49 protein-coding genes, 1 tRNA gene and 1 pseudogene (1 of these 51 running past the window's edge) are annotated in these 57,671 nt (G+C 52.4%); 31 read left to right on the plus strand and 20 right to left on the minus strand.

From position 1 onward, the window contains the following. Nucleotides 1-91 precede the first annotated feature (91 nt). From HMPREF1141_RS06325 to HMPREF1141_RS06360, 8 genes are all read right to left on the minus strand, one after another. Nucleotides 92-919, minus strand: coding sequence for a sugar phosphate isomerase/epimerase family protein (locus HMPREF1141_RS06325; protein ID WP_009062220.1), 828 nt, complete (start codon nucleotides 917-919; stop codon nucleotides 92-94). Further along, nucleotides 916-2,079, minus strand: coding sequence for a glycoside hydrolase family 88 protein (locus HMPREF1141_RS06330; protein WP_009062347.1), 1,164 nt, complete (start codon nucleotides 2,077-2,079; stop codon nucleotides 916-918). Before HMPREF1141_RS06330 ends, HMPREF1141_RS06325 begins: the two co-directional genes overlap by 4 nt. Further along, nucleotides 2,076-3,611, minus strand: coding sequence for a glycoside hydrolase family 28 protein (locus HMPREF1141_RS06335; protein ID WP_009062369.1), 1,536 nt, complete (start codon nucleotides 3,609-3,611; stop codon nucleotides 2,076-2,078). Before HMPREF1141_RS06335 ends, HMPREF1141_RS06330 begins: the two co-directional genes overlap by 4 nt. An 11-nt stretch (nucleotides 3,612-3,622) precedes the next feature. Then, nucleotides 3,623-4,036: an RDD family protein gene (locus HMPREF1141_RS06340; RefSeq protein WP_009062367.1), complete on the minus strand. Its 414-nt coding sequence runs from the start codon at nucleotides 4,034-4,036 to the stop codon at nucleotides 3,623-3,625. 159 nt (nucleotides 4,037-4,195) lie between these two features. Then, complete coding sequence (locus HMPREF1141_RS06345) at nucleotides 4,196-5,056, minus strand: carbohydrate ABC transporter permease (RefSeq protein ID WP_009062239.1); 861 nt, start codon at nucleotides 5,054-5,056, stop codon at nucleotides 4,196-4,198. 12 nt (nucleotides 5,057-5,068) lie between these two features. After that, entirely contained in the window at nucleotides 5,069-5,947 is an 879-nt protein-coding gene (locus tag HMPREF1141_RS06350) for a sugar ABC transporter permease (RefSeq protein ID WP_009062236.1), read from the minus strand. Further along, a complete protein-coding gene (locus HMPREF1141_RS06355; protein ID WP_009062225.1) occupies nucleotides 5,944-7,308 on the minus strand; it encodes an extracellular solute-binding protein in 1,365 nt (454 codons plus the stop codon). Before HMPREF1141_RS06355 ends, HMPREF1141_RS06350 begins: the two co-directional genes overlap by 4 nt. 89 nt (nucleotides 7,309-7,397) lie before the next feature. After that, on the minus strand, nucleotides 7,398-8,099 hold the full coding sequence (locus tag HMPREF1141_RS06360; RefSeq protein ID WP_009062268.1) for a GntR family transcriptional regulator: 702 nt from the start codon (nucleotides 8,097-8,099) through the stop codon (nucleotides 7,398-7,400). A gap of 618 nt (nucleotides 8,100-8,717) precedes the next feature. Here HMPREF1141_RS06360 and kduI point away from each other — a divergent pair. Further along, nucleotides 8,718-9,560 (plus strand): 5-dehydro-4-deoxy-D-glucuronate isomerase, encoded by an 843-nt coding sequence (gene kduI / locus HMPREF1141_RS06365; RefSeq protein WP_035316674.1) that lies wholly within the window; start codon nucleotides 8,718-8,720, stop codon nucleotides 9,558-9,560. Between the two features lie 15 nt (nucleotides 9,561-9,575). Then, nucleotides 9,576-10,364, plus strand: coding sequence for a gluconate 5-dehydrogenase (locus HMPREF1141_RS06370; protein WP_009062328.1), 789 nt, complete (start codon nucleotides 9,576-9,578; stop codon nucleotides 10,362-10,364). Nucleotides 10,365-10,564: 200 nt separating this feature from the next. Here HMPREF1141_RS06370 and HMPREF1141_RS16860 read toward each other — a convergent pair whose 3' ends face one another. After that, on the minus strand, nucleotides 10,565-11,020 hold the full coding sequence (locus tag HMPREF1141_RS16860; protein ID WP_051044282.1) for a hypothetical protein: 456 nt from the start codon (nucleotides 11,018-11,020) through the stop codon (nucleotides 10,565-10,567). Between the two features lie 144 nt (nucleotides 11,021-11,164). Continuing rightward, nucleotides 11,165-11,250 (minus strand) — tRNA-Ser (locus HMPREF1141_RS06380). 430 nt (nucleotides 11,251-11,680) lie between these two features. Between HMPREF1141_RS06380 and asnS the strand changes: the two genes are divergently transcribed. Further along, on the plus strand, nucleotides 11,681-13,075 hold the full coding sequence (gene asnS, locus HMPREF1141_RS06385; RefSeq protein ID WP_009062330.1) for an asparagine--tRNA ligase: 1,395 nt from the start codon (nucleotides 11,681-11,683) through the stop codon (nucleotides 13,073-13,075). Between the two features lie 267 nt (nucleotides 13,076-13,342). Continuing rightward, on the plus strand, nucleotides 13,343-14,617 hold the full coding sequence (locus HMPREF1141_RS06390) for an aminotransferase class I/II-fold pyridoxal phosphate-dependent enzyme (RefSeq protein WP_009062376.1): 1,275 nt from the start codon (nucleotides 13,343-13,345) through the stop codon (nucleotides 14,615-14,617). A 329-nt stretch (nucleotides 14,618-14,946) separates the two neighbouring features. Here the strand turns inward: HMPREF1141_RS06390 and HMPREF1141_RS17320 are convergent, their stop codons facing one another. Then, entirely contained in the window at nucleotides 14,947-15,117 is a 171-nt protein-coding gene (locus tag HMPREF1141_RS17320; protein ID WP_009062304.1) for a hypothetical protein, read from the minus strand. Nucleotides 15,118-15,374: 257 nt separating this feature from the next. Between HMPREF1141_RS17320 and secD the strand changes: the two genes are divergently transcribed. The 4 genes from secD to HMPREF1141_RS06405 all read left to right on the plus strand — a co-directional run bounded on the left by secD (nucleotide 15,375) and on the right by HMPREF1141_RS06405 (nucleotide 19,556). Next, nucleotides 15,375-16,784 carry a protein translocase subunit SecD gene (gene secD, locus HMPREF1141_RS06395; protein ID WP_009062282.1) on the plus strand — a complete coding sequence of 470 codons (1,410 nt, stop codon included), beginning with the start codon at nucleotides 15,375-15,377 and terminating at the stop codon, nucleotides 16,782-16,784. Further along, the gene (gene secF / locus HMPREF1141_RS06400) at nucleotides 16,781-17,746 is read left to right on the plus strand and encodes a protein translocase subunit SecF (protein ID WP_009062257.1); all 966 of its coding nucleotides are present in this window, start codon (nucleotides 16,781-16,783) and stop codon (nucleotides 17,744-17,746) included. Before secD ends, secF begins: the two co-directional genes overlap by 4 nt. A 295-nt stretch (nucleotides 17,747-18,041) precedes the next feature. Continuing rightward, entirely contained in the window at nucleotides 18,042-18,557 is a 516-nt protein-coding gene (locus HMPREF1141_RS17325) for a hypothetical protein (protein WP_009062276.1), read from the plus strand. Between the two features lie 78 nt (nucleotides 18,558-18,635). Continuing rightward, on the plus strand, nucleotides 18,636-19,556 hold the full coding sequence (locus tag HMPREF1141_RS06405) for a TraX family protein (protein WP_009062280.1): 921 nt from the start codon (nucleotides 18,636-18,638) through the stop codon (nucleotides 19,554-19,556). A gap of 67 nt (nucleotides 19,557-19,623) precedes the next feature. On the opposite strand, the gene HMPREF1141_RS06410 is transcribed toward HMPREF1141_RS06405, so the two are convergent. Next, a complete protein-coding gene (locus HMPREF1141_RS06410; protein WP_009062218.1) occupies nucleotides 19,624-20,811 on the minus strand; it encodes a glycosyltransferase in 1,188 nt (395 codons plus the stop codon). 1,033 nt (nucleotides 20,812-21,844) lie between these two features. On the opposite strand from HMPREF1141_RS06410, the gene hprK reads away from it, so the two are divergent. The 6 genes from hprK (at nucleotide 21,845) to pfkA (ending at nucleotide 30,505) form a co-directional block, all read left to right on the plus strand. Continuing rightward, a complete protein-coding gene (hprK, locus tag HMPREF1141_RS06415; protein WP_042433227.1) occupies nucleotides 21,845-22,834 on the plus strand; it encodes an HPr(Ser) kinase/phosphatase in 990 nt (329 codons plus the stop codon). Between the two features lie 56 nt (nucleotides 22,835-22,890). Then, complete coding sequence (gene murB, locus HMPREF1141_RS06420; protein WP_009062262.1) at nucleotides 22,891-23,802, plus strand: UDP-N-acetylmuramate dehydrogenase; 912 nt, start codon at nucleotides 22,891-22,893, stop codon at nucleotides 23,800-23,802. A 29-nt stretch (nucleotides 23,803-23,831) separates the two neighbouring features. Then, nucleotides 23,832-24,689, plus strand: a complete 858-nt coding sequence (rapZ, locus tag HMPREF1141_RS06425) for an RNase adapter RapZ (RefSeq protein WP_009062264.1) — start codon at nucleotides 23,832-23,834, stop codon at nucleotides 24,687-24,689. 10 nt (nucleotides 24,690-24,699) lie between these two features. Next, nucleotides 24,700-25,605 (plus strand): DNA-binding protein WhiA, encoded by a 906-nt coding sequence (gene whiA, locus HMPREF1141_RS06430; protein WP_009062311.1) that lies wholly within the window; start codon nucleotides 24,700-24,702, stop codon nucleotides 25,603-25,605. 300 nt (nucleotides 25,606-25,905) lie between these two features. After that, a complete protein-coding gene (locus tag HMPREF1141_RS06435) occupies nucleotides 25,906-29,412 on the plus strand; it encodes a DNA polymerase III subunit alpha (protein WP_009062378.1) in 3,507 nt (1,168 codons plus the stop codon). Between the two features lie 121 nt (nucleotides 29,413-29,533). Next, nucleotides 29,534-30,505, plus strand: a complete 972-nt coding sequence (gene pfkA / locus HMPREF1141_RS06440; protein WP_009062245.1) for a 6-phosphofructokinase — start codon at nucleotides 29,534-29,536, stop codon at nucleotides 30,503-30,505. A gap of 137 nt (nucleotides 30,506-30,642) precedes the next feature. On the opposite strand, the gene HMPREF1141_RS06445 is transcribed toward pfkA, so the two are convergent. From HMPREF1141_RS06445 to HMPREF1141_RS06460, 3 genes are all read right to left on the minus strand, one after another. Next, nucleotides 30,643-31,872, minus strand: coding sequence for an NRAMP family divalent metal transporter (locus HMPREF1141_RS06445; protein ID WP_009062259.1), 1,230 nt, complete (start codon nucleotides 31,870-31,872; stop codon nucleotides 30,643-30,645). A gap of 728 nt (nucleotides 31,873-32,600) precedes the next feature. After that, the gene (locus HMPREF1141_RS06455; protein WP_009062307.1) at nucleotides 32,601-33,461 is read right to left on the minus strand and encodes a TIGR03915 family putative DNA repair protein; all 861 of its coding nucleotides are present in this window, start codon (nucleotides 33,459-33,461) and stop codon (nucleotides 32,601-32,603) included. Then, nucleotides 33,440-34,753: a putative DNA modification/repair radical SAM protein gene (locus HMPREF1141_RS06460; RefSeq protein WP_009062278.1), complete on the minus strand. Its 1,314-nt coding sequence runs from the start codon at nucleotides 34,751-34,753 to the stop codon at nucleotides 33,440-33,442. Before HMPREF1141_RS06460 ends, HMPREF1141_RS06455 begins: the two co-directional genes overlap by 22 nt. Nucleotides 34,754-35,080: 327 nt before the next feature. On the opposite strand from HMPREF1141_RS06460, the gene HMPREF1141_RS06470 reads away from it, so the two are divergent. Beyond that, on the plus strand, nucleotides 35,081-36,037 hold the full coding sequence (locus tag HMPREF1141_RS06470) for an L-lactate dehydrogenase (RefSeq protein WP_009062334.1): 957 nt from the start codon (nucleotides 35,081-35,083) through the stop codon (nucleotides 36,035-36,037). A gap of 3 nt (nucleotides 36,038-36,040) precedes the next feature. On the opposite strand, the gene HMPREF1141_RS06475 is transcribed toward HMPREF1141_RS06470, so the two are convergent. Further along, nucleotides 36,041-36,421 carry a RidA family protein gene (locus tag HMPREF1141_RS06475; protein WP_009062352.1) on the minus strand — a complete coding sequence of 127 codons (381 nt, stop codon included), beginning with the start codon at nucleotides 36,419-36,421 and terminating at the stop codon, nucleotides 36,041-36,043. A gap of 83 nt (nucleotides 36,422-36,504) precedes the next feature. Continuing rightward, entirely contained in the window at nucleotides 36,505-37,377 is an 873-nt protein-coding gene (locus tag HMPREF1141_RS06480; RefSeq protein WP_009062238.1) for a DegV family protein, read from the minus strand. An 832-nt stretch (nucleotides 37,378-38,209) separates the two neighbouring features. Between HMPREF1141_RS06480 and cls the strand changes: the two genes are divergently transcribed. From cls to HMPREF1141_RS06500, 3 genes are all read left to right on the plus strand, one after another. Then, entirely contained in the window at nucleotides 38,210-39,745 is a 1,536-nt protein-coding gene (gene cls / locus HMPREF1141_RS06490; RefSeq protein ID WP_009062354.1) for a cardiolipin synthase, read from the plus strand. A gap of 777 nt (nucleotides 39,746-40,522) precedes the next feature. After that, nucleotides 40,523-41,818 carry a Na+/H+ antiporter NhaC family protein gene (locus tag HMPREF1141_RS06495; RefSeq protein ID WP_035316686.1) on the plus strand — a complete coding sequence of 432 codons (1,296 nt, stop codon included), beginning with the start codon at nucleotides 40,523-40,525 and terminating at the stop codon, nucleotides 41,816-41,818. Between the two features lie 31 nt (nucleotides 41,819-41,849). Continuing rightward, complete coding sequence (locus tag HMPREF1141_RS06500; protein ID WP_009062324.1) at nucleotides 41,850-42,626, plus strand: serine hydrolase; 777 nt, start codon at nucleotides 41,850-41,852, stop codon at nucleotides 42,624-42,626. Nucleotides 42,627-42,788: 162 nt separating this feature from the next. Here HMPREF1141_RS06500 and HMPREF1141_RS06505 read toward each other — a convergent pair whose 3' ends face one another. Next, nucleotides 42,789-44,018: an MFS transporter gene (locus tag HMPREF1141_RS06505; RefSeq protein ID WP_009062341.1), complete on the minus strand. Its 1,230-nt coding sequence runs from the start codon at nucleotides 44,016-44,018 to the stop codon at nucleotides 42,789-42,791. A 459-nt stretch (nucleotides 44,019-44,477) separates the two neighbouring features. On the opposite strand from HMPREF1141_RS06505, the gene HMPREF1141_RS17675 reads away from it, so the two are divergent. The 4 genes and pseudogenes from HMPREF1141_RS17675 (at nucleotide 44,478) to HMPREF1141_RS06530 (ending at nucleotide 46,522) form a co-directional block, all read left to right on the plus strand. Further along, nucleotides 44,478-45,083 carry a spore coat associated protein CotJA gene (locus tag HMPREF1141_RS17675; RefSeq protein WP_009062361.1) on the plus strand — a complete coding sequence of 202 codons (606 nt, stop codon included), beginning with the start codon at nucleotides 44,478-44,480 and terminating at the stop codon, nucleotides 45,081-45,083. Next, nucleotides 45,080-45,340: a spore coat protein CotJB gene (locus HMPREF1141_RS06520; protein WP_009062227.1), complete on the plus strand. Its 261-nt coding sequence runs from the start codon at nucleotides 45,080-45,082 to the stop codon at nucleotides 45,338-45,340. The genes HMPREF1141_RS17675 and HMPREF1141_RS06520 overlap by 4 nt, the downstream gene beginning before the upstream one ends. After that, nucleotides 45,340-45,456: pseudogene (locus HMPREF1141_RS06525) on the plus strand (manganese catalase family protein); the annotation flags it as partial. The gene HMPREF1141_RS06520 and the pseudogene HMPREF1141_RS06525, both read left to right, overlap by 1 nt. A 154-nt stretch (nucleotides 45,457-45,610) precedes the next feature. Then, nucleotides 45,611-46,522, plus strand: a complete 912-nt coding sequence (locus tag HMPREF1141_RS06530; protein WP_081487987.1) for an alpha/beta hydrolase — start codon at nucleotides 45,611-45,613, stop codon at nucleotides 46,520-46,522. 85 nt (nucleotides 46,523-46,607) lie between these two features. On the opposite strand, the gene HMPREF1141_RS06535 is transcribed toward HMPREF1141_RS06530, so the two are convergent. After that, on the minus strand, nucleotides 46,608-47,285 hold the full coding sequence (locus HMPREF1141_RS06535) for a peroxiredoxin (RefSeq protein WP_009062322.1): 678 nt from the start codon (nucleotides 47,283-47,285) through the stop codon (nucleotides 46,608-46,610). A 252-nt stretch (nucleotides 47,286-47,537) separates the two neighbouring features. Here HMPREF1141_RS06535 and HMPREF1141_RS06540 point away from each other — a divergent pair, with 252 nt between their 5' ends. Beyond that, a complete protein-coding gene (locus HMPREF1141_RS06540) occupies nucleotides 47,538-48,011 on the plus strand; it encodes a TspO/MBR family protein (protein WP_009062372.1) in 474 nt (157 codons plus the stop codon). A gap of 76 nt (nucleotides 48,012-48,087) precedes the next feature. On the opposite strand, the gene HMPREF1141_RS06545 is transcribed toward HMPREF1141_RS06540, so the two are convergent. After that, nucleotides 48,088-48,330, minus strand: a complete 243-nt coding sequence (locus HMPREF1141_RS06545; protein ID WP_009062294.1) for a hypothetical protein — start codon at nucleotides 48,328-48,330, stop codon at nucleotides 48,088-48,090. Nucleotides 48,331-48,524: 194 nt separating this feature from the next. Here HMPREF1141_RS06545 and HMPREF1141_RS06550 point away from each other — a divergent pair, with 194 nt between their 5' ends. From HMPREF1141_RS06550 to cas1c, 8 genes are all read left to right on the plus strand, one after another. Next, on the plus strand, nucleotides 48,525-49,946 hold the full coding sequence (locus HMPREF1141_RS06550; RefSeq protein ID WP_009062343.1) for a recombinase family protein: 1,422 nt from the start codon (nucleotides 48,525-48,527) through the stop codon (nucleotides 49,944-49,946). Continuing rightward, complete coding sequence (locus HMPREF1141_RS06555) at nucleotides 49,930-50,481, plus strand: manganese catalase family protein (protein WP_009062228.1); 552 nt, start codon at nucleotides 49,930-49,932, stop codon at nucleotides 50,479-50,481. The genes HMPREF1141_RS06550 and HMPREF1141_RS06555 overlap by 17 nt, the downstream gene beginning before the upstream one ends. A gap of 361 nt (nucleotides 50,482-50,842) precedes the next feature. Then, the gene (gene cas3, locus HMPREF1141_RS06560; protein ID WP_155863537.1) at nucleotides 50,843-53,254 is read left to right on the plus strand and encodes a CRISPR-associated helicase Cas3'; all 2,412 of its coding nucleotides are present in this window, start codon (nucleotides 50,843-50,845) and stop codon (nucleotides 53,252-53,254) included. A gap of 13 nt (nucleotides 53,255-53,267) precedes the next feature. Continuing rightward, a complete protein-coding gene (cas5c, locus tag HMPREF1141_RS06565) occupies nucleotides 53,268-53,999 on the plus strand; it encodes a type I-C CRISPR-associated protein Cas5c (protein WP_009062243.1) in 732 nt (243 codons plus the stop codon). Continuing rightward, the gene (gene cas8c / locus HMPREF1141_RS06570; protein WP_009062363.1) at nucleotides 54,000-55,868 is read left to right on the plus strand and encodes a type I-C CRISPR-associated protein Cas8c/Csd1; all 1,869 of its coding nucleotides are present in this window, start codon (nucleotides 54,000-54,002) and stop codon (nucleotides 55,866-55,868) included. It abuts the gene before it with no gap. Then, on the plus strand, nucleotides 55,868-56,728 hold the full coding sequence (cas7c, locus tag HMPREF1141_RS06575) for a type I-C CRISPR-associated protein Cas7/Csd2 (protein WP_035316679.1): 861 nt from the start codon (nucleotides 55,868-55,870) through the stop codon (nucleotides 56,726-56,728). The genes cas8c and cas7c overlap by 1 nt, the downstream gene beginning before the upstream one ends. Continuing rightward, a complete protein-coding gene (cas4, locus tag HMPREF1141_RS06580) occupies nucleotides 56,725-57,399 on the plus strand; it encodes a CRISPR-associated protein Cas4 (protein ID WP_009062313.1) in 675 nt (224 codons plus the stop codon). The genes cas7c and cas4 overlap by 4 nt, the downstream gene beginning before the upstream one ends. Next, nucleotides 57,396-57,671, plus strand: partial view of a type I-C CRISPR-associated endonuclease Cas1c gene (gene cas1c, locus HMPREF1141_RS06585; RefSeq protein WP_009062338.1) — the 5' end (the start) only. The gene runs 756 nt beyond the window's last position; 276 of the gene's 1,032 nt are visible here — the first part of the coding sequence; it begins with the start codon at nucleotides 57,396-57,398; the stop codon falls past the right edge of the window. Before cas4 ends, cas1c begins: the two co-directional genes overlap by 4 nt.

The following is a 57,671-nucleotide window of genomic DNA, read 5'->3' on the forward strand; positions in this document are numbered from 1 at the left end:
TGTTTTCAAATGACATTTTGAACGGCGGTAGATCATAAAGAGCATCGGCCACAGCGAAGGCTGTGGCCGATGCTCTTTATGATTGGAGGAATCAAAGAGAAATCCCTGCAAGCTGTTTCATGGCAGCAAGGTCAATTTCGCCGCTTTCGGGGTGAATGTGTTCCCGCAGCACGGCGATCTGCGGCTTATTGCGCCGCAGCCATCGGAATACGCACTCCAGGTCAATGCTGCCCTGGCCGATATTGCGCCAGACCTTTTCGCCGTGTTCAAATACAATGTCCTTGATGTGGGCAACCGCGATTTCCTCGCCCAAAAGCCGGAAAAAGTCGTCATAGACTTCTGTTTGCCGTTCTGCAGTGTGCTCCAGAATCAAATTGACGGGGTCAAGAATCACTTTCAGGTAATCGGAGCCGACTTCATCGAGCAGCAGGCGGGTCAGCCCGGCGGTATTCAGCGTATGGTCGGCCACGGGCTCGATCGCCACCTGAACGCCCAGACGTTCTGCGTGCTCTACCATCCTCAGCACGCTGTCCTTCAGGTTCCGGTAGCGCTCCGGGCGCAGAGCCTCTTCGGTAAAGGGATCAAGGCGGGTGGTTTCTGTTCCCACGAAGGGCACACCGAGCTCTTTCGCATACGAAAGAGCCAGCAGAAAGTTCTGTACCTGCTGCATTCTTGCCTTCCTGTCAGGAAGAGAGGGTTCGATATAGCACCCCAGAATGCTGATCTCTACCTGCTTGCGCGCAAAGCTGGTTTGAATGGCTGTCAGATCTGCTGGAGTGATGTCCCCCCAGCTATGGATACCAAGAATGGCTTTGGTGGGAGCGAGCTGTACCGCCTCAAACCCGGCTTTATGAATGCAGGATGATAGGTCTTCGGGGGTCATCCGCCCGAAGTCATGCGCTCTGACACCGATTTTCATAGAGTTTCCCGTTCCTTTCTCAGCAGCTCCGCAAAAGCGAACAGAAACGGAGCTACCCCTTTGGCGTCGTTGCTCACTTTTGGTTCGGAGATGTAATAGGCAAAGCTGCCGTCGCGCACTTTATAATCCCCTTTGCCGGGGTATCCTCCAAGGCCCGCCACAAGACAAATGTCCTTTAGCTCGTAACCGTCCTCGCTCTTTATAAACTTATGCCTGAGAACCCCATCAAAAATTCGTTTGCCGTCGTCAAAATAATAATCCGGCAGATATTCCAAACGAACCGCTTTTAGGATAGCGTAGGCAATAGCGCAGGTGCCGCTGGTTTCCAGATAATTGCCCGAGCGGTTTCCGGCATCCGTCACCTGATAAAACAGACCGGCTTCTGGGTCTAAAAAGCACAGCAGGGAATCGATCAAAAGGCGGAGCTGCTCCTGAAGCGTCTGGTACTCATAGAAAAACATTTCGTTCATCTGTTCGGCGGTGTCGACCAGCGCCATGGCATACCAGCCGAGCGAACGGGTCCAGAAGTTCGGGCTGCACCCGGTTTCAGGGTCTGCCCAGAAGCTTTTCTTGGATTCATCATAGCCATGATATAAAAGGCCGCTCGAAGCGTCGCGCATCCGGCGGGCCACGGTTTCAAACTGGATAAAAACGTCACGGTAATTTCGGTTTTCATGAAACCGGCGCTCATAGGCCATGTAAAACGGCTGTACCATGTACAGGCCATCAAGCCAGACCTGATTGGGGTACATTTTTTTATGCCAGAAGTTTCCTTCCGCCGTCCTCGGTTGACGTTGCAGCTGGGAGTAAAGCTGATCGATGGCCCTGCGGTATTTCGCCTTTCCCGTCAGGTCAAACAGACCGAACAGCACCTTGCCCTCGTTGAGATTATCGCAGTTGTAATCCTCCGGATAATAGCCTAAAATCGTGCCTTGCTCATCGATCAGGGCGTCCACATACTGTTCCGCAAATTCCGCGTATCGGCTTTCGCCGGTAGCGCGGTACAGGTCCAGAATAGCCTTGAGCATACAGCCGTCGACGTAATTCCAGCCGGGCTCGCGGTTTTCTAACAAGACCTCCTGGTTCCACGCCGGGCGGGCAGGGGAGGAGCGCCGGAGAAGACCTTCGAAAAAATCCATTACATCAGGATATTCTATCATGCTTTCTCCTCCTGCTCCATTTTATCCACGTGGGTGCCTTCTATTTGATTGTTTTTGAAAGTCAGCTCCTGTACGTTTTTGGCGTAAACCCCCAGGTTGGGGATCAGAACGGGATCGTCCATTAGATCGGGGCATTCCAGCAGCCGCTGTTGCGCAAACCGGAACCGGCTGTTTTTCACTGTTACATTGCGGATGGGGCTTTCCGGCAGACCGTACAGAAAAACGGCACTCCCTGCGATTTCGTCGGCGCAGATGTCGGAGAGGGTGATGTTCTGCACGGCGGGCGTCTCCGCCCCCACCGGCAGGGCTTCTTTGCACTGAACCAAATCGCTATGGCCGTCCGGATCGCAGTGGTAAAACATATTGATCACAAAGCAGTGAGAAACCTGCTCCATTTTCACATGGGAAAAGCGAACGCCGTCCACCACGGAGGTACTCCCGCGCCCACGCCGTGTTTTGATGCGAAAGCCGCGGTCGGTACGGCGAAACAGGCAGTTTTGTACCAGAACATCCTGAACTCCGCACGAAATTTCAGACCCGATCACCACGCCGCCATGCCCCTCTTCCATCAGGCAGCGCCGCACGGTAATTTTTCTGCTGGGGCGCAGATGGCGGCGGCTCAGAAACAGCTTGCCGGATTTGATGGCGATGCAGTCGTCACCCACCTGAAAGCGGCAGCCGACGATCTCTACATTCTCGCAGCTTTCCGGGTTCAGGCCGTCCGTATTCGGGGAATCGGGGTCGCTTTGAATCGTCAGGCCGTAAAAGGCCAGATTACTGGAATACAGGGGATGGATGTTCCATGCGGCGCTGTTTTGGCTGGTGAGGCCGCAGACGGTAATGTCGCTGCAATTCACCAGAGATACATTCCGCGGGCGGTATGCCCGGTTCTTTTTCTTGGGCTCGTTCCACCAACCGCCCTCCATTCCGCTGCCGTTTAAGGTGCCGTCTCCATAAATACGCACCTGCTGAACATCCTTGCCGTATATCAAACTGCAAAAGCAATCGAGCGGGTTCCCCTCCCACGAGGCGTTGATCACAGCGTCGGTGTAATCGTAGCTTTTCTGGTAGCCTTTTACAATGGCCAGAGCATCCCGGTTCGGATTCTGGCGCAGAACGGCGCCCTCTTCCAGATACAGGTCTACGCCGCTCTTGAGAAAAAGATGCTCCACCAGATATTCTCCGCGCGGGAAGATCACCACGGAGCGCGGCGGAGCGGAATAAATCGCCGCATGGATGGCCGCCGTATCATTGCGGATGCCATCGCCTGCGGCGTTATAGTCTTTGATATGGATTGCGAACCCGCAGCGCTCGGTGCGGATCGTCGCAGCGGCGGGTTCCCCCAGGCCGTGGATTTCCACCCGGTATTCCGTGTCGGGCGTAAGGCCGAACAGGCTGATCACCGGGTCGCTCCCGGTCAGAAGGGGTGTGCCGTTTACAAACAGGGTATAAGGCTGTGGAGTATAGAAGCAGCCGTCCTGTACCAGCTCCAGCACAAAGCCGAAAGGGGTAATGGTGAGTATATTCAGCATTCAAAATACCTCTATTTTTTGTAACAGGCGGAAGATTTTCTTCTGCGTACCACCTGTGTTTCCGTGGCTGTCTCATGCCCGCCCGGGCTTCCCCACAGCATGGGGAGACAGATCAGGTAACAGCTCATCAGCTTACAGAAAATTTCCCGCTGTATTAAAATCGAAAGAGTGAGGGGGCGGTCCGCGTTGCTGGACTGAATCTCCAGCCCGAAGAACGCTTTTCCGGCTGTCTGATTCACATTCCAAAATGGAATCTGCACCGCAATCGCGAGCAGAACCGCTGTCAGCAGAGTCAATAAAGCCGAGAGCGCGGTGTTATGCAGCAATTGTTTCAGAACAGGGAGAATGGCAAGGAATGAAAACACCAGAGCGGCCAGACTGACGAGCCAGTCGATCACCTGTGCCAAAAACCGGATCAATCGCATTGCTGTTCCTCCTGTTCTGAATTTGCTTGTAAGAGTTTTTGCGAGCTTCCCTGACAAAAGGGAAGGGGTAGGCTTTGGCAGATAAAAAGCGGAAAACCGGGTATTTCTCCCTCGCCGAAGGCGGGGGAGAAAATCACCGTTTTAGACAGAGCTTTTTGATTATTCTTTTCCGCCGGAGTTGGCCACGCCGTCTACAAAGTAGCGGGAGCCGGCGAAGAAGATGGCGATCATGGGCAAAAGCGCCATAAAAGAGGCCGCGAACAGCTTGCCGTAAACGACCATGGTGTCGCCGTCGAGCTGCTGCTTGAGTATCATCGACATCACCATTTTATCCGGGGTGCGCAGGTAAATCAGCGGGCCCTGGAAGTCGTTCATGCCCCACATAAAGCAGAGCAGGCCGACGGTGATAATGATGGGCTTTAAAATCGGTACGATCACGTAAATCAGCGTTTGCAGGTCGTTGCAGCCGTCGATCACAGCCGCTTCGTCCAGCTCCCTCGGAATAGAGCGCATAAACTGAATCTCCATAAAAATGAAGAAAGAGCAGGTGCCTGCCGCGAAAATATCCTGCACATACAGGGCCGCGTAGGTGTTCAGCAGCCCGACATCCCGGAACAAAAGATACAGAGGGATGCGAAACGCAAGCTCGGGCATCAGCAGGGTTACGATGATCGCCGTGAATACAAACTTCTTCCCCGCGAATTTCTTTCTGGCCACCACATAAGCGGTAAGTGTAGAAGAAACAATGGTGAAGATCGTTTTGGGAATCAGGAACTTCATCGTGTTCCCAAAATAATACGGCAGAATGTGGTCGCTTTTGATCTGCCAGGCCGATTTGAAATTTTCCAGCGTTCCGCGCCCCTGAGGCGGCAGAATCGCCAGCGTGCCGAAAATATCGATGTTTTCTTTAAAGCTGGAGCCGATCATCCAGAGCAGGGGATAGATCAGAAAAACGCCGATCACGATCAGCAGGCCGTACCGGATGGCCGCGTTGAGGGAAAGATTGCCGACTCGATTCATGTTCCGTCCCCCTTAATCATTATAGTAGACCCAATATTTTGAGGACGAGAATACCAGAGCCGTCAATGTGCCGATGATCAGAAGCAAAATCCACGTCAGGGCGCTGGCATAGCCATAATTTCCGTTCATAAAGGCCTGGTCGTAAATGTAGACGTTCAAAAAGTAGGTCGTGTAGTTCGGGCCGCCTTTTGTAATCAGATAGGCGGAATTGAACTCCTGAAACGCCTTGACCAGAACGTTTACCATGTTGAACAGCAGCATGGGGGTAATAATCGGAAGCGTGATGCGGAACAGCTGCTGCAGCTTCGTGGCTCCATCCAGATTCGCCGCCTCATACAAAGAGGCGGAAACATTCTGGAGCGCCGCCAGAAAGATCAGCATGGTGGAGCCGAACTGCCAGGTTTTCAGCAGAATCAGCGTAATGACCGCAAAGCTTTCCTCTTTGAGCCAGAAGACAGGCTCCGCGCCAAAGATTCCCAAAAGCATGTTGACCGGCCCGTTGACGTCAAAAAGCTGAATCCACAAAATCGAGACCGCTACATTCCCCCCTAAAATGGAGGGAATGTAATACGCGGTGCGAAACAGGTTTACGCCTTTGAGTTTGAAATTCAGAATATATGCCACAAAGAAAGAAGTGACGAGGACACAGGGGGTACCGATCAAAACATATTTCATTGTTGCCGCAATGGAAGACCGGAACACATCGTCGTTTGTAAAGATGTGTACGTAGTTGTCAAACCCGATGAATTCCGGGTCGCCGAGAATGGGGTATTCCATCAGCGAGTAAACAAACGAAATGAGGATGGGGTATATCTTGAATACAATAAACCCGATCACCCATGGGATCAGCATCAGATAGGGCGCGAAGTTCCTTTTGCTGCCGGCCCTCATTTGAAGAGTTTATCCAGCTCTTCCTGCTGCTTGGTGATATACTGCTTGGCAGCCTCGGCAGAGCTGAGCTTACCGGAACGATATGCTTCCAGAGCGGCATAGCGGGCGCCGCGCACGTTGGAATCTTCAAAGTAAGGGTCCAGAACGGTCTGGGGGTATTTGGCGAGCATATCGTAGCCTTCCTTCATGATGCCCTTGAGCAGACCGGCTTTTTCCTGCAGGTCGCGGGTAACGGTGTTGGAAGAAATGCCGATGCTGGTGCCAAGTGTACTGACGGCCTCTTCATCGGTGAAGAAGAAGTTGAGGAAATCCGCCGCTACTTCAGGGTTTTTGCTGTTCTTGGAAATTGCATAGCCAAGGTTCGGCTTTACATAGATGTTCGGAGTCTGGCCTGCGGTTTCTACCAGATAGGGAGCAATGCCGATTTCATCCTTCGCATCGCCGCCCTTGTAAGAGCCCAGATATTTATCCATCGAGTTGACCCACTCGTAGATGCTGCCGCCTCGGCCGCTGGTCCAGGTCGGGTCAGATTCGTTGGCGATTGCGTTCTGCTGCTGGAAGGTGGGCATGGCCCCGGATTTTGCGAATTCGTTGTATTGTTCCAGAACCGCGGCAACCTCTTCCTCTGTATACTGCACCTTGCCGTCTACCTGCATGACCTTGCCGGTCTTGTTGTAAAGCATCTGGGCAATAAACAGGTCGGGGCATTCCTTGCCGATGTTCAGCATAACATATTTGTTTTCCGCACCGGTTGCCGTATTGCTTTTACCAATCGTCTTGCCGGCGTCCATCAGTTCTTGATATGTAGTGGGGTATGTAAGCTTTGCCTGTTCAAACATCGGCTTGCTGTACAGCAGGGCGCGCCCTGTCATACCGTGCGGCACGGCCGCCAGCTCGCCGCCGACCGTCATGGCTTTCAGGTATTCGGCATCCCAGTTGTCCAAGTCCAGGTAATCCTTTACGCTGTTCAGGTCCAGAAATACATTTTTGCCCTTGCCGAAGGAATGCACCCAGTTGTAGTTGACCTGCATAATATCCGCTTCGGTTTTGCCGCCAAGCTGGGTCAGAATATTCTGCTGCCAGCCGTCCCACGCGCCATATTCCGCTTTGATCGTCACGTTGGGATGCTTTTTCTGATACAGTGCAATGACCTTCTGAATTGCCTCGTGCCGGTTGTCGGAGCCCCACCACGAGAAACGCAGCTCCACGGGATCGCTCGTGATTTGTCCGGCAGCGGCGCTGCTGGTTTCGCCGGCGCTTTCCGGCGCTTTGGATTGTGTGGAAGCACCCTGACATCCGCCAAGGAGAATAGAACTAGCCAGTGCACAGGACAGTACGCCCGATAAAATTTTCTGATTCAATGACAAACCCTCCTTATTTTATGAATGGCAGTTTCGTATCTTGAACAAGCCCCGGCCCCAAAGCTCCAGAGCCTGTCAAATCCGGGGAATTAAGGTTTTGACTGGTCGCTCGGAATAAAATACTCTTTGAATTCGCCGTTGATTTTCTGGGAAAGCACCTTCAGGTTCCCGTGAAGATGTTCGTGCATGTGCTTTCGCAGTGCCTCCAGGTCTTTTTCTTCCAGAAGCTTATAGATTTCAATATGCTCCTGGTACAGCTGCAGATATCGCGAGGTGGTCAGCGTATCCAGAATGCGGAAGCGGGTGTAATACACCTGGCAGTCCTGAATAATATCCCACATTTTCGTGCGGCCCGCTTTCTGAAAAAGAAGATAGTGAAACTGGCTGTCAATATCGTAGAAATTCTGGGGGTTGGGATTATCGTGCTCAATCATCATCAGCTGCTTCTGCAGGTTGGATTTCAGCTCGTGCATCAAATCATCGTAAGGCCCTTGTTCCAGAATGGTTTTCATGACGTCCACTTCAAGAACATAGCGCATGTAAATGATGTCTTTGATGTACTGCATATCCAGCAGCGTGACAAAGCTGCCCTTCTGGGGGAGGATTTCAATGTATTTCTCTCCCTTCAGACGTAAAAAGGCAGTCTTTACCGGGGTACGTGAAACATGGTAGCTGTTCGCAATCTCGTTTTCACTGATCATCTGGCCCGGTTTGAGCCTTAGGTTCAAAATGTCGTCTTTGAGCGCGTGATAAATGTCGTCACTGCTCATCGATTTCAAATAAGTGTTCAAGATTTCCCTCGTTTCTTGGTATTGACGGTCAATACTTGTATACTTGAATGCAAGATGACAACACCAGAAGTGATTTTTCGTTTGATTTCTGATATGACTATATACCCATGCGAATTGATTTGTCAATACTTTTTTATTTTTTTAAAAAATTTTATCTAATTTGTTGACAGGCTGATAACAAATCTCTACCGGAAACAATATTTCATGAAAACGGCATCTCTTTATTTCAGCAGAGAACATTATTAAATGTAAGGATTTTAATGGACAAATTGGATTGTTTTATTTGCATTAGCTTCACGTTTTTATAAAAATACACAAATAAAAGAGCTGGATTTATCCTTTTGCGCTCTTGACAGAAATCTTTGGGGTGGTATATGATGGTCGAAAGAGAGTGTTTCTGATTAACTTGTATTCAAGTATACAAGATTTTTCGACCGATTTCTGAAAAGAGTCCTGTCACTTCGTGCACTTTAAACCGACCTGATTTTAAGAAAGGGTTTTTCGGGGGGTTCTGCCCGCGTTTTTCCCCGCCGCAGACGGGGGAAAAACCGGTAACTTTAAAATGGCAGGACGATACCATTGGAATCTGCAAAATTACCCGGAGGAAGGGAGCTTTTTATGGATATTCGTTACTCGGCCAATCAAAGAGACGTCAGGAGGTATACAACGGATGAGCTGCGGTCGGAGTTCCTGATCGAGAACCTGTATGTGCCGGACGAAGTCGTTGCGGTATACAGTCATGTGGACCGTATGGTGACCTTGGGATGCATGCCCGTGCGGGAAACGCTGCCCATCGACAAGGGGATCGACGTTTGGGCCAGCTTTGGCACCGAATTCTTTCTGGAGAGAAGAGAAATCGGCATTTTCAATATTGGAGGAACGGGCGTGATCGAGGCCGACGGCCGGCGTTTTTCCATGGGCTGCAAGGACTGCCTGTATATTACCATGGGCACCCGCAGCGTTGCCTTTTCCAGCGAGGACGAAACGAACCCGGCAAAATTCTTTATGGTGAGCGCTCCGGCTCACTGTGCGTATGAAACAACGTTTATCGGGATCGCCGACGCCGCAAAGAAGCCGCTCGGCAGCCTGGAGACCGCCAACAAGAGAGTGATCAATCAGTTTATCCACCCGGATGTGCTGAAAACCTGCCAGCTTTCCATGGGCCTGACGATTCTGGAGCCGGGCAGCGTGTGGAATACCATGCCCGTACATACCCACGAGCGCCGCATGGAGATTTACACCTATATCGATATTCCGAAGGATAACGTGGTATTCCATTTTATGGGCTCTCCCACGGAAACCCAGCATCTGGTGATGCAGAACGAGCAGGCAGTCATCAGCCCCAGCTGGAGTATCCATTCCGGCTGCGGAACCTCCCACTATTCCTTCATCTGGGCGATGGGCGGCGAGAATCAGGCCTTTGACGACATGGATACGGTGGACATCACCGCGCTGAGATAAAAGGAGGAACATGCAATGGAAATAGAAACGATGTTTTCTCTGAAAGGGAAGGTCGCGCTTGTCACCGGCGGCTGCTATGGAATCGGCTTTGCGATTGCCAGCGGACTGGCCGCGGCCGGTGCCAGAATCGCGTTTAACGGAGTCCATGCGGATTCGGTGGAGAGGGCGAAGGAGCAATACGCCAAAGCCGGAATCGACGCGGTGGGCTATGTGTCGGATGTGACCGACGAGGCGCAGGTGAAAGAGATGGTTGCCGATATTGAGAAAAAGATGGGCCCCATCCATATTCTGGTCAATAACGCGGGCGTCATCAAACGGATTCCGATGTGTGAAATGGATGTCGCCGAATTCCGCGAGGTGATCGATGTGGATCTGACCGCGCCGTTTATCGTTGCCAAGACGGTGATTCCGGGTATGATTCAAAACGGCGGCGGAAAAATCATCAACATCTGCTCCATGATGAGCGAGCTGGGCAGAGAAACCGTTTCGGCGTATGCGTCCGCAAAGGGCGGCCTGAAAATGCTGACCAAAAATATCGCGTCGGAATACGGGGAATACAATATTCAGTGCAACGGGATCGGCCCCGGCTATATTGCCACGCCGCAGACGGCATCGCTGCGCGAGAACGGGCACCCATTCAATTCCTTCATCATTTCTAAAACACCGGCGGCCCGCTGGGGGGAGCCGTCCGATCTGATCGGGCCGGCTGTGTTTCTGGCTTCTTCCGCGTCCGATTTCGTAAACGGACACATTTTATATGTGGACGGGGGAATTCTTGCTTATATTGGAAAGCAGCCGAAATAAATCCATTCCATATTCGGGCAGAGAGTTTGGCGATGCCTGTGTGTCAACTCTTTTTCATACCCTCCATAACAAAAGAGAGGCTTTCAAAAAACTGAAAGCCTCTCTTTTGATGCAGGATAAAATACAATTAGTAATAATTATATTTAAATATTCATTTTGTATTATGTAGTTGTTCCAAATTTCGTATGTACTCCGAGAAATCAAACCGGATCAGGGGATTTTTTGGTTCGTCTGGTTTTTTTACGCCATTCCAAATACCACTCTTCAAATGAACCCTCAATATGTTCTTCCGCAGCTTTGCGGGCTTTTACAGCGGCGTCAAAATTACGGTATGACCCCAAGTAATATTGCTTGCGATTCAAGCTGATCACCGCAGTCCACCGGGCGGATCTCCCTTTGTTCCTTTTGAGATGTACGCCTCTGACACCGCTTGTATTGTTCCACTGCGGTTTGGAAAAAATACTTTTGCGTACACTCCGTACGCATCCGCAGCTTTTCACAAGTCCCTTGGTGAGAGATGTGGTAGGTACCGCTATGGTAACTCCGCAGTCGCAACGGCACGTCCATAAAACGCAGGTACCCTTGCGTTCCCCACTGTCGCCGACGACAGTCAATAATCCGAATTTCTGGCCGGCCAGATCTGATTTGCGTGGCATACATTTCCCCTCCTGTCATTTGAGTTCCATTAGAATGCTTCGCTGATTTTTGCTGGGAAACATTGCTAACTTTGATTTAAAGTAAAAAAAATCCAAAAGCATGATTCTGTTTACAAGAAAAAGAATCTCACTTTTGGATTACAATGGCGGAGAGGATGCGACTCGAACGCACAATGCCTTGCGGCACACCACATTTCCAATGTGGCTCCTTACCATTAGAATACCTCTCCATATGGCATCAAACCCGCTGCCGGGCTGGCGACTATGTTATTATAGCGAAACTTATTACAAAAATCAAGTCCATTTTTTAATATCGGGCAAAAATTTTTTATTTGTTTCTGTTTTATGGGAACAAATGGTATAATAACCTCACGGCGTAAGCGAAAGCAAAGCTTTCGACGCCTGAGAGAGCATTGAAACATGATAACGCGGCTCAGAAAACGGCTTGATACGGTCGGGAGGACTTTGTGTTGGCCATCATGTTATAATAACCGCAGCGGCTTATCATATCCCAATTGATAAATATACCACAACGGTGCGCTGTGCCTGTGGTATAATCATCCTAATGGCCGTCCCGCCGCGAGCCAAAGCGAGCTTCGGGAAAGTTTTATTGGCCGCGGAGCGGACTGTGACAGAAAAAGATCAGGAGGTATGGATGGTATGGAACGAATCGAAATTGCGAAAATTCTCACCAGCCCTCAGGAATATGCAGAAAAAACAATTACCGTTTGCGGCTGGGTCAAAAGCATCCGGGATTCCAAAGCGCTTGGGTTTATTGATTTGAACGACGGCAGCAGCTTTGCGGGGCTTCAGGTTGTGTTTGAAGCGCAGAACGTTGAAAATTTTGCGGAGATCGCAAAGCAGAATGTAGGTGCGGCGCTTTGTGTGACCGGTACGCTGGTGCCAACGCCGGAGGCAAAACAGCCCTGCGAGCTGCACGCCGCACAGATTGCGGTGGAAGCATCCTCTGCGCCCGAATATCCTCTGCAAAAGAAACGTCATTCTGTGGAATTCCTGCGCACCATCGCGCATCTGCGGCCGCGCACCAATCTGTTCAGCGCTGTGTTTCGTGTGCGCTCTGCGGCGGCCTTTGCCATTCACCGTTTCTTTCAGGAGCGCGGCTTCGTCTACGCCAATACGCCGCTGATCACCGCCAGCGACTGCGAGGGGGCAGGGGAGATGTTCCATGTCACCACGCTCGACCCGGTCAATCCGCCCCTGTGTGAGGACGGCTCCGTGGATTACAGCAAGGACTTCTTCCAGCGCCACACCTCGCTGACCGTATCCGGCCAGCTGGAGGGGGAGTGCATGGCACTGGCGTTCGGTAAAATATATACCTTTGGGCCCACCTTCCGCGCAGAAAAATCATACACGGCGCGCCATGCGGCGGAGTTCTGGATGGTTGAGCCGGAAATCGCGTTTGCCGATCTTTCGGACGACATGCGTCTGGCGGAGGACATGCTCCGCTACGTGATCCGTTCCGTGATGGATTCCTGCCCGCAGGAGCTGAACTTTTTCAACCGCTTTATCGATACCGGCCTTTTGGAACGCCTGCGCCATGTGGCGGAATCGGACTTTGCCCATGTGACATATACACAGGCAGTGGAACTGCTCGAGCGCGAAAACAGCCGGTTTGAATACCCCGTTTCTTGGGGCTGCGACCTGCAGACCGAGCATGAGCGGTATCTGACCGAGCAGGTGTTCGGCAAGCCGCTCTTTGTTACGGATTACCCGAAGGAGATCAAGGCGTTCTACATGCGTCTGAACGACGACGACAAAACCGTGGCCGCCATGGATCTGCTCGTGCCCGGTATCGGCGAGATCATCGGCGGCAGCCAGAGAGAGGAACGGCTGGAGCTCTTGCAGCGCCGCATGCGCGAAACAGGCCTTTCCGAAGAGGAGTACTGGTGGTATCTCGATCTGCGCCGCTACGGCGGAGCCAAACACGCGGGCTTTGGCCTGGGCTTTGAGCGCCTGGTGATGTATTTGACCGGCGTTTCCAATATCAGGGATGTCCTTCCCTTCCCGCGAACAACCGGTTCCGCGGAGTTTTAATACGAATCTGCCTTGCTGAAAAATAAAAAACAGTTGTGTCTCCCGACTCTGGCGGGAGACACAACTGTTTTTTTTAAGATCAATCAAATTGATATTTGGAATAAAAATCCCCGAAAAAAGCAAAATGCTCTACTTTTTTGTGAAAAACCTGCCAAATATAACAAAAATGCAGGAACGATAAATTTAACTTGCGTTTTTGATCTGAATATATTAGAATGGTAATGCTTTCAATATCATTTATGCAGGTTTGGAAAAGGAGATGCTCAAATGGAATATGGTTTATTGTCCAGACAGGAACTGGAACAGGAAAAGCAAAAGGTTCAGCAACAGTATGATGCTTTCAAGGCACAGGGTCTGAAGCTGAATATGGCCAGAGGAAAGCCCTCTCCCGAACAGCTGAATCTTTCTATGGATATGCTCAATATGCTGACGTCGGACTCCAATATGATCGCTTCCACCGGGGACGATCTGCGCAATTACGGTATGCCTGAGGGCGTGCCCGAGCTGCGCGCGATTCTGGCGCAGATGATGCAGGTGCGCCCCGAGAATGTCATCATCGGCGGCAACTCCAGCCTCAATATGATGTTCGACTTCATTTCCTGCGGTATGACGCACGGCTTTTCCGGCTGCAAGCCCTGGGGCAAGCAGGAGAAAATCAAGTTTTTGTGCCCTTCCCCCGGGTATGACCGCCACTTTGCCATCACGGAATATTTCGGCTTTGAGCTGATTCTGGTTCCGATGATCGATGGCAGCCCCGATATGGATATGATCGAGCGCCTGGTTGCCGAGGATGATACCATTAAAGGCATGTGGTGCGTGCCGAAGTATTCGAACCCGCTTGGAACCACCTATTCCGACGACGTGGTTCGCCGCATTGCAGCGCTCAAACCCGCCGCGCCGGACTTCCGCGTGATGTGGGATAACGCGTACTGTGTCCATGACCTGACCGATACCCCCGACGTGCTGCTTGACTTGTATGCGGAATGCGAAAAGACCGGGAACACCGAGCTGCCGGTATTTTTCTGCTCCACCTCTAAAATTACATTCCCGGGTGCGGGTATTGCTGCAATGGCAGCGGGAGAAAAAACATATCAGGATTTCAGAAAGCATCTTTCGTTCCAGACCATCGGCCCCGACAAGCTCAACCAGATGCGTCACCTGCTGTATCTGCGCGATCTGGACGGCATTTTGGCGCATATGAAGCTTCACAGAGAGAGTATCGCCCCCAAGTTCAAGGTGGTGCTCGATACTCTCAGCAGCGAGCTGGGTGATAAGAACATCGCTTCCTGGACGAATCCGAACGGCGGCTATTTTGTGAGCGTCGATGTGATGGAAGGTTGCGCAAAGCGCGTTGTTCAGCTGTGTAAGGAAGCCGGTGTGGTTCTTACCGGTGCGGGCGCGGCATTCCCCTACGGCAAAGACCCCAAAGATACCAACATCCGTGTCGCCCCCACGTATCCGTCTCTGGAAGAGATGAAAAAGGCCATCGCGGTGTTCTGTGTCAGCGCTCGTCTGGCTGCTTTGGAAAAGCTGCTTGGCTAAGCTTCCCGGCAGGTTTTCATGTTTGAACCGAATAAAACGAGGTCATAGTCTATTTAAGACTATGACCTCGTTCTTTCGTTGCCGCTATTGGGTGACAATTGTGTTTCTATGCTGCCACAGGGGATCAATTCGCTGTGTTATGCGCGATCTTCCTGTTCCTGGTCAATCATAAAATTCCATAGGAAGGGCGATTTGCCGCAGAGTGTTCAGCCAGTTATCCGGAAATTCAAGCGTAGCAGGCTCACCGTTATGGTATCGCTTATGTTGGCCCCAAGGTTTATCAACTGAGAAATCGATTCTCGAAAGACATCCTTTCGATCAATACCATTTCAATCTTCCAATACATCAAAATATTCCAAATCAAATTCTATGGCAAACAGTCCGTTCTCTATTTTCTGTTTCATTTCACCTACAGACAAAGAACGGTCAAATTTTCGTATGAATGCAATGTAAGACAGGATGTGATGATCCGGTGCTATTTTGCATTGAATCAAATCCATAAATGAATTCCCACCGTTCTGATTTCCGTCTTTTCGCTCAGAAAATGATCTTCAAATTATATTATAAAAGAGAGCGGGATACAAGTATAAGGATATTGCTGATTTTTTTCGGAATGATTTGTCGAAAGCGGGCAAACCAAGGCTTTTCCATTGACTTTTTGCGGGTATAATCTTATAATAAGCTTTGTTATGTACGCGGCTGCGGTTCCACCTGGAACGCAGCCGCGGAAACCTTAATGCTATTGGAGGATATTTGCATGAAGCGAGTAGGAAAACCGGTGTTTTTCGTCGTCGCCCTCCTGATCCTGCTTTTTACCTACACCGCCATTTTTGGGGTATATGCGCAAAACGGGGACAATCGCACTACATATGTAAAAGGTGCGGGCGACATTCGATGGGGCATCGACATCCGCGGAGGGGTAGAGGCGACCTTTACACCCGATACCGGAAAGGGAGCGACCGAGGATCAGCTCAATGCGGCAAAGTCGACGATTGAACTGCGTTTGGTCAACAATAATATCACGGATTATGAGATCTATACCGACGATCACAATGACCGTATTATTGTTCGTTTCCCCTGGAAAAGCGGCGAACAGAACTTTGACCCTGAAACAGCCATTCAAGAGCTGAGCGCGACCGCGCTGCTCACCTTCCGTGAAGGGGCTGATTACGCAACCACCGAGACCGGCTCCGACGGTCAGCCGGTGTACAAGACCCCTACAGGTACGACAAAGGATACGATTATCCTGCAGGGCGACGATGTTGTGTCGGCTCAGCCGCAGGTTTATCAGAATCCCGATTCCGGCAAGACCGAGTATCTGGTTGCACTGGAATTCAGCAAAGAGGGATCTACTAAATTTGCTGAGGCAACAGAGCGTTTGGTTGGACAAACCATCTCGGTCTGGATGGACGATGTGATGATTTCCGCCCCGAACGTCAAAGAGGCGATTACAGACGGTAAATGCACCATTGAGGGCAACTTCACAGCCGCGGAGGCTTCGTCTCTGGCCGCGAAGATCAGCGCCGGTGCTCTGCCGTTCAAGCTGACGACCACCAACTTCCAGACGATCAGCCCGTCCCTCGGCAGCAGCTCGCTGGATGCCATGCGCTGGGCCGGTGTGATTGCATTTGCACTGGTGTGTCTGTTCATGCTGTTCTTGTTCCGCCTGCCAGGCCTGATCGCCGTAATCGCGTTGATGGGACAAGTTGCCCTGTCGTTTGCGGCCGTTTCGGGATATTTCCCCTTCCTCAATAGCTTTACGATGACGCTGCCCGGCATCGCCGGTATCATCCTTTCCATTGGCATGGGCGTGGATGCGAATATCATCACTGCCACCAGAATCAAAGAAGAGCTGTGGGCCGGCAAAACGCTGGACGGAGCAATCCAGAAGGGTAACGCCAACAGCTTCTGGGCGATTTTCGATGGTAACATCACCGTTATTATCGTTGCCGTGATTCTGATGCTGGTATTCGGGCCCACCAATCTGTTCTCTGCTTTGTTCGGTTCCTCCACCACAGGGGCTATCTATTCCTTTGGATATACCCTGCTGATCGGAACGATCGGCAACTTTATCATGGGCGTTACCGCAACCCGTCTGATGACCAAATCCATTTCCGGGTTCCGATTCGCACGCAGCAAGTGGCTGTATGGAGGTGCCGATAAATGAAAACTTTTCACATTCGTTTTTACGAGAACCGCAGAATTTATTTTGCGATTTCACTGGGCCTGATGGCAATCGGCCTGATCTTCAACATTATTTTCGGCACTCAGCTCGATATTCAGTTCACCGGCGGTGCGCTGATCAAGTATTCCTATACCGGCGCCATCGATCAGGAAAAGGTGCAGGATATCGTTCAGGCTACGACAAGCAAGCCTGTGACCGTTAACATCAACGAGGACGTCAAGTCCGCGGACGACGGGAAATCGCTCAATAATGTATCGATTTCCTTCTCCGGCACAGAATCCCTGACCGTTGAGCACCAGCAGGCGGTGGCCGCCGCGCTGGAAAAGGAATACCCAAGTGCAAACTTTGCTGTGGTGGAATCCAGCTCCGTCAACCCGGTGATGGGCCGCGATTTCTTCCTCAAGTGCCTGTTGTCCGTATTGGTTGCGGCCTTGCTGCTGATCGTCTACATTGCGTTCCGCTTTAAGAAGATCGGCGGTGCTTCGGCGGGTACCATGGCGATTATCGCCCTGCTGCACGACGTGGCGATGGTGTACTTTACGTTTGTCATTTTCCGCATGCCGATCAACGATAACTTTATCGCGGTTGTGCTGACGATTCTCGGTTATTCGCTGAACGATACGATCATCATTTACGATCGTATCCGTGAAAACCGCAAGCTGATGGGCCCGAAGGCCGACTATGGCACTTTGGTCGACACCAGCATCAACCAGACCCTGACCCGTTCTCTGTACACCGCGGGCTGCACCTTTGCCGCAATCGCGGTGGTGTATATCGTCAGCGTGATGTACAACCTGGATTCCGTGCAGACCTTTGCTCTGCCGATGATGGTAGGTATCATTACCGGCTGCTATTCCTCAGTTTGCGTTGCCGGTCCGCTGTATGTCATGTGGCAGAAGCACAAGCAGCAGAAGAAACAGCAGGCGGTTGCTTCTTCCCGCTGAGTTTAGGTTGTCTGGCAGAGAAAAACGAATAAGAATCATTGAGCCACCCCAAGTGTTACATTGCTTGGGGTGCTTTTTGTTGAAGAAAGAACTGAAAATATTTTGGCTTTTTTGGAAGAATCTGTAACAAAACATCGTTATTAATCGTTATATATATGAAGGCTTTTCGGAAAAGTGTGATTTATTGTAATTTTATTTGGAGAAAGGGGGCTACGCAATATTTTAGCGAATGATGGCCTTTTGTCTCTGCACAATTGGAGTGAAGATATTATGTTTTATAAGGAGAGATAGCAAAATGAACAGAATAAAGAAAATTAGTTTATTATCATGCGCAATTTTATTAATTTCGGCAAACACCTCTTTCCCGGCATATGCAGCTGAAAGTAAAGCAACTACTTCTCAAGCAATTTCATCAGTTAATTCTACTGGAGAAAATATTGGCTTAACGCCAATAGAGCCCGGAACTTCTTCTGGAGTTGTGCCCTTCGGAACAGAGGTTCCGACTAAACTTTGGGATGTTTCCAAAAGCTATTATTATTTAAGTGGAAAATCGAATGTTGGAAAGTTATATACAGAATATGCTTTTTATAATAAATATAGCTATTCTATTCAAATCCATAACCAATCCACCTCTACTCTTACTGTAAAAGTAAAAAGTTTAAGTTCTGATACAGTGTATAATACAGTTTCAATACCCGGAAATTCTGAGCGGTCTTTCACAGTTACCGGAACGTCATTAGAATCAAAAATCTATTTAGAGTTTAAGGCAAATATTTTAGGATACATTGATGTGATTGGTACAATCGAGTAATTTTAGAATTGTCTTTTAAAACTACACACTTATGATTTTGTAAGTGTGTAGTTTTATTTTTATAAAAGGAGAAAAAGAATGTCTACGACAGCGCTGAAAATCATTGCACTTGTCTTTATGGTTGTTGACCATATTGGGCAGTTTCTTCCCAACATGCCGATTTGGCTCCACTGGATCGGCAGACTCTCGTTTCCCATTTTCATTTTTTGCTCCACACAGGGCTTTTCTCATACGAGAAGCAAGAAAAAGTACATCATTCGGCTTTATCTTGCGGGTGTGTTCATGGAGCTTGCAAAGCGTGTGGTCTTTTATTCCTTCCATGCAATTCCTGGGTTTTCCAGTCCTGCGGGAGTCATTGGTAATAATATTTTCCGGCCTCTATTTTGCCTGAGCATTCTCTATTTTCTAATAGATCGTTTTCGCCAAAAGGATGGAAGCTTTCAAAAATATTTACTTCGGTATGGTGTCTGGCAGATTGGAGCTTATTTGCTCTTGATTTTGCTGCCAATGGTAGTTCCGATTACTACCGGCTTTACCATCTTGATAGAGTTTCTGCCCACTTTGCTCGGCAGCATTTTCTATTTAGAGGGCGGTTGGGTGTATTTGCTGTTGGGGGTGATACTCTACTGGGTAAAGGATGACAGAAAGCGTTTGGCCCGTGCCTATACTGCTTTTTGCGTTGTGCTCTTTTTGTTGCTTTTTACCCAGTTTGTACCGCATTGCCTTGCTCAGCTGATCGAAATATTCCGTCTTCCGGATTTATATTCCTTTTTCTATGAGCTCTGCCTGAAGGCTGTAGGAATTCCTCCGGCCTACACACCTGACCCGACCGCAATTCTTTTCAAGTATTATTCGTGGATGATGCTTGGGGCGCTTCCGTTTTTAGTAAGCTACAATGGACAAAGGGGAAAAGGATGGAAATACTTTTTCTATGTTTTCTATCCCTTGCACATTTTTGTGCTGTACTATATTGGCGGGATTCTTGGCGGCGCAGGATGATGGTAAAACTTTCAGCATAAAAAGAGCATCGCCGCAACATTTGCGGCGATGCTCTTTTGGGGAAAAGTCATTCCAGCTTTTCCGCTGTTTTATAGTGGTGCTTTTGCGTCAGCGCGTAAAAGCTCAAAAAGCTTTTGGCCTGTTCCTCAAGAGTCAGATTCCCCATTGTGCGGGCCACCAGCTTTTTCATAGCCGCTTCTTTTTCCGGGGAAAGAGATGCAAAATTGTGCAGGATTTTTTCAATATCGGTTTCCGGATCATATGCAAAGCCGTTGACTCCGTCCACCAGCAGTTCCGCACAGGCGCTGTTCTTCGGCAGAATGACCGGCAGCCCGCTGACAATAGCTTCGAGCGGAGCAGCCTTCATGGCGTCGGATTCAGATGCGCTGAAAAATGCGCTGCAAACCTGGTAGCAAAGCGGAATCTGTTCGCGCGGAACCTCTCCGGCGAACGTGACGCGGGTGGAAATTCCCAGCAGATTGGCTTTGTTCTTCAGCTCGTCAAGCTGCGGGCCTGTGCCGACGATTGCCAGATGCAGCTTGTTTTGACCCTTGCATAAGGCAGCCCAGTGATCAAGCAGGGCATCCACTCCGTTATCTTTTCCCAGCGTTCCAACAAACAGGACCCCTGTTTTTCCGGTGATCCCAAGACGACGGCGGATCGCTTCCGTTTTCTCGCCATCCGGTGCTTTTTCGCGCAGCTGCTCCGTGTCTACACAAAGGGGAGAAACGGTCAGCTGGCGGTGTTTGCACAGCGGACGGATTTTGCGCAGGATTTTTTGCGAGGGGCTTGTCACCAGATCCGAAAAGGCCAGCGCCTTGCGGTAGGTGCTCTGGCACAACCGTTTGCCCAGCAGGCGGCGTACTCCTCTGCCATAAAAGCCCTCGCTGATGTCGTGAGTGCTCTGCACGGTGGTGATCAGCGGCAAGTCGTGCGAAAGGGCGTATTTCAGCCCAAGCCCGCCCACGGAACAGAATGTAAACAGGTGGATCACATCCGGATCAAAATCATCGATGAACTCTTTTAACCGATTCAGCTTTGTCCGCTGGCCAGTTTGTCCATAGATCGTATCGGAGGGCTTAGCCGGACCGAACAGGGTATGCTGTTCCAGATAGCATTCTTCCGATTCCACGTCCGTACTGACCACCAGTACCTCATGCCCCAGGCGGATGAGAGATTGGGCAAGCAGCAGAATCTGTGTTTCTACCGCGGAGGTTTGGGGCAGATATGTTTCTGTAAAAATGGCGATTTTCATAATTCCTCCCGTTCCGGTCAGCCGGGCCGTCCGGCAAATCCGATGGCTCTGACCGATCCGCAAATCATCAAGAATGGATTCGTTTTATCGCAGATAAAGCGGCAGAATTGCAGTGGTTGCAACCATACCGCGGGGACATTCCTTAAAAAGGAAAAAAGCATACAATCGCTTCCCAAAAACAGATATGGGAGTTCCATTCGATTGTGCCTTTCAAAAGTATTATAGTATAGCAAAGTGGATTTGTCTTGCTGAAAAATTTTTTTCTTTCAATTTTTACGAAAATTTTCGGTGCGCGTGCAGGTTTAGCGTGTTGTCTCTCTTGAAGCAAGCTGTGCATGCAGATTCCCCATGCGGGATAAGTACAGGGAAGTTCGACTCTCTCAAAACTCCATCGAAAGCTTTGCTTTCACCTACGTCGTGAGGTTATTATATCATCCATAACCAAACAAGCCCATGAAAATTCTATCTCAAAACTCGAAATCATCAAGCAGATGATTCGATGGTCTCTCAGATGTCGAAAGCTTTGCTTTCAACTACGCCGTGAGGTTATTATATCATCCATAACCAAAACAAGCCCACGAAAACCCATTTCAACACTCGGAATCACTAAGCCGATGATTCAATGTTCTCCCAGACGTCGAAAGCTTTGCTTTCAACTACGTCGTGAGGTTATTATATTATCCATAACCAAAACAAGCCCACGAAAACCTATTTCAACACTCGGAATCACTAAGCCGATGATTCAATGTTCTCCCAGGCGTCGAAAGCTTTGCTTTCGTTTACGCCGTGAGGTTATTATAACATAAAATTTCCATGTTCAGTCATTTCTTTTGCCAGTTTGGGCAAATTGAGTTTCAGGTGTTCCATCATTGAATTCTACCCGTTTTTAAGCTATAATAACATTAATGATAATTGACGAAATAGGAGCGCAGCAAAAGCAATTTTGGTTTACGGCAGGATTCCCGACGTTTGAAACGGACAGAGGGCAGTATGGTCCTTCGTTCAGACGGCAAAAAATATAGGAGTGATAATGATGAGCGGCTACGAGAACCACGGCGCACAGACAACATATACGGTTCCGCTTTCCAAGGTAATTAAAGAGCTTTCCCTTCGTCCTGTTTATATGCCGGTTGACCCGGAAAAGCTGTTGATTTCTTCCCGTGAGGTGAATCGTCCGGGTTTAGAGCTTAACGGCTTTCTGGATTACTTTGATTCTCACCGTATTCTGATCATGGGCAATACGGAAACAGCCTTTTTAAGCAGCTTTTCGCCGGAGGAACGGCAGGTTTCTCTCAATAAGCTGCTGTCGAAAAAATCGCCGGCGGTGATTGTGGCGCGCGACATTGAGCCGATGCCCGAGCTGCTGGAAGCGGCTCAGATTTACGGCGTGTCGGTATTCAGTTCATCCGAACCCACCAGCGACCTGATGGCCGCGCTTGTATCGTATGTCAACGTCGAGCTGGCCCCGCGCATCACGCGTCACGGCGTTCTAGTAGAGGTATACGGCGAAGGCATCTTCTTGGTGGGCGACAGCGGCGTCGGAAAAAGCGAAACGGCCATTGAGCTGATTAAACGCGGTCACCGCCTGATTGCCGACGACGCGGTGGAAATCCGCCGGGTATCGGCAAAATCCCTGGTCGGTACCTCGCCGGAAAATATCCGTCATTTTATTGAGCTGCGCGGCATAGGCATTATCAATGCCCGGCGCATTTTCGGTATGGGCGCCGTCAAGGTGACCGAGAAAATCGATATGGTCATCAGTCTGGAACAATGGGACAGCTCTAAGAATTACGACCGCATGGGTCTTGAGAATGATTATACAGAGATTCTGGGGATTCGGGTGCCGATTCTGACGATTCCGGTGAAGCCGGGGCGTAACCTCGCGGTGATTATCGAGGTGGCCGCCATGAACAACCGTCAGAAAAAGATGGGCTACAATGCCGCACAGGAGCTGCTGAGCAGCCTTGGTCTGGATTCTAAAATGCTGGAGCCGACCGAAAAAAAGCTGGATTTTGATTTGTGATGCCGGAGCGGATGGCTCCGGTATTTCCTGTGGGCAAAAATAACTAGGAGGCATCTATGGATCAGATCGAACAATTGGGTGCAATGGCACAGCAGCTTGGCTGCGCCTATTCTTTTCACGAGCCGATGAGCCGGCACACCACGTTTCGCATCGGCGGCCCGGCAGATCTGTTTGTTTCTGCCGGCAGCCGCGAGTGTCTCAGTCAAATGGCGCGGCGTGCCAATGAGCTGGAGGTACCGTATCTGGTGATTGGGAACGGCTCCAACATGCTGGTCAGCGATGCGGGAATCCGCGGAATGGTAATCGCTTTGACCGGGGAATTCAACGAGATCACGCTGCCGCAGCCGCAGCAGGTGCGGTGCGGCGCTGGCGCACCGCTTTCGGCGTTATGTACCTTTGCGCTGGAGCATTCGCTTTCGGGTGCGGAATTCCTGTGGGGAATTCCCGGCACGGCGGGCGGCGCCGCGTTTATGAATGCCGGAGCGTACGGCGGCGAAATGAAGGATGTTTTATTTTCCTGCGAGCATATGACGCACGAAGGCGAATTCGGAGTGCTGACCGGGGCGGAGCTGGAGCTTTCTTACCGGCACAGCGCGTACAGTTATAATCAGTCCGCGATTCTGTTTTTGAATCTGCAGCTTTGTGCCGGTGATCAGGAAGAGATCCGCGCAAAGATGAACGACCTGATCGGCCGCAGGCGTTCCAAGCAGCCGCTGGAAATGCCCAGTGCGGGCAGCGTGTTCAAGCGCCCGCCGGATCATTTTGCGGGTACTTTGATCGAGCAGTGCGGCCTCAAGGGCCAGAGTGTTGGTGGTGCGGCCGTCAGCAGCAAGCATGCGGGTTTTATTGTGAATCAGGGTGACGCCACTTGTGAGGATGTACTGCGGCTGATTTCCGTGATTCAATCGACCGTTTTCAAACAAACAGGTGTAGAGCTGGAGTGTGAGATACGTAAAATCGGGCAGTGACTGGGGCGTAAAGCGAGGGGGAATTTCAAATGGAATTTATTATTGTAACCGGGCTTTCCGGCGCGGGAAAGTCCAGAGCCGTCAACGCGCTGGAGGATATCGGATTTTACTGCGTGGATAATATTCCACCGAAGCTGATTCCCACCTTTTATGACCTTTGCAGTCAGGCCAAGGAAGGGTTTCAGCGCGTCGCCGCCGTAACGGATATTCGCGGAGGCACGCTGTTCGACAGCCTTTCTGAAACGTTGGCGCTGATGCGCGAAGAGGGGAAGAAATATAAGATTCTGTTTCTCGACGCCGGCGATTCCGTTCTGATCAACCGCTTTAAGGAAACGCGGCGCAAGCACCCGCTGGCCGAGGAATACTTGGGCTCGCTGGAACAGGCCGTGCAGATGGAGCGCCAGATTTTGAAAACGGTGCGGGAGTGTTCCGATTACATTATCGACACGTCGTTTTTGTCCCCGGCCCAGCTCAAGGAGCGGATTTCAAGCCTGTTTCTGGGCGATGCCTCAGCGGCGCTGATGATACACTGCGTTTCCTTCGGCTTTAAATATGGTCTCCCGCCGGAAGCAGACCTCGTTTTTGATGTGCGGTGCCTGCCGAATCCGTTCTACGTGGAGGAATTAAAGCGCCAGACGGGCCTGGATGAACCGGTGCGCGAGTATGTCATGAAGTGGGACCAGACCAAAGGGTTTGTCACCCGGTTTCTCGATATGATCGATTACATGCTGCCGCTTTACTGCGACGAGGGCAAGAGTCAGCTGGTTATCGCGATCGGCTGCACCGGCGGCCGCCACCGTTCGGTGGCGCTCGCGCAGCTGCTGTATAACCACCTTCTCGAGAACGGGAAGCGGGCCAGCGTTAACCACAGGGACATTCATAAATAGGAGAAGCGCCATGTCATTTTCGTATGATGCAAAATCGGAAATGTGTAAAATAGAGCCGGAACAGGCCTGCTGTGAAAAAGCGGAATGCTACGGCCTTTTGCTGTGCGCAAAAAGCTTTTCTCCGATTTCGGTTTCTCTCGTAACGGAGCATCCTATGGTTGCGCGCCGGGCCGCACAGCTTGCGGCGCAGATCACGGGCGCGATTGTGGAGGTGCGCACGGCGGTGTCATACCGCCGCAGCAGCTATGCGCTGATCGTGCAGGAGGAAAGCCAGCGCAGGCAGGTGCTTTCCGCGTTCGGCCACAGCGGGAAGGAAATCAGCCTGCGGGTCAATCTGGCCAATCTGGAGAACGAATGCTGCAAAGCGGCGTTTCTGCGGGGCGTGTTTTTGTCCTGCGGCACTGTGACAGACCCGAATAAGGATTACCACCTGGAGCTGATCCTGCCTTATATGAACCTCGCAAAGGACGTTATAACGCTCCTGCGCGAGGGGATGGATTTTCATCCGGCGCTCGTCAACCGAAAGGGCGCATTTGTGGTGTATATCAAGGGCGGCGACCGAATCGCCGACCTGCTGGCCTATCTTGGCGCGGGCGGCGCGGCCATGGAGCTGATGCAGGTGCGTATGCTCAAAGAGGTGCGCAACAACGTCAACCGCAAGACTAATTTTGAAACCGCTAATATCGACAAGACTGTCGGCGCATCTGTGCGCCAGGTGGAAGCGATCGAAAAAATCCGCGATACGATCGGGTTTGAGGTTCTGCCGGAAGAGCTTCGGGAAACGGCGGAGCTTCGGTTGAAAAATCCCGAGCTTTCTCTGCGGGAGCTGGGGCAGCTGTTCCAAACGCCGGTCAGCCGCTCGGGGGTCAATCATCGGCTGCGCCGACTGATGGAGGAAGCCGAAAATCTGAAGTGATTCCCGACGGTCAAGGCTTTTTCGCTTTGACCGTCAGATTATATGCAGGCTGTGGCTTGTTGTGCCAGAGTAGGTGCTTTTCTTATTTGTGAAAGTCTTTTGTTTGCGATAAACCAGATTGTTTTTTTCAGCGGGTGCCCGCGCAAGCGGAAACCCCATGCCGGGGGCACTCGCTGAAAATTACTTTTCCTTATCAAAATAAAAAAAGAAATGAATCACCCTGGCACGAGGGATAAAATGAAAGAAATTCTTCTGCGGTAAAACCGCACGAAAAGGTTTTTGAGAAAGGAGGACAGGCACATGGGATTTGTGCATTTGCATCTGCATACGGAATACAGCCTGCTGGACGGTGCCTGCCGTATCGGGCCGTTGATGGAGGCAGTCAAGGGCCAGGGGCAAACGGCGGTGGCCGTTACCGACCACGGTGTGATGTACGGCGCGGTGGATTTTTACCGTGCCGCAAAACAAAATGGGCTCCATCCGATCATCGGGTGCGAGGTGTATGTCTCGCGCCGCACCCGTTTCGATAAGGTGCATGGGCTCGATAACGAGCCGTATCATCTGGTGCTGCTCTGCGAAAACAATACAGGGTACCAGAATCTGATTCAGATCGTCTCTCAGTCCTGGACGGAGGGCTTCTACAGCAAGCCCCGGGTTGATCTGGAGCTGCTGGAAGCGCACAGCGAGGGGCTGATCGGGCTTTCGGCGTGTCTGGCCGGGCAGATTCCCCGCCAGCTGACAAACGATGATTACGCGGCCGCGCGAGAAACTGCTCTGCGGTACCGTGACATTTTCGGCGAGGGGAATTTTTATCTCGAGATGCAGGATCACGGCATCCGCGAGCAGAAAATCGTCAACGACGGCCTGCTGCGCCTGTCCAAAGAGACCGGCATCCCGCTGGTCGCGACAAACGACTGTCATTATATCCGGCAGCAGGACAGCCGGATGCACCTGATTCTGCTTTGCATTCAGACGAACCACACGATTCAGGACCCCGATAAAATGGAGTTCGCCACCGACCAGTTTTACCTGAAAAGCGAAGAGGAAATGCGCGCGCTGTTCCCGCAGGAGGCGTGTGATAACACGGTTGTCATCGCCGAGCGCTGTCAGGTGGAATTTGAATTCGGTCACACAAAACTGCCCTCGTTCCAAACGCCGAATGGGGAAGATAATGTGGAATTCTTCCGCAGCCTGTGTTTTGAGGGGCTGCACCGTCTGTACGGCGAGCAGCCGGACCCCGCCATCACCGAGCGGCTGGAATATGAGCTGCGCGTGATCGAGAGCATGGGGTATGTCAACTATTACCTGATCGTCTACGATTTTATCCGGTATGCGAAATCTGTCGGAATTCCCGTCGGCCCGGGCAGAGGCTCGGGCGCGGGGAGTCTTGCCGCGTACTGCGTCGGCATCACCGGAATCGACCCGATCCGCTACCAGCTGCTGTTCGAGCGATTCCTCAATCCCGAGCGCGTCAGCATGCCCGATTTCGATATTGATTTCAGCGACGAGCGGCGCGGTGAAATGATCGATTATGTCGTACACAAATACGGCGCCGACCACGTGGCGCAGATCGTCACGTTTGGCACCATGGCGGCCAGAGGCTCCCTTCGCGATGTTGGCCGCGCGATGGCGATTCCCTATAATGTGGTGGATTCGGTGGCAAAGCTGGTGCCGATGGGGCTGAACGTCACGCTGGAAAAAGCACTTGCCTCTTCCTCCGAGCTGCGCACGCGCTACGATACCGATCCCCAGATTCACGAGCTGATCGATATGGCCCGCCAGGTAGAGGGAATGCCACGCAATGCATCTACGCACGCGGCGGGTGTCGTGATCACAGATCACCCCGTCAGCGAATATGTTCCCCTCGCGAAAAACGGGGAGTCCATTGTCACACAGTATACCATGACGACGCTGGAAGAGCTCGGCCTTCTGAAAATGGACTTTCTGGGGCTGCGCAACCTTTCGGTGCTCAACGACGCGCAGGAAGCGATCCGCCGGGCCGACCCGGAATTTTCGGTCTCAAAGATCCCGTTTGATGACCCCAAGGTATTTGAAATGCTCACCGCCGGCTCAACGGACGGCGTGTTCCAGTTTGAATCGGGCGGCATGCGCAATGTAATCATGCAGCTGCGCCCGGAAAACATTGAAGATTTGATCGCGGTGATCTCACTTTACCGTCCTGGGCCGATGGAATCCATCCCCCGGTATATCGAAAACCGGCACCATCCCGAGCGGGTCACCTACCGCCACCCGATGCTTTCCGATATTCTGAAGGTCACCTATGGCTGCATCGTGTATCAGGAGCAGGTGATGCAGATTTTCCGCACGCTGGCGGGGTACTCTTTTGGCCGTGCGGATATTGTGCGCCGCGCCATGTCGAAGAAAAAGGCCTCCGTCATGGAGAAGGAGCGTTCCATTTTTCTGTACGGCCTTGTGGCGGAGGACGGCACGGTGGAGGTGGATGGCTGCGTCCGCCGCGGCGTGGATGAGGAGACCGCCAAGGCGATTTTCGGCGAGATGGAGAGCTTTGCCTCCTATGCGTTCAATAAATCCCACGCGGCGGCCTACGCCACCATTTCGTATCAGACCGCGTGGCTCAAGTGCCACTACCCGCGCGAATATATGGCGGCGCTGCTCACCAGCGTGCTGGATAACACGAACAAGATCGCCGCGTATATCGCCGAGTGCAGCCGGATGGGCATCCGCGTGCTGCCGCCGAACGTCAATCAGAGCCGCCGCGGTTTTACCGTCGCGGGCCGCGATATCCGCTTCGGTCTGCTGGCAGTCAAGAACCTGGGCGACGGCTTTTTGCGCAGCCTGATTCAGGAGCGGGATGCGAACGGTAATTTCGAGTCCTTTTACCAGTTCTGTAAGCGCATGTATGGCAAGGATCTGAACCGCCGCGCGCTCGAAAGTCTGGTCAAATGCGGGGCGCTGGATTCGCTGGACTATAACCGCAACCAGATGCTCTCCAGTATCCAGTCCGTGCTCGATACGCTCGATTCCGACAAACGCCGGAACGTGGACGGCCAGCTCGGCTTTTTCGATACGCCGCAGCTGCAGTCGGAAGAGCCGACCTTTTCCATCGATCCCATGCCGGATTTCTCCGACGCGGACAAGCTTGTGATGGAAAAGGAAGTGACCGGGATGTATCTTTCCGGGCATCCGATGGGAAAATACTTGCAGATGTATGAACAGATCGGCGCAACGCCCACAGGCGAGCTGCTGGAGGAAGCCAACGAGCAGACGGGCCGCCACCAGGACGGCGAGACCCTTACGCTGTTGGGCGTCATTTCTTCGGTGAAGCTGAAGGTGACCAAAAACGGCAGCCGGATGGCGTTCACCCTGCTGGAGGATATGTACGGTTCGATCGAGCTTCTGGTGTTCCCGAATGTGCTGGAGCGGTACGGGGAGCTGGTGGCCGAGGGGAATGTCGTTGTGGTAAAGGGCCGCCTGAGCCTGGCGGAGGAAAAGGATGCAAAGCTGGTGTGCGATACGCTTTCCCCGCCGCCGCAGGCGAATGGCGATGCCGCGCCGCGTGCGGGAGCGGATGAGCAGCCCGCCGCGAAACGCAGCTCCAGCCGCCCGGGCCTGTATTTAAAGCTGCCGTCGCAGGAGAGCTTCTGCCACCGGAAAGCGCTGCAGTATATCGCGGTATTCGATGGCGCGACGCCGCTGTACCTGTATTTTGAAGATACCAAAAAGCTGATGCAGGCGCCGATGCAGTATCGCGTCAGCGTCAACGAGGTTTTGCTCGGCGCGCTGCGCGAGCTGCTGGGAGAGGAAAACGTCGCTTTGGTGCGATGATGCAACTTTTATCCATATTATGGGTATTTTCCTCCATAGTGCCGCCCGCGTGAGAATGGTATAATAATGTTATCGTAAGAAAAAAACCACAGTATCATTTTGATTCGGGAGGGTCTGAAAGATGGGGAAGAAGCAGATCGCTGTACTCACAAGCGGCGGTGACGCACCTGGAATGAACGCGGCGGTGCGTTCCGTTGTTCGAACCGCGCTCACAAGCGGAATGGGTGTTTTGGGGGTACACAGGGGCTATAACGGCCTGCTCAATTGCGATGTGGAAGAAATGAACCTGCGCAGTGTTTCTGACATTATTCACAACGGCGGAACCGTGCTTTACACTGCCCGCAGCCCGGAGTTCAATTCGCCGGAGGGTGTGCAGAAGGCGGCGGAAAACTGCCGGAAGCTGGGCATTGAGGGTCTGATTGTCATCGGCGGCGACGGTTCGTTCCGCGGCGCGCGCGACCTGACACAGGCCGGGATTCCCTGCATCGGCGTGCCGGGAACCATCGATAATGATATTGCGTGCAGCGAGTACACCATCGGTTACGACACCGCGATGAACACCGCGATGCAGATGGTAGACCGCCTGCGCGACACAACCGAATCCCACGACCGCTGCAGTGTGGTTGAGGTGATGGGCCGGCGCTGCGGAGACATTGCGCTGAATACCGGAATCGCGGTGGGCGCCATGGCGATTTTGGTGCCGGAACAGCCGTATGATTTTGAGCGCGATATTTACCAGCGGATGCAGTACACCCAGCGCATCGGCAAGCGCCACTTTATTATTGTGGTGGCGGAGGGTGCCGGGTGCCATGTGGAAGAGCTGGCGAAAGAGATTGAGAAGAATACGGGCATCGAAACCCGTGCGACGATTCTTGGCCATGTGCAGCGCGGCGGTTCGCCTTCCCTGCGCGACCGTGTTGTGGCCACGCAGATGGGTTATCATGCGGTGAAGCTGCTGGAAGACGGCGAGAGCAATCGTGTGGTAGCTATGCAGCACGGCCAGATTGTAGACTTCGACATCACAGAGGCGCTGGAAATGCTCCGAAGGTTTGATACGGAGCTGTACCGGATCGCGATGAAGGTTTCTATCTGATCATAAAAACAAAAATGCTGCTGTTCCTTTGGAACAGCAGCATTTTTTATGCCGTAGAAGCGTCGGGCCATCGCAAAGTTTTCGATGGCCTGTGTTTTCAAAGATCGGATGCAACAAAGCAGAAATCTCTGCCTCGTTCAATAGAACATTGCCAGCGAAGAGGGCAGCGCGCGAAAGGCCGCGTATGTAGTAATCGCCGTGATCACGATCCCCGTGACCGTCAGCACGCGGGAATGCCGGTATTCCTCCCCGACGATGCTCTTGTCGCGAATGCTCCACAGTGTGATGGCGAGTGTCAGCGGCAGTACAAAGCCGTTGATGACCCCGGCAATCACGAGCAGCGCGGTGGCCTTGCCGATCGTTGCAATCAGTATAGTGGCCAGCACGATGAATCCGGTAATGAACCATTTTTCGTTGCGCCCAACCACAGGGTAAAGCGTTTTTAAAAAGGATACCGAGGTGTACGACGACCCGATGATCGTCGTGATGCCCGCGCAGAAGAGTGCGACGCCGAACAGCCGTGAGCCCAGCTCGCCGGCTCCCAGCAGAAACGCCTGGGCCGCAGGATTTTCTGCAGCTTCGATCGCGGAGGACGCTGCCTGACCGCCGGCGGCGCAGACGCCGAATACCACTAAAAAGATCAGAATGCGCGAAAGACCGGTGATCCCACAGGTAAGAAGGGTGCTTTTCTGGATCCCGCGCAGATTCTCCCGGCCGGAAATCCCGGCATCCAGAAAGCGGTGCGCACCGGTATAGGCAATATAGCCGCCGGTGGAGCCGCCCAGCAGCGTAATCAGCGGAACGAGCAGCGAAAGAGGCTGCTCGGGGGAAAGCAGGCCATCAGCCACGCGATTCATGGGCGGGTGCGTCTGAAATGCCATGATCAGCAGAATGACCAGAACCATCACGCTTAACACCTGAGAGGCCCGGTTAATGCCGTTCGATGCGTTTTTGATGAGAAACAGGGAAACGGCAAGGCCGCACGAAATCAGGTAGCCCGCCTGCAGCGGCAGACCGCACACAGCGTTCAGGCCAAGGGCGGCGCCTCCCACGTTGCCGATGGCGAAGGTAAAGCCGCCAAAGGTGACCAGAATGGCGATCACGTTTCCAGAGCCGGGCAGCACCCGGTTGGCAAGCTCCTGCCCGCGCAGGCCTGAAATGCCCAGAATGCTCCAGATGTTGAGCTTTGCAATGGTATCCATTACAATCATCGCGACGACCACCGCCGCAAGGCTCTGGCCGTACTGCGCGGTAAAAAGCGAGGTCTGCACCATAAAGCCCGGCCCGATAGACGACGCGCCGGTCATAAAGGCCGCCCCGATCAGGGCCGCCCGTATTCTCTTTTGTTCGGGTTCCAGCTGACTCATTTCTTACTCCCACTCTTCTTAAGGTTGTTTTCCTCTGTGTCAATGGCCATATTTTCATCATTTTCGTTGCTTAACATTACCATATCTAAAAAAATGTTCCTTTTTGAAATTTTCAGAGTCAAAATAGAATCATAAATCATTGCTTTCAAGATGGGGAATATGGGTGAGTCCGTATTGCCCTTACAGTTATACTCAAAACATGTATTTTGCTATGATAAAAACTAAGCCGATAACGATTGTCAAAAATATAATGGTATAGAATACGAAGACATATTTGCTCATCTTCATACTGACTTCATTCAAACGCTTATCGCTATTTTTGTTGAGAAATTTTCGAAATGAATAGAACCAGGCTATTATACTCACCAGGGAAAATACGCTTACAGCCAAAGCGAGTATTTTCCATAACATCGTTTTCACCTCTCGATTGAATTAGAGCAGATAATACTTAATCTGCTCTAATTCACGCACTGGGGAAAGGTCCCGCTCTAGTATCGTACCGTTTTGCGCTGGGAAAAGCAAGAGGTACCATAAAAACAGCAGAAAAAACAAGTGTTGCAAGGAAGGAACTTGTCTGTTGCGGTTATCATTGCGCCGCCTGGCGTTAAAAGCGCAGGAATATAGAGTGTTCCTGCGCTTTTTTCTTGCTTCGCAAATTTTATCCCGAAAATCCATCGTTTTTAATTGGTCAGGCAAGACATGGAAAAACCGCACGGACATCAGAATAATTAAGGGAGAATGGAATTGGAGTCCGGCGGCAGGGCGTCCGGTCTGCGTGCGCCGCTCTGTGTTTCGGCGCTCTGTTCCGGCTCTGCCTGCCCGGCCCGGAATGGATTGTACTGCATTTCGGTCAGGTGCTTCCAGTAGCGCTTTTGCATGTGGGTCATGCGCAGGCGCAGATTTTCGCGGTCGCGGATGCTGATAGAATCGTAAAAGGTGTGCCACAGCTTGCGGTAGCGCAGCTCGGTTTCGTCCGGCTCCGGCGGCTCAAAGGCCAGCAAGGGGAGAATCTCGTGCCGCCCGTTTTGGTAAACCAGCGCCTGATCGTGGGTTTTGTCGTAGATCAAAAAGGCCTCGTTGCAAAAGCGCTGGCAAAAGTGCGGGGCCAGCAGCGGCAGCACCTGATTTTTCGGCTCGATCACCGACCACAGCGCTCCCTGCGAGACAGAGAAGCGCACAAAGCCCTGGTACTGGTGGCTTTCGTGCTGTAAGTGGAGTACAGCCTTATTTAAGGTGTGCACGGCGGGCTGCGTCATCTTGTTCATCACCGTGGGGCCGTGCCGAAAGGCAAGGCGCAGAAAGCGGAGTATCCATAGCTCTTTTTGTGGCAGGCAGGTCAAAAAGGCATGTTCCGCCAGCTCTTTTGCGCTGGAACCGATTTTGGGCAGCATCGCGTGCTTGACCCGGCCGGCCTTATTCGAGTCGGTGACGATCTCCAAAGCGGGGTACAGCGTTTGCTGTACGTCCTCGTGCGAGTACACGGCCTGCGGCAGCTCCCTGCGCTCGTACGTTTCAAACAGGCAGCACAGCAGGCCGTCCCAGCTGCCGTCGTAACGGTAATCGTAGGTCAAAGGGGTCCCGGCAGGCATTGCAAAGCCTCCTCTCCCCAAAGCTGCGGTGTCGGAGCGGGGAAGAGCGAAAGCTGCTCTCCCTGGGGCTCGTACAGCTCACGGCAGGAATCCGATACCAGCGCTCGGAGCACGGCGTCGCGGGTCAGTACAGGCGGGCGTTCGCCCCGCCCCGCGGCAACGACGAAATATCGTGCCCGCTTCATGACGACCCCAAGCTTTTTCAGATCATCTGTGCGCAGGGTTCCGCTGCGGCGCGCAGTCGTGATCCGCCGTGCGCTTTTGACCCCAATGCCCGGCACCCGCAAAATCATTTCGTAAGAGGCCCGGTTTACATCGACGGGGAACAGCTCTAAATGATTCAACGCCCAGTTACATTTCGGGTCAAGCATCGGGTGAAAGCTCTGGTGCGCTTCGTCAAGCAGCTCGTCGGCCGCAAAGCCGTAAAACCGCAGCAGCCAATCCGCCTGATACAGCCGGTGCTCGCGTAAAAGCGGCGGTTTTACTGTCAGTGCGGGCAGCAGCGGGTCGTTTGATACGGGGATATACGCCGAAAAGAAAACGCGCTTTAATTCGTAGCGTTGGTACAGCGCTTCCGTCAGCTTTAAAATCTGAAAATCGCTGTCCGGTGTTGCGCCGATGATCATCTGGGTACTTTGTCCGGCCGGCGCGAATTTGGGCGTATGGCGGTAGCGAACCAGTTCCGTGGCGTTCTCCTTGATTTTCCCCGTAATAAAGCCCATGGGCTTTAAAATATTCGTTTTGGATTTGTCCGGCGCGAGCAGCGCAAGGCTTTTCTGCGACGGCATTTCAATATTGACACTCATGCGGTCGGCCAGAGCGCCCAGCCGCCCGACTAAAAGGCTGTCCGCACCGGGGATGGCTTTGGCATGGATATATCCGTTAAAGTGGTATTCCTCGCGCAGGATGCGCAGCACCTCGATCATCCGCTCGCAGGTGTGATCGGGGTCTTTCAGAATCCCCGAGCTCAGAAACAGCCCTTCAATATAATTTCTGCGGTAAAAGTTCATGGCCAGATCCGCCAGCTCCCGCGGCTGGAAGGTGGCGCGCGGTACGTCGTTGCTCCTGCGGTTGACGCAGTATTTGCAGTCGTAAACGCAGCTGTTTGTCATCAGTACCTTTAACAGAGAAATGCACCGCCCGTCCGCCGAAAAGCTGTGGCAGATCCCGCAGGCCATCGCGTTGCCCATTCCTCCGTTTTCCGAAGCGCCCCGGTCCACTCCGCTGGAGGTGCAGGCCACGTCGTATTTCGCGGAGTCAGACAGTATTTTCAGTTTTTCCAGTGTCTGCATGCCGATATCTCCTTATCTGTCTGCTGTTATGATGCCACGGATGCAGACGGATTTACTATCGTTTATTTATATCGTGCTTTCCTACTCTCTCGGGCGCCGGAAGATGTTTTTCGGAATGCGGCGTGAAGTTATTATACTACGAACATATGTTCTTTGTAAAGAGCGAAAAGCAGGATATACTAAAAAAGTTCAATTTTAAGCCGGAGAAAGAGGCGATTGCTTTTCCTATTTGCCAAACTGGGAAAAAGTGGTATACTGCAATAGAACAAATGAACCACAGTGGTGTGTTGCTGAGGCTGTGGTATGTATCCGGCAGGAGGGATTATTATGAAAAATGACATCAGAAAAATTGTATTGGTCGGCACGGGCTTTGTTGGAATGAGTTTTGCGTATGCGCTGCTGAATCAGACCGCATGCGATGAGCTGGTGCTGATTGACATCGATACCCGGCGCGCGGAAGGGGAAGCGATGGACTTGAATCACGGCGTCGCGTTCTCCGGCTCCCATATGAAAATCTATGCCGGAACCTATTCGGACTGCAAGGATGCGGATATTGTGGCGATCTGCGCGGGCGTGGCGCAGAAGCCAGGGGAGACCCGCATCGATCTTCTGCAGCGCAACACGGCGGTGTTCCGTTCCGTGGTCGGCCCGGTGGTGGATTCCGGCTTTGGCGGGATTTTCCTCATCGCGACAAACCCCGTAGACATCATGGCTCACGTGACCCAGAAGCTTTCCAGGTTTGACCCCCGCCGAGTGATCGGCTCCGGCACCACGCTCGACAGTGCGCGCCTGCGCTATCTTCTCGGCAGCTACCTGAGAACAGACCCACGGAATGTACATGCCTATGTGATGGGCGAGCACGGCGACAGTGAATTTGTGCCGTGGTCACAGGCAATGGTCGGCACAAAGCCGGTTCTGAAAATCGTGGAGGAGTCACCCGAGAAATTCTCCCTCGATGATCTGCAGAACATCAGCGAGGAAGTAAAAAACGCCGCGCAGAAGATTATCGCGGCGAAGAAATCAACGTATTATGGAATTGGTATGTCGATGGTGCGGATTGCCAAGGCGATTTTCGGCGATGAAAACAGCATCCTGACGGTTTCGACCCTGCTGAATGGGGAGTATGGGGAAAGCGATGTGTACATCGGCGTTCCCTGCTTTGTCAACCGGGAAGGCGTCGCCGGAATTCTGGAGGTTTCGCTCACAGAAAAAGAGCTTGAAAAATTCAAGCTCTCCTCAGGTGTTCTGAAAGATGCCTTTGGCGGCATCCGTTTTGAAGAATAACCGTTACAGAACGGCGATCATCTCAATTTCGACCAAAGCGCCCTTCGGCAGACCGGAAACCTGCACGCAGGAGCGGGCCGGATAGGGCTTTTCAAAATAGGTGGCGTACAGCTCGTTCAGGGCCGCAAAATCGTTCAGGTCGGTGATAAAGACATTGACCTTCACTACCTTGGAAAAATCGGTTCCGGCCTGCTCCAGAACGGCCTTCAGGTTTTCAAATACGCGGGTACCCTGTTCCTTGATACCGCCCTGTACCAGAGCACCGGTGGCGGGATCGATCGGAATCTGACCGGAAGTATACAACGTGTTCCCAATCAGCACAGCCTGAGAATAGGGGCCGATGGCTGCCGGAGCCTTGTTGGTGGCGATTTCTTTCTTTTGCATTTCAGAATCCTCCTGACAAATTATGGATCAATCACACGTCGGGTGCGGCGCAAAGGTCCGCATGATCCCGGCGTGGAGGACTGTCAGTTTTCGCTGGCCCAAAAAGAAACAGCCAGCATTCCGGGCCCAACGTGCGCGCCGATCACCGGGCCGATATCGCACAGGATGATCTCCTTTGGGCGAAAACGTTCGCGGATTTCAACCTTTAACTGCTTGGCGTCTTTTTCGCTGTTGCCATGCCCGACCAGAATGACCTGCTCCGCGGGGTTGATGCCGGTTTGGGCGATCCGCTCAATCAGGGCGTCCATCGATTTTCTGCGTCCGCGCACCTTCATCGCGGCAACGAGCTTGCCCTCGCTGTCCACGTGCAATATGGGCTTGATGCCGAGCGCCGAGCCCGCCAGTGCGGCAACAGATGAGATTCGTCCGCCGCGGCGCAGATGGTTCAGGTCGTCTACAGTAAACCACTGGGCAACGTGCAGATGGCTCTGCTGGGCCCATGCGACCATTTCGTCGATCGTCAGGCCTTCCTGCTTTTTCTGGGCGGCCAAAAGCACAAACAGCCCCTGGCCGATCGAAGCGCACAGGGAATCGATACAGACGACCCGCTGACCGGGATATTTTTCCTCCAATTCCGCCGCCACGATGAGGGAAGACTGGTAGGTACCGCTCAGGCCCGAAGTAAAGCTCAGGTACAGCACGTCCATACCGGCCTCCAGTATGGCCTCGAAATATTTAAAATAGGTGAGCTGGTTGATCTGCGAGGTAGACGGGGTTTCTCCCGCTGTCATCCGCTCGTAAAAGGTGGTCAGGCTCATTTCTCGCGCATCAGGATAATGCTGATACAGAGTTCCGCCGATCTGAAATTCCATCGGGATGACCCGAACGTTCAGCTTTTCCAAAACCTCTGCGGGAAGGTCGCAGGTCGCGTCTGTGATTAAGGCATAGTCTTTCAATCAGATGGCCTCCTCTAAAAGCCAGGGCTCTGTGCTCCCCTGAATTTGAATCGTTTTATTTAAGACCCGCCGGGGGACATCCCTGCCGGGCTGATAGATCATTGTGCTATTTTGTTATTATAACAGAATAAACACCTCTTGGGCAGTATTTGAAGTTGCCTTTTTTCAAAAAATAGCTTATTCTGTTTGAATGTTCTCTCATAAAACGAAAGCTTGTTTTCGCATTATTCCGTGACAGATAATCCTTTTCGTTCGGCAGGGGTCTTTCGTTTATGATGGAGCAGGTGGCTTTCTCTGCGGCTTTTTCGCGATGTGCGTACAGGTTCAGCCTGTCTGCTGGCGCAGGGCTTGCCCCTCATGCCGGGGCGGGCACTTACTTTCGCTGCGAGGCGAAAGTAAGCAAAGACTCGCCAAAGGACACCTTTGGAATCCGTTTTGGGGAACAGTTCCTGTAAGTGCAAACGACAGCTACTGAAAAGGCGCTCCAATGAAAATGCCCACTCTCCGAGTTCCATCTGGAAATAAGCTTAACAGTCTCGTCTGTCGGCGGGCATTTTCAGAGCGCTCTCGTCGGCTCGCAGTTTTTGGATGCGGCTTCGCCGCATTTCTGCTGGAGCAGAAACTTGCGCCTTAGACTGGAGTGACCTGTCTGCCAACACAAGAACTGCAAATCGACAAATCAAAGGCCGTCATCAGGCGGCCTTACTGCAACCCGCGAGAGTACTCTGAAAGGACCTGTCCCAGCCTGCCGTAGGGTTTTATTATAGCGTATCCCCACCCGTTTGACAAGAAAGTTCCCACTCAAACCTGTTCTCTGCAAAGGAAGGACCGTATGAAGAAAGTACTGAAAAGTCTGCTCAGCCGCACCTCCATGATCGCTCTGGCCATTCTGGTACAGGTTGCGGTACTGGTACTGATGATCACGCAGTTCAGCAATTATTATGTGTGGTTTTACGGCGTCTGCTACGTCATCAGCATTGTGGTAACGCTGTGGATTTTGAACAACAGCGAGCTGAATCCAACGTATAAGCTGGCCTGGATCGTAGCGATTCTGCTGTTCCCCATTTTTGGCGGGCTGTTTTATCTCATGTTCGGGCGCAGCCGCCACAACCGCATGATCCGCCGCAGCGTTTCGCTGGAAAATCAAAGCTTCCGCGCGTTTTTAAAGCCGGACCCCGAAATTCTGGAGGAAATCACGGAACAGAATCCGGATGCGGGTGCGCAGGTGCGGTATCTGCAGCGGTATTCCAACTGCCCGGCCTGCCGGAACGGCTCCGCGGTTTATTTCCCGAACGGCGAATCAAAATTCCGCTCGCTGGTGGAAGAGCTGAAAAAAGCGGAGCGTTTCATCTTTCTGGAGTATTTCATTATCCGCGAGGGTGTGATGTGGGATACCGTTCTGGATATCCTTGCGCAGAAAGCGCGGCAGGGAGTGGAGGTGCGCGTGATGTACGACGACATGGGCTGCCTGTTCACGCTCCCGTTCAAATATAGCCGCCGCCTTGAGAAAATGGGAATTCAATGCAGCGTGTTCAACAGCTTTGTGCCGTTCCTTTCTACCCTGATGAACAACCGCGACCACCGCAAAATCGTGGTGATCGACGGCAAGGTGGCCTTTACCGGCGGCGTAAACCTTGCGGATGAATATATCAATCTTTCTCCGCGCTTTGGTAAATGGAAAGACGCCGCCATGATGATCCGCGGGGATGCGGTGTGGAACTTCACGGTGATGTTTCTGTCCCTGTGGGGGTTCGAGCGAAAAATCACGGAGGATTACGAAAAATTCCGTGTCGTGCAGGAGCCGGACGAACCGCAGGAGGGCGGCTATGTTCTGCCGTACAGCGACAATCCGCTGGATTGGGAGCCGGTAGGGCGCAATGTATACCTGAACCTGATCAGCCGTGCAAAACAATATGTATATATCAATACGCCGTATCTGATCCCGGATAATGAAGTCCTGACGGCGCTGTGCAACGCAGCCAAAAGTGGAGTGGATGTGCGCATCATCACGCCACATATACCGGACAAAAAGCTGGTTTACATGGTCACCCGCGCCAACTATGAGGTGCTGGTGAGAAACGGAGTGAAAATCTACGAGTTTATTCCGGGCTTCAACCATGCGAAAACGGTTGTCTGTGATGATGAATACGGAATTGTGGGGACGATCAATTTCGATTACCGCAGCTTTTACATGCACTTTGAGTGCGGTGCCTGGCTGTTCCGGTGTCCGGCCATCGGCAGCATGCGGGATGAATACCTGATGTCCCTTTTACAGTGCAGGCAGGTGGTGCATGCCGAGTGCCGCAGCAGCAGATGGTATGTGCGCGCGCTCAACAGCGTCCTGAATCTGTTCGCTCCCTTAATGTGATAGGAATCCTTCATAAAACAGGTGAAAAGAGGTCTCTCCTCCGCCTTAGGCGAGGGAGAGACCTCTTTTTTATTCTCACCGGCTCGTGGACACTTTTCGTATGTAAGCGCCTTGTTTTGTCCCTTAGCTGAAAACGACCGAGGGGTCAAATAAGGGCTTTTTGTGTTCGTCCTCGCCCGCGGAACGAAATCTGCCGATTGCATTCGAGCATAGCGATAGCACTTTAAAAAAAGGATTAATTTCTTCCCTCCCCGCAGTCGAGGGGAAAAATCGCTGTGCCTGCACAGGGCATTGAAAAGTAAATGGACAATACAAAAACTTCACGAAAAATCATAAAAATTTATTTTTGTTCATAGAATGTTGACATATAGTACGAACTTTGCTAATATTTACCAGAACGGTTTTGTTTTTTGTGTGAGGCGAATCAAGCGCCTTACCTCGAAGACGGGATCCCGTTGGCACCACGCCAAAAGGGGTTCTGTTTTTTTTTATCAAAAAAGAGCGACATAAAAAAGGCATGGTACAGACGGCGTTTGGTAAAAAGAAACAGCCGGCGGAGAAAGGCGAAAAAATGGCCGCCTTCTGGTGCAGCTAAGGCCAGGTCCGGCACGGGAAAAACGGGCGGCAGAAGCCCGGAAAGAAGGGAGGGGAAATTCCGGCATGGGAAAGCCGCGGCTGATCGCCGCGGAGCATAGGTTAGCGGTTTGCCTGTAGGAACAACCTGTCTGCAATATGCAGAGCCAAAAGCTGAAATTGATCCGGAAAGGGAGTATTGAAATGATTTTTGGCATTTCTCCGCTGTTTGCACTGATTCCGTTGGTGCTGTACATTGTTCTGGCGTTTCGCGACATTCATCCCGTATTAAACGTTGTCATCTGTGTGGTGATCGCCGCCATTATGACAAAGCAGTCCTTTGCCGATATGGGCGGGGTCCTGGCGGAATCGCTTGGTTCCTTCCTTGGCATGATCGGGTTTATCATCATGCTGGGTTCGGGCCTGGGCGCTATTCTGCGGGCGACGGGAGTCGCCGAGTTCATCATTTACGCGTTTACCAAGAAAATCGGCGTCAATACCGAAAAAAAGGCGATTCTGGCCACGATGGCCACCTCGATCGTCCTCGTTGCTCTGCTGGGCACCCTGGCGGGCGCCAACGCAATCATCGCTCCCATGATTATCCCGATGGTCGCCATGATCGGCCTGACCCCCTCCACCATGGCGGCAGTGCTGATGGGCGCGGGCATGACCGGCCTGTTCATCGGGCCGTATTCTCCGCAGGTGGTCACGATTATGGAACTGACCCACGTGAGCTACAGCACCTATGTGCTGGGCGTAGGCCTGCCGGTGGCAGCTATCTGTTGGGTCATTACATATTTTATGGCTCTGCGCATCCAGAAGAAAACCAAGGGCGTTTACGCGTATACCGATGTGGAAGAGGTCAGCGACGAATACGTGGCGACGAAGGAATCCCGCCGCGCTACCACGGTGTTTTTTATCTGTATGGCGATTCTGATCGGGTACGGCATTTTCCTGCAGAAGGGCTCCTCCTACGCGATTATGGTAATTTCCGTAACAGCGGTTCTGACCGGTATTGCGGGCGGTTTGTCGCTGAACAAAGTGTTTGACGAAATTATCAGCGGCGCCGCGAAGTTGATGTGGCTGTTCCTGATGTTCGTTTTGTTCACTCCGTTTATCGATTTCATTACGAACGCGGGCGCTTTCGACGCTCTGGTCGATTTGATGTCCCCGATGTTCAAGTCCAACAGCGCGCTCAGCTTTACTGCGGTGACCACGCTGACCGGCGTATTCGGCATCGGCGGCGCCGCGACGGCGGAATCCGTGTTGCTCGACAGCATGTTCGGGCCGTTAGTCAAGGATTTGAGTATTTCCGCCACGCTGTGGGGCACGATTCTGCTGGTATCCTCCCAGATCACCTCGTTCGCTTATCCGGAAGCGGATATGCTGGGGCAGATGGGTCTGGCGCGCTCCAAAGACATGAAAAACATGGTGAAATTCGGTATTACGGTCGCGATCGCGTGCGTGATCTACGTGATTATCCGCGCCTTCTTCGGCTGACGGCGGAATAGAGCGAAAGGAAGTCTTTTTTATGGAAGAAAAGATACGCGAGTATCTGAATCTGCAGCCCGGGGAGCAGGCGGTCTTCATCAAAGACCTGACGGACGGAGAAACGTTCTGCTTCAATGAAAAGGCCGTTTTCCCGTCGGCCAGCACCATTAAGCTGGTGATTATGGCCTGTCTTCTGGATCAGGTGAAAACCGGCAGGCTGTCGCTGGAAGACCCGGTCGTTCTGACGGAAGAAATGCGTACCGGCGGCGACGGCATTTTAAAGGAGCTCAGCGCGGGGCATCGGTTTTCCCTGCGGGAGATTTTAACACTCATGATTATTGTCAGCGACAATACGGCGACAAATATCCTGATCCAGCTGCTGGGGATGGACGCCATCAACGAAATGGCTGGCAGGCTGCGCCTGAGCAGAACGGTGCTTGGCCGGAGGATGATGGATTCCGAAGCCCGAAAGCAGGGGAAGGACAATTACACCTGTGCGGACGATATCGCGCATATTCTGGAGCTGATTTATGAGCAGAAATGCGTTGACGTTCCCTCCAGCCGCCTGATGCTCGACATCCTGCGGCGGCAGCAGCAGTCAGGCCGATTGCAGCTGTATCTGCCGGAGGAAGTGGAAATCGCGCACAAATGCGGCGATCTGGATTTTCTGGAGCATGACGCGGGAATCATTCTGCTGCCGAAACGGCCATATCTGATCGTGGTGCTGACCAGGGATAACCCGACCAACAAGGATGGGCGCGAGGTGATCGGTACCGTTTCCCGGATGGTTTATGAAGAAATGCTGCAAAAAGAATAAACAGCGAAGGGCATCCTGATTCAGGATGCCCTTCGCTGTTTTAAAATGAAATGATTCTGTTTTTTCTGCGGCACTGCGGTTTTCCATTCGGATTGAAAACCAAAAAACCATACAGCCGGTGGCGTCTTTACCCCCGAAGATCAACCGGGAGCCTTTTTTGCGTCAGCCTTCGGTCTGATGATCGACAGAGCTGTTGGCAGATGCCGTTCTGCCATACAGTATTCCGACCAGAACTAGCAGTACGCCGGTCACCAGCAGGATCGACTCGACGCTGACGACGTCGGCCAGCGGGCCGAACAGCAGAATCGCCACCGGCATGGCGCTTGCGGTGATCAGCTGCACAATGGAAAAGACGCGGCCCAGTACCTCCGGCTCGGTGATCTCCTGAATGTGCACGGTCTGCGCGGTGGAAAGCGGCGGCAGAAAGAAGCCGGAGATTCCCACGAAAATCAGGTAAGAGACAAAATTCCAGGCAACTCCCATCAGCGCGAAAAACACGCCGAATGCCGCAAGGCAAAGGGAAACGGTTTTTACCTTGTTGCGGAATTCCCCTTTCGTCGCCACGAAAATACCGCCTACCAGCGAGCCGACCGTCCATACCATTTCGTTTGCGGTCAGCTTCCAGATTTCACTGCCGAAGGTGCGTTCCACCAGCAGGGGAGAAAGCACGGCGGCGGGGGTGATCAGGAAGAAAGAGGCCATGTAGCATAAAATCAGATTCCGCAGCTGCGGGTGGCGGAATGTGTAGTTGATGCCGGTTTTCAGCTCCGCCCACATGGAATCGGATTCTTTTTCGGAGCGGATGCGTTCTACGGTGATCCGGCTCATGACGAAAATCGCGAGCGCGGCGGTTGCAACATCCACAAAAAAGGCGCCGACAATTCCCACCCAGCCTAAAATAACGCCGCCGACGGCAGGCGAAAGCAGCAGCAGAACGGAGTTCAGGGTCTGGTTGATTCCCTGCACCTTGGTCAGCGATTCCTGCGGCACCAGCTGCGGGTAGATCGCCCCCACGGCCGGGGTCTGGATTCCCGCGCCGATTGAGCGCACAGCCGAAACGACCAGCAGCAGCTCCAGCCTCTGGAATCCAAGCAGAAACGCTATGGCCAGGCCGAGCGTCGCCGTGGCGATAAAGCCGTCCGACAGCATAATCAGGTATTTGCGGTTATACCGGTCGGCCCAAACGCCGCCGATCAGCGAAACCAGCACCTGCGGCAGAATCGAGCAGATGGTCGAAAGCATAATCCATACGCCGGAGGAAGTCGTCAGGGTAATGTGCCAGATGATGGCGAAGCCCACGACGGAGGAACCGAACAACGAGATGTTTTGGCTCAGCAAAAACCAGCCGACCTGCTTTTTCCAGGCGGCGGATTCAGTTGTGATTTGATTCATAAAAAAAGGTTTCCTCTCTAAAAATTCAGGGAGAAAAACACGGAAGGTCAGCCGGATGAAAATCCGCTGGCATAGGTTGACGGCAGACGGGGATCAGCGGCATTCCCGCGATTTCTCCGAAGTAACGTGGAACAAAGCAGGCCCCTGCTTTCTCCAGCGAAAATATTTTGCTGGGCCAATCCGAAAGAAACCCCGGTTCATTCCCGAAAGATATCTCATGACGCGCAGCCTCCTTTCTAAGAAGAGTCGTATCAAATTATACTATGAATCTAAATTGCAGGCAAGATGCCAAATCGCTGCCCGGCGATTTGTTCTGAAAAGCCTCTGCTGTGCGCTGATTTTGGCGGCGGAATGGGCTTCCGCTTGATTTTTAAAAGAGAACAGGCACTCGGAATATTCTGCCGGCATATTCTGTTATGGGATAAGCTTTAGATTATGAGAAAGGGGAACACGAGAAGAATGACAGATAACCAGAATCTGCAGTACCTGCAGTATATGCAAAACCTGCAAAATATGCAGAGTACGCAGAGCGCGCAGGGGACGCAGAACGCGCAAAGTACGCAGAACGCGTGGGAGACGCAGAGTGCGCAGAATGCACAGAGCATGCCAAATGTGCAGAGTGCACAAAACGCGCAGAGCACACCGAATGTGCAGAGTGCGCAAAATGCGCAGAGCATGCCGAATGTGCAGAGTGCGCAGAACGCGCAGAGCATGCCGAATGTGCAGGGCGCGCAGAATGCGCAGAGCGTGCCGAATGTGCAGGGCGCGCAGAATGCGCAGAGCATGCCGAATGTGCAGGGCGCGCAGAATGCGCAGAGCATGCCGAACGCACAAAGCATGCAGAATGCGCAGAGTATGCAGAGTGTGCAGAGTATACAGAGCATGCAGAGCTGCGAACTGACCGTTGCGGTTTCACCGCTGCCGGCCCAGACAGTGGTCGCCATGGCATATATACCGTTCCAGCAATTCGACGCAACGTATTCGGCTGAAAAGGGATTTGATCAGGGCACGATTTTCCCGGATCTGGATAAACCCTTTACAGGGAAAAGGGGTGTTCTGAAATGACAGATCAGGAAAGACTGATGCGCCAAATCAATGCGTATCGATTCATGGCGTGGGAGCTTCACATTTTTTTGGACACACACCCCAACAACTGCGAGGCGGCAAAGAAACTGGAAGACACCCGCAAGAAGATCGATGAACTGACCAAAAATTACGAAGACGCCTACGGCCCGATGGGAGAAACCAGCAACCAGACCAGCCGATGGGCCTGGATCACTGGCCCCTGGCCATGGGAAATTGAAGAGGAGGTTAACAACTAATGTGGGTCTATGAAAAAAGATTACAGTACCCGATCAAGATTAAAAACCCCAACCCCGCTCTGGCCAAGATCATTATGACACAGTATGGCGGGCCACATGGCAAAAGGGTATCAAATCGTCCGGTGGTTTTGCTTTAGATGGTTTTTCCGGTTCCACCTGAAGGGAAAATATAGAGAGCTTTTTTGATTCCTTTGACAATATCCTTTCACAGTAGTCACCAAAATGTCTTTAAAAGAATATTCTGGTATTGTTTCGGAGGGAGATGACAATGTGGGTTATTATGTAACGGTAGAATCGAACGTCAAAATCTTCGTCGAGGATTTAAATCCGGGCGGGGATAAAACCATTCTCTTTGTTCACGGGTGGCCGGGGAACCACAATTTGTTCGAATATCAGTTCAACCAGCTTCCAAGGCTTGGGTACCGGTGCATTGCGATCGACTGCCGCGGCTTCGGGCTTTCCGATAAGCCGTGGAGCGGCTACGATTACAACCGCCTGGCCGACGACATACGCGCTGTGATCGATGCACTGCAGCTAAGGAACATCACACTTGCCGGCCATTCTACGGGCGGAGCGATCTGCCTGCGCTATATGGCAAGACATAACGGCCACGGGGTATCGAAGCTGGCGCTGTTTGCGGCGGCGGCCCCCAGCCTGATTCAGCGCCCGAACTTTCCGTATGGGCTGCAGAGGAAGGCGATTCTGGATATTATTCAGGGAACATATACCGACCGCCCCAAGATGCTTGTGGGCTTTGGCAACATGATCTTTTTCCACTGTGTCGGCAAACCGATTCAGGACTGGATCTTCCAGCTGGGGCTGCAGGCGGCCAGCTGGTCAACCGCCGCGATTGCGAACACCTGGCTGAACGAGGTGCTGTTCGACGATATGGCAAAGGTCAATGTTCCCACGCTGATTCTGCACGGGTTGAACGATCGGGTTTGTTTGTATCCGCTGGCGGTGGCGCAGAACAAGGGGATCAAAAATTCAAAGCTGGTTTCGTTTCAGCAGTGCGGTCATTTCCTGTTCTACGATCAAATGGACAAATTTAACCGCGAGCTGATCGCCTTTACACAGAACGATACTCCGCTGATAGAAGGTTCGGTGGACAAAGGGGATCTGTCTAAAAAGTGGATCGGGAGCAATTCGTATCCGGCCCCGGGCAATTCGCGCTCCGGCTGATTTCAGGAATTTTGTTCCCACAAAGAAAAAGCGCCTGCATTGCAGGCGCTTTTTCTACAGGAAGAGGGGGAGATGAAACTGCTGGTTATTTATTTTCACGCCGGAAGCACATAAACCAATCCAAACAATACTGGTCTTCGTTCTGGCTTTCCATTCGCTCCTTAGCTGTTCCGCACGAGCCGGCCGTCGGTACGATCACATCGTCGCCGGGGCGCCAGTTCGCGGGGGTTGCCACGCTGTCCTGATCCGCCTTTTGCAGCGCGAGGATAATCCGTTTGATCTCGTCAAAGTTTCTGCCGGTCGAAAGGGGATAATACAATATCGTGCGAATTTTCGCCTGCGGGTCGATGATGAAAACAGCTCTGACCGCCTGCGTGTTGGACTGCCCCGGCTGAATCATGCCGTATTTGTTTGCAACCTCCATGCGGATATCTTCAATCAGCGGGAATTTGACCTCAACATTTTTCATGCCGTTCCATTCCAGCTCCTGAATCTTTCTGAGCCATGCGATATGTGCGTAGAGGGAGTCAACGGATAAGCCGACCAATTCGGTATTCAGGCTTCTGAACTCCTCCGCCATAGAGGCAAAGGTCATAAACTCCGTCGTGCAGACGGGGGTGAAATCCGCGGGGTGCGAAAAGAGAATCACCCATTTCCCTGTGTAATCTTCCGGGAAATGGATTTCTCCTTGTGTTGTAACAGCCTGGAAAGAAGGCGCCTTATCGCCGATCAAAGGCATTCTGGTAACTTGCATTTCTTCCATTTTGATTCCTCCTTTATTGATTTTTGATGTTGGTATGAGTATAGCAGGACAAAAAGAAAGCTTCCGTAACTAGGTCACAAAGTTCGGGAGAATCAAAATGGGATGCTTTTTTGAAACGCACCAGCTCCCGCCTGCATAGAACCGATGGATGATTGCATACACTAGTGCCGCAGGGGATTCCCACCATCCATGCAAGAAAACAGGTTTGGGGTCTTTAGGTACGAAATGATTGGAAGAACAGGAGGGGAGAAGATGTATTGTGTTACGATTCGATGGAAGGCGCTGATTGCGAGCATCGTTCTCAGCATGGGAACCGGTGCGCTGGCCGGGCTGTTGACCAGGGACAATTCCGCGCTGTATGAACAGCTCTATCTGCCGCCGCTGTCACCGCCGCCGTCCGTTTTCCCGATTGCCTGGGGAATTCTGTATTTTCTGATGGGTATTTCGGCCTATCTGGTATACTGCTCGGGGTGCCAGTGGAAAAGACGGGCGATTGCGGTATATCTTATCCAGCTACTTGTTAACTTTTTCTGGTCCCTGATTTTCTTTAATCTGCAAGCCTTCTTTGCGGCATTCCTTTGGCTGATTCTTCTCTGGGTGCTGATTCTGATTATGCTCCGGCTGTTTTATCGCTGCCAAAAAGCCGCCGCGTTTTTGCAGATTCCATATTTGCTGTGGGTGACATTTGCGGCTTACCTCAGTTGTGGAGTCTGGCTTTTAAATTAAGAATACAATTTTCATTTTCACCGCATCCGCTGACGGATGCGGTGTTTTACTGTACCCCTTGTTTCGTCCGGGAATATCAATCGTGCGGCAGTTTGCCGCACGGACGGCGCAGGGACATCTGTTCCCCCACACGCTCAAGCAGGGCCTTTTCATAGGCCTGGCGTTCCTCTTGTGCCAGGTGAAAGGTATGCTCCAGGCATTCGCAGCGGTATTCGCCGGATTCTTTTGTCAGCGCAAAGGCTGTGCGGCCCCAGGGGAGCACGCGCCCGTCGTCGAGCTGAATGGCTGTTGCCACCGTAAATGTTTCTCTTTTTGCCATCGGCCTCACCCCCACACCAAGCATATGGGCGCGGAATTTTGTCCTATGACAGCGGCAGCCTGTTGTATGGAAGATCTAGTGAGCGCCTAAGGCAAAACCGGCGCTTTATTGATTCTGAATAATCTTTCGCGGGAGTTCATATACAGATTCAGAGGATAAGGATTGAATTTTCCGATGGAAGGGGGAAGGCTGGAATGAAAATCGCGGCGGCCTATATCCGGGTTTCCACAGAAGATCAGGCCGAATACAGCCCAGACAGCCAGATTCGGCTGATCCGCGATTATGCCGCGCGCAATGGAATGACAGTGCCGGATGAATACCTGTTTGCCGACGAAGGAATCAGCGGAAAAACAACGAAAAACCGCACCCAGTTCAATCGGATGATCGGGATCGCGAAGCGCAAGCCAAAGCCATTTGAAGCGATCCTGCTCTGGAAGTTCAGCCGGTTTGCACGCAGCCGGCAGGACAGCATCGTGTATAAGACGATGCTGCGCAGACAGCTGGGGATCGATGTGATCTCCATTACCGAAGCGCTCGGCGACGATAAAATGTCCATCCTGATGGAAGCGATCATCGAGGCAATGGATGAGTATTACAGCATCAATCTGGCGGAGGAGGTCACCCGCGGGATGACCGAAAAGGCGGGCCGGGGCGAACCGGTTTCGATTCCATCCTTTGGGTACGACATTATCGATAAGCGGTATGTGATCCGGCCGGAGCAGGCGGAGATCGTACGTATGATATTTGCGGATTATCTGTCTGGGATGGGGGCAACGGAAATTGCCCGGAAAATCAACGCGATGGGCGTTCTGACAAACCGCGGAAATCCCTGGGCGGGCCGCACGGTGGATTATGTGCTGAATAACCCGGTGTATCTCGGTAAAATTCGTTGGACGCCGGGCAGGGCCGGGCAGAAGGACGGCGGCAGTCCTGAAAATGTTCTTCCGGGCCTGCATGAACCGATTATCGATCAGGCGGCCTGGGATCTCGCGCAGAGGCAGAAAAAGCGGTTCCAGAAGGTCTATCCCAGATATTCGAGAAAGACTCCGCCGCAGAATGGGGAGTACCTTCTGCGCGGGCTGGTTCGCTGCGGCGCGTGCGGTGGCACCCTTGCAAGGCTCGGCAAAGACAGCCTGCAGTGTGTCAATTATAATCACGGCCGGTGCAATGTATCCCACAGCATTTCCGTCTCAAAGCTGAACGCCTTGGTTTTGGCCGGAATCCGGCAGGCGTTGGAAAGCGATACTTTTGTGCTGCACCCACAGCCTTTGGCAGCGTGTACGGATATTTGCGGATTGGCGGAAAAAGCGCTGAAATACCAGCAGAACAGGCTTTTGCGCGCAAAAGAAGCGTATGCTTCGGGTGTCGATTCATTAGATGAATACCGGGCGAACAAAGAAAGCGTTCAGAACGAAATCCGGCAGATTCAGGAAGAGCTCACCGCTGCGCGGGAGGATCAGAGGGAGGAGCCGGGGCTTTCCAGGCAGAGTATTCTTGCCGTTCTGCAGGATCAAGCAACGGGAACCGATATCAAAAATGAACTGCTCCGTTCATTCGTCGATCATATTGTGTTTGACCGAAGAAACAGGACAATCGAAATTGTATTTCGCCAGTAAAAAGGATACGTTTTTACAGTGTGGCGGGCCCGACGGGGAACTCGGCGCTTCTCTTCGCTACCTGAGTCAGCGGTACACCATGCCGTATCCGGAGCTGAAAGCGATTTTAACGGATATCGGAACAGAAGAACTTGGGCATCTCGAGATGGTTGGCACCATCGTTTATCAGCTGACCCGCAACCTGACTCCGGAGCAGATCAAGGAGGCCGGGTTTGATTCCTATTTCGTCGATCACACCACGGGAATTTACCCGGTAGACGCCAGCGGCGTACCTTATTCCGCGTCGACATTTGCGTCAAAGGGTGATCCGATTACCGATTTGCATGAGGATTTGGCAGCAGAACAAAAGGCCCGCACTACCTACGACAACATCCTTCGCTTCTGCGACGATCCCGATGTCATTGATCCCATCCGATTCCTGCGTCAGAGAGAAGTCGTTCATTACCAGCGCTTCGGTGAAGGCCTGCGAATCACCACCGATCATCTGGACAGCAAGAACTTCTATGCGTTCAACCCGTCGTTTGACAAAAAATAACGGTGTTGGCGTATTACCCCGCGCGTAACACAAAAGCCCCATTCGCCAGACAGGATTTGACCGGTCTGTCGAATGGGGTTTTGTATGTTTTGAAGAAACCAGATCAGAACGAAAGTTTGATCTGGCTCGATTTTTCAGTATGTAAATAGAGCTTTTTCAAATGATTTTGACTTTGTTTTTATCATAAAAGACGTAAAAAATAAAATAATTTGTCTTTTTTGAATTGATTTATGATAATCCGAGCAGTAAAATAACATTAATGTAAATATTTGGTATTTTAATGAGAGCGTTTTCATACCAGCCATTCGTCCGCCCTTTTCAACGGATGAAATCAGGATGCGGGATGGAAAGGAAGGAATCTATGAAATCTCATCTGGCCCATATCACAGAAATCAATGGCGAAAGATTGGAGCAGACTGTGGCCGAGCATTCCTTCCATGTGGCAGATTATGCCGCCGAAAAGCTGAAAGGGATCGGCCTGTGGAACACGGCTTATCTGGCCGGCCTGCTGCACGACATGGGAAAATGCACGGCAAAATATCAGGAATATCTCTCGCGTGCGTCCGCCGGGGAAGAGGTGGTTCGCGGCAGCGTCAACCATACGTTCTGCGGGTGTATTTATCTGCTGAAAAAGTATCATGTTGGCCGGCCGCAGGGGATGGGTACGGTCACCTGTGAAATCCTTGTGTATGCCATCGGGGCGCACCACGGGCAGTTCGACTGCGTCACGCCCCAAAACACCAGCGGATTCGAACACCGGCTGGAGAAGGACCCAAAGGAAATTGGCTATGAGGAAGCGGTGAGCGCCTTCCTAAGTGAGTGTGCGCCGGCCGAAGAAATAGACAGGTTGCTTTTATTGGCGCAGCAGGAGATTTCCGCGCTGTTTGAAACGTTTCGCACGCGTTTTAGAAAAAACCGGACGCAGGTCAGCTTCTTGATGGGACTTGCGGCCCGCATGATTTTGTCGGCGGTGATCGACGGCGACCGCAGAGATACGGCGGAATTCATGACCGGAGTGCTGCAGGAATACCGCAGTGGCTCCGACCGCTTTTGGGCGGAGCAGATTGCCTATTTTGAACAGAAAAATTCATGCCTTCGGGCGCAGACGCCGATCAACGCAGCGCGAAGCGGATTTTCAGAGCAGTGCCGCATGTTTGCGCAGCAGCACGGCGGCGGTATCTACCGGCTGACTTTGCCCACAGGGGCCGGAAAAACCCTGTCGGCCCTGCGCTATACGCTGTATCACGCGAAAGCGTTTCACAAAAAGCGCATTCTGTTCGTCATTCCGCTGCTGAGCATTTTAGAGCAGAACAGCGCCGTCATTCGAAACTACATACAGGACAAAAGCAGCCTGACGGAACACCATTCCAATGTCGTAAAGCTGTTCGATACGGAGGAAAAGCTGGATCAGTACGAGCTTTTGACCGATACCTGGGAATCACCCATCGTGATTACCACACTGGTACAGCTTTTGAATACGCTGTTCTTGGACAAAACAAGCGCCGTGCGCCGCATGAGTGCGTTATCCCAGGCGGTGATCGTTATTGACGAGGTGCAGTCGCTGCCGAAAAAAGCGATGAATCTGTTTACGATGGCTCTGAATTTTCTGGCCTATGGGTGCGGCGCGACGGTCGTGTTGTCCTCCGCGACAACCCCATGCTTTGAGCAGACGGATTTTCCCCTGCAGTATGCGGACCCCGTTGAGATCGTGCCGTATGAACCGAACGATTTTGAGGTGTTCAAACGAACCGAAATCATCAATAAAACCTCTCCCTACGGCATGTCGGTGGAGGAGCTGGCCGATTTTTCCGCAGAGGTACTCAGCCGCGTGTCGTCCCTGCTGCTGATCTGCAATACCAAGGAAAGCGCGCTTCGACTCTATCGGGAGCTTGAGCATCGCTGCGACGATTGCAGGGTATTTCACCTTTCCACTTCCATGTGCATGGCGCACCGAACCGATACGCTGAAAAAAATCAACGCCGCTTTAAAAAGCAGAGAAAAAATGGTGTGTGTCTCCACTCAGCTTGTGGAAGCGGGCGTGGATTTTTCATTTGAAAGCGTCATCCGCGCAGCGGCAGGGATGGACAATATCGCGCAGGCCGCAGGCCGCTGCAACCGCAGCAACGATTTCGGCGGCATTCGCCCGGTCTACGTCGTCAATTTCAATCAGGAGGCCGAAAAACTGGGGATGCTGCGGGAGATCGCGGCGGCGCAGCGGTGCGCCCTGCAGCTTTTGCACCGGTTCGCCCAAAGTCCCGATCGGTATGCGCACGACCTGCTCAGCGGGGAAAGCGTCGCGGAGTATTACCAGTTCCTGTTTCAGGATGCGGACATCAAGGGCAAATTTGGATTCCCGCAAAGGCTGCCGGACGGTACGACCGAGGATTTGTTTGATCTGCTTGCGGTCAACCTGCGCCATATTGAGCGGCCGGAGTTTCAAGGCAAATATTTTTTGAACCAGGCGTTTCTAACCGCCGGGAACTTGTTTCAGGTGTTTGATGAAAATACGACCGACGTCATTGTGCCGTACAACATGGAAGCCAAAGAGCTGATTGCGGATCTGTTTTCTCAACAGTCGGCCTATGACCTCGCTTTTCTGAAGCGCTGTATCGAAAAGGCCAAGCCCTACACGATCCAGGTTTTTCAATATCAAATTCAAAAGCTGAGCGACTACGGGATGCTGTCTTCCACGCATGACGACCGCTTCACCGTTTTAAATGAGCAGTGTTACGATGACAAAACCGGCCTGATCATAGAGAACTTTATTTATTAAGGAGGGAATTCGAGTGCAGCATAAGAACATCGTCGAGTTTGAAGTCTTTGGGGATTACGCCCTGTTTTCCGACCCCATCACCCGCGTGGGGGGCGAAAAATTCACTTATCAAGTGCCTACCTACGAGGCGCTGAAAGGCGTTTTGCAAAGCGTGTTCTGGAAGCCAACACTGATTTGGGTGATCGATTCCGTGCGGGTCATGAACCAGATTCAGACCGAGACCAAGGGAATCCGGCCGATCAAGTACCAGCACGGCCCCAATGAAACCGGCAACGACCTGTCCTATTATACCTATTTAAAGGATTGCCGCTATCAGGTGCGGGCACATTTTATCTGGAACGAAAACCGACCGGAGCTCCAAGGCGACCGCAACGAAAACAAGCACCACAACATCGCGAAGCGCATGATCGAGCGCGGCGGCCGGCGTGATATTTTTTTGGGCACGCGCGAATGCCAGGCCGATGTGCGCCCCTGTATCTTCGGCGCGGGGACAGGCTTTTATGACAATACGCTGCAGCTCGATTTTGGAATGATGTACCATGGAATCACCTATGCCGACGAGGCGTATTCCGAGGAAACGAAAGGAATGCTGACCGTGCGGCTGTGGCGCGCGGTGATGAAGCAGGGGGTCATCGATTTTCTTCCGCCGCAGGAATGCCTTCACCGCCCGGTTCGGGAAATGGAGATCAAGCCGTTTGGGGCGGAGAAAAACAATTTTGCGTCGATAGAATCCGAGGTGATTTGAATGGCATGGATGAACACACTGTACCAGACCTATGAAGCGAACGCTCAAATGGCCGGGAAGGCGACGGAGGGCGTGCCGCTTTCTCTGGTGGCTCACATGACGGCAAATGCGCAGATCGAAGTATGGGTGAATCCGGACGGCGAATTTTGCGGCGCCTGTACGGTGGAAAAGGAAAACGCCAAAACGATCATTCCGGTAACGGAAAGCTCCGCGTCGCGTTCCAGCGGCGTTGCACCGCACGCGCTGTGCGATACGCTTTCTTATGTCGCGGGGGATTTCAGCGAGTATCTTTCTTCCCCCAAAGAGACGAAAAAAGCGGAGGAAAAATTTGAAAAATACCTTGCCGCGCTGAAAGACTGGGCGGAATCTCCTTTTTCTCACCCAAAAGTGCGGTCCATTTATGAGTACGCCGCAAAACGGAGGATGACGCGTGATTTGATTCTGGCAAAGCTTTTGGAGGCGGAGGATGGGAAGTTCTTGAATAAAAAAGTGAGCGGCAGCGTTTATGAAAAAGCGCTGGTGCGGTTCCGGGTCATCGGTACCCAGCCGGACGCTGTATGGCAGGATGAATCGCTGTTTCACAGCTACATTCAGTATTACGCTTCTTCCCAGTCCGGGGAGCGGGATCTTTGTTATGTCACCGGCGAAGCCGACACGATTTCTGTCAATCACCCGAAAGGGATCGTGGCCGCCAACTATGGTGCAAAGCTGATTTCCGCGAACGATACCGCTAATTTTACGTACCGTGGGCGGTTTTCCACTTCCGCGCAGGCGTGCACGGTCGGGTACGCGGCGACCCAGAAAGCGCACAGTGCCCTGACCTGGCTTGCTGCCCGGCAGGGAGTGACGGCGGGCACGCAGGACAAGCGCACCTATATCTGCTGGAACCCGAACGGGAAAAAGGTAGTTGATTTGGAAGACCCGCTCGGCCTTGAGGACGACGACGAACCGCGCGCCTATACCGAAGCGGAATACAAAAAGCGCCTGCTTCAAACCTTAGAAGGCTACCGCAATCAGCTGGACAACAACGATGAAATTGTGGTTATTGGTCTGGACGCCGCGACGACCGGGCGCCTTTCGGTCACCTATTACAACGAACTGAAGGGCTCTGATTTTTACGACCGGCTGGCCGATTGGTACGGCACCTGCCGCTGGTACTTTACGCGCTTTACCAATGACAAAAAGCCTTATACCACCGTGCGGACACCGCCGAACAAACAGATTGTACGGTGCGCGTTCGGTACGGAGCAGGGGGCCTTTCTGGAAGCCGGCGACAAGCTGATGAAGGAGCAGTCGCAGCGGATTCTGCACTGTATGCTGGACAGGCAGCCGCTGCCGCGGGATATCATGCAGGCGGCGGTTCGCCGCGCGTCGACGCCACAGGCTTATTCGACCGGCAACCGCGAGCGGATTCTTTCCACAGCCTGTGCGCTGGTTGTGAAATATTATTCTGACAGAGAAAAAGGAGAGCGTATCAACATGGCGATTGATTATGAAAACACCGACCGAAGCTATCTGTTTGGGCGCTTGCTAGCCGTGCTGGAGCAGGCGGAGCACAGCACGTTCGCACAGGGGGAAACGCGCGATACCAACGCGATCCGTTTACAAAGCGCGTTTGTCAACCACCCCATGAGCACCTGGCAAATACTCGAGGATCAATTGAATCCCTATTTTCAGCGAATGACCCCCGGCTCCAGATATTTCTATAAAGATTTGATTTCAGAGATCACGGAAAAAATCTCGGAATCCAATCCGGAGCAGCTGAACCGCCCTCTCGGCGAATTGTATTTGATCGGCTATTATCTGCAGCGAGCAGAATTCAGAAAATCCAGGAATCAAGACAAGGGCAACGATAAGGAGGAAGAATGATGAAAGTGCTTGAAAACAAAATCGATTTTGTGGCGCTCATTTCCGTGACAAACGCAAACCCCAACGGCGACCCGCTGAACGGCAACCGCCCGCGCACCACCTATACCGGAAACGGGGAAATCTCCGATGTCTGCATCAAACGAAAAATCCGCAATCGGCTGCAGGATATGGGAGAAAGCATTTTCGTCCAATCGGATGAGCGCTGTGACGACGGATACGGCAGCCTGAGCGAGCGGGCCAGCCAGACGATCACCTCGTATTCCTCAAAGGAGGACTATGCCGCGCAGGCGTGCGCCAAATGGTTCGACGTCAGGGCGTTCGGGCAGGTGTTCGCGTATAAAAAGAGCAAAGAGAAGGACAAGGACAGCGTTTCGGTCGGCGTTCGCGGCCCGGTGTCGATCCGTCAGGCGGTCAGCGTTTCCCCGGTGGATATCAACAGCATGCAGATTACCAAGAGCGTGAACAGCGAGCCGACCGACGACGGCAAGAAAAGCTCCGACACCATGGGTTCGAAGCATATGGTGGAATTCGGTCTGTATCAAATCAAGGGCGCGATTAATGTACAGCTTGCGGAAAAAACAGGATTTACGCAGGAGGACGCCGACACCATCAAGGAATGTCTGCGCACCCTCTTTATCAACGACAGCTCTTCTGCAAGGCCGGACGGCAGCATGGAGGTTCTTCGGCTTTACTGGTGGCAGCATAACAACAAGATCGGCCAGTATTCCTCCGCAAAAGTACATGATTCGGTGCAGGTTTCGCTGAAGGAAGGGGTCGCTTCCCCAAAGAGCGCGGAAGATTATGAGATCACGCTCCTGCCTCTGGACGGCCTTGCGCCGGACATCATCGACGGGATATGACCGGATACGAGGAAGAAGATTTCCTGATGCTGTCGGGAATCCAGCATTTTGCGTTCTGCCGCCGTCAGTGGGCGCTGATCCATATCGAGCAGCTTTGGGAAGAAAATCTTCGCACGGTTGAGGGTGATTTGCTGCACGCGAACTGCCACGACAGCTATTCCTCCGAAAGCAGAAAAGAGGTCTTTTTGTCACGCGGGATGCCGGTTTTCTCCCGCAGCCTTGGCGCCAGTGGCGAATGCGATATTGTCGAGTTCCGGCAGTCTGCCAATGGAATCCCGCTGCACGGCCGAACCGGGATTTACACCGTTTATCCGGTGGAATATAAGCACGGGGAGCCGAAAGACGGTGACATCGACATTCTTCAGCTGGCGGCGCAGGCCATTTGTCTGGAAGAGATGCTTAGCTGCGAAATCCCCGCCGGAGCCATTTTCTATGGGAAAACGAAACGCAGGCAGCGTGTGGAAATCACCGAAGAATGTAAGGAGCGGGTCCGGGCTATGTTTGCCGAAATGCACGGCTATTTTCAGCGCGGGTATGTGCCCAAGGGGAAATTGACAAAAAGCTGCAATGCCTGCTCGCTGAAAAATCTTTGTCTGCCGAAGCTGTGCAGGATCAAATCCGTTCAGGAATATCTGGAGAGAACCCTTGGAACCGAGGAGGCGGGCCAATGAAAAAGCTTTTGAATACGATGTACATCACAACGGAAAACGCCTACCTTGCCCTGGATGGAGAAAACGTTGTGGTGCAAAGCGACGGCAATACCCTGGGCCGTCTGCCGCTGCATATGATCGACGGCATCATGGCCTTTGGGTATGTCGGCGCCAGCCCGGCGCTGATGGGCAAATGTGCCGAGATGAATAAATCCCTCGTCTTTCTAAAGCCGAGCGGAAGATTTCTGGCCAAGGTGACCGGGAAATCGTATGGGAACATCCTTCTGCGCCGC

The sequence above is a fragment of the Clostridium sp. MSTE9 genome (genome assembly GCF_000277625.1).
GTDB lineage: Bacteria > Bacillota > Clostridia > Oscillospirales > Acutalibacteraceae > Faecalispora > Faecalispora jeddahensis.

What these genes read in the sequence shown, in the direction of transcription:
- HMPREF1141_RS06325 (WP_009062220.1), bottom strand. Translation starts at nt 919, where the DNA reads ATGAAAATCGGTGTCAGAGCGCATGACTTCGGGCGGATGACCCCCGAA.
- HMPREF1141_RS06330 (WP_009062347.1), bottom strand. Translation starts at nt 2,079, where the DNA reads ATGATAGAATATCCTGATGTAATGGATTTTTTCGAAGGTCTTCTCCGG.
- HMPREF1141_RS06335 (WP_009062369.1), bottom strand. Translation starts at nt 3,611, where the DNA reads ATGCTGAATATACTCACCATTACCCCTTTCGGCTTTGTGCTGGAGCTG.
- HMPREF1141_RS06340 (WP_009062367.1), bottom strand. Translation starts at nt 4,036, where the DNA reads ATGCGATTGATCCGGTTTTTGGCACAGGTGATCGACTGGCTCGTCAGT.
- HMPREF1141_RS06345 (WP_009062239.1), bottom strand. Translation starts at nt 5,056, where the DNA reads ATGAATCGAGTCGGCAATCTTTCCCTCAACGCGGCCATCCGGTACGGC.
- HMPREF1141_RS06350 (WP_009062236.1), bottom strand. Translation starts at nt 5,947, where the DNA reads ATGAGGGCCGGCAGCAAAAGGAACTTCGCGCCCTATCTGATGCTGATC.
- kduI (WP_035316674.1), top strand. Translation starts at nt 8,718, where the DNA reads ATGGATATTCGTTACTCGGCCAATCAAAGAGACGTCAGGAGGTATACA.
- HMPREF1141_RS06370 (WP_009062328.1), top strand. Translation starts at nt 9,576, where the DNA reads ATGGAAATAGAAACGATGTTTTCTCTGAAAGGGAAGGTCGCGCTTGTC.
- HMPREF1141_RS16860 (WP_051044282.1), bottom strand. Translation starts at nt 11,020, where the DNA reads ATGCCACGCAAATCAGATCTGGCCGGCCAGAAATTCGGATTATTGACT.
- asnS (WP_009062330.1), top strand. Translation starts at nt 11,681, where the DNA reads ATGGAACGAATCGAAATTGCGAAAATTCTCACCAGCCCTCAGGAATAT.
- HMPREF1141_RS06390 (WP_009062376.1), top strand. Translation starts at nt 13,343, where the DNA reads ATGGAATATGGTTTATTGTCCAGACAGGAACTGGAACAGGAAAAGCAA.
- HMPREF1141_RS17320 (WP_009062304.1), bottom strand. Translation starts at nt 15,117, where the DNA reads ATGGATTTGATTCAATGCAAAATAGCACCGGATCATCACATCCTGTCT.
- secD (WP_009062282.1), top strand. Translation starts at nt 15,375, where the DNA reads ATGAAGCGAGTAGGAAAACCGGTGTTTTTCGTCGTCGCCCTCCTGATC.
- secF (WP_009062257.1), top strand. Translation starts at nt 16,781, where the DNA reads ATGAAAACTTTTCACATTCGTTTTTACGAGAACCGCAGAATTTATTTT.
- HMPREF1141_RS17325 (WP_009062276.1), top strand. Translation starts at nt 18,042, where the DNA reads ATGAACAGAATAAAGAAAATTAGTTTATTATCATGCGCAATTTTATTA.
- HMPREF1141_RS06405 (WP_009062280.1), top strand. Translation starts at nt 18,636, where the DNA reads ATGTCTACGACAGCGCTGAAAATCATTGCACTTGTCTTTATGGTTGTT.
- HMPREF1141_RS06410 (WP_009062218.1), bottom strand. Translation starts at nt 20,811, where the DNA reads ATGAAAATCGCCATTTTTACAGAAACATATCTGCCCCAAACCTCCGCG.
- hprK (WP_042433227.1), top strand. Translation starts at nt 21,845, where the DNA reads ATGAGCGGCTACGAGAACCACGGCGCACAGACAACATATACGGTTCCG.
- murB (WP_009062262.1), top strand. Translation starts at nt 22,891, where the DNA reads ATGGATCAGATCGAACAATTGGGTGCAATGGCACAGCAGCTTGGCTGC.
- rapZ (WP_009062264.1), top strand. Translation starts at nt 23,832, where the DNA reads ATGGAATTTATTATTGTAACCGGGCTTTCCGGCGCGGGAAAGTCCAGA.
- whiA (WP_009062311.1), top strand. Translation starts at nt 24,700, where the DNA reads ATGTCATTTTCGTATGATGCAAAATCGGAAATGTGTAAAATAGAGCCG.
- HMPREF1141_RS06435 (WP_009062378.1), top strand. Translation starts at nt 25,906, where the DNA reads ATGGGATTTGTGCATTTGCATCTGCATACGGAATACAGCCTGCTGGAC.
- pfkA (WP_009062245.1), top strand. Translation starts at nt 29,534, where the DNA reads ATGGGGAAGAAGCAGATCGCTGTACTCACAAGCGGCGGTGACGCACCT.
- HMPREF1141_RS06445 (WP_009062259.1), bottom strand. Translation starts at nt 31,872, where the DNA reads ATGAGTCAGCTGGAACCCGAACAAAAGAGAATACGGGCGGCCCTGATC.
- HMPREF1141_RS06455 (WP_009062307.1), bottom strand. Translation starts at nt 33,461, where the DNA reads ATGCCTGCCGGGACCCCTTTGACCTACGATTACCGTTACGACGGCAGC.
- HMPREF1141_RS06460 (WP_009062278.1), bottom strand. Translation starts at nt 34,753, where the DNA reads ATGCAGACACTGGAAAAACTGAAAATACTGTCTGACTCCGCGAAATAC.
- HMPREF1141_RS06470 (WP_009062334.1), top strand. Translation starts at nt 35,081, where the DNA reads ATGAAAAATGACATCAGAAAAATTGTATTGGTCGGCACGGGCTTTGTT.
- HMPREF1141_RS06475 (WP_009062352.1), bottom strand. Translation starts at nt 36,421, where the DNA reads ATGCAAAAGAAAGAAATCGCCACCAACAAGGCTCCGGCAGCCATCGGC.
- cls (WP_009062354.1), top strand. Translation starts at nt 38,210, where the DNA reads ATGAAGAAAGTACTGAAAAGTCTGCTCAGCCGCACCTCCATGATCGCT.
- HMPREF1141_RS06495 (WP_035316686.1), top strand. Translation starts at nt 40,523, where the DNA reads ATGATTTTTGGCATTTCTCCGCTGTTTGCACTGATTCCGTTGGTGCTG.
- HMPREF1141_RS06500 (WP_009062324.1), top strand. Translation starts at nt 41,850, where the DNA reads ATGGAAGAAAAGATACGCGAGTATCTGAATCTGCAGCCCGGGGAGCAG.
- HMPREF1141_RS06505 (WP_009062341.1), bottom strand. Translation starts at nt 44,018, where the DNA reads ATGAATCAAATCACAACTGAATCCGCCGCCTGGAAAAAGCAGGTCGGC.
- HMPREF1141_RS17675 (WP_009062361.1), top strand. Translation starts at nt 44,478, where the DNA reads ATGACAGATAACCAGAATCTGCAGTACCTGCAGTATATGCAAAACCTG.
- HMPREF1141_RS06520 (WP_009062227.1), top strand. Translation starts at nt 45,080, where the DNA reads ATGACAGATCAGGAAAGACTGATGCGCCAAATCAATGCGTATCGATTC.
- HMPREF1141_RS06535 (WP_009062322.1), bottom strand. Translation starts at nt 47,285, where the DNA reads ATGGAAGAAATGCAAGTTACCAGAATGCCTTTGATCGGCGATAAGGCG.
- HMPREF1141_RS06540 (WP_009062372.1), top strand. Translation starts at nt 47,538, where the DNA reads ATGTATTGTGTTACGATTCGATGGAAGGCGCTGATTGCGAGCATCGTT.
- HMPREF1141_RS06545 (WP_009062294.1), bottom strand. Translation starts at nt 48,330, where the DNA reads ATGGCAAAAAGAGAAACATTTACGGTGGCAACAGCCATTCAGCTCGAC.
- HMPREF1141_RS06550 (WP_009062343.1), top strand. Translation starts at nt 48,525, where the DNA reads ATGAAAATCGCGGCGGCCTATATCCGGGTTTCCACAGAAGATCAGGCC.
- cas3 (WP_155863537.1), top strand. Translation starts at nt 50,843, where the DNA reads ATGAAATCTCATCTGGCCCATATCACAGAAATCAATGGCGAAAGATTG.
- cas8c (WP_009062363.1), top strand. Translation starts at nt 54,000, where the DNA reads ATGGCATGGATGAACACACTGTACCAGACCTATGAAGCGAACGCTCAA.
- cas7c (WP_035316679.1), top strand. Translation starts at nt 55,868, where the DNA reads ATGAAAGTGCTTGAAAACAAAATCGATTTTGTGGCGCTCATTTCCGTG.
- cas4 (WP_009062313.1), top strand. Translation starts at nt 56,725, where the DNA reads ATGACCGGATACGAGGAAGAAGATTTCCTGATGCTGTCGGGAATCCAG.